Raw genomic sequence first — 57,671 nt, 5'->3', positions numbered from 1 at the left:
TTTAAATAAATCGTCGCCATCGTGAACGATTAATGCAGGATAACGACTATCGCATGCTTGATAATAACTGCGTGGTAACTTAACAGCAATGTGATAACCGTCCTTGTCGAAGTGAAATACAAACTGTTTCATTACATAGCCTCCCAAATAAGTACTTGTAGATAGTTACTATTATGCTATAATTGATAATGATTATCAATATCATACACTCATTTTACCTAACTCAAAGGAGAGAACAGCTATGACACAACTGCAAGGTATACCTGAATCGCTGTTGATTCCACTAGTAGCACGAAGTTACGAAACCGAGAGACCACGCGGCATTATCAAAGATCCATTATCTCAGAAAATCATGGCCTCTTTAGATTATAACTTTGATAAGTTTAGTGGCTCATGGATGACGCAAGTCGGTATCAGTGTTCGCACGTGGTTAATCGACCAACTCGTGAGGCGTTTTATTCAACAAGCGAGACGGCCACTCATCATCAATATCGGGTGCGGTTTAGATACGAGAAGGCAACGCTTGAATCTTGAAGACATTCCGTGGATTGATTTAGACGTACCGGAAGTCATCTTGCTCAGGAAACAGTTCTTCACAGAGACGGAACTCAATCGGTTCATAGCGAAATCGATGTTAGATGAAACGTGGATGGATGATGTGATGACGTGGTCCCCCTATTCTGAGAAGAGTGAAATTCTCATCATTGTTGAAGGCGTGCTGATGTACTTTGAGCGTAGTGAAGTGCAGCAGTTTTTCAATTTCGTCAGTCAGAAGTTCAATCAGCATCAACTACAGATGATTGTGGAATGTTGTTCACAGCTCATGGCCGACCATACGCATTACCATCCCACTGTTTCTCGATTGGATTCAAAGCCAAGTTTCAAATTTGGCTATAATCGTTTGCCGGATTTCGTAAAAATACTTCCACAAACGTTGCGTGTCACTTCAGAACATAGCCTGTTTGACTATTATTCACATCGGTGGAAAGGGTTAGGCGTATTGAGATGGATGCCTTATTTGAAATATCGTTTAAATAATAAAATTGTCGTTATTGGACAAAGGGAGAGAGAAATATGAAAAAATTAATTATTCTAGTGCTATGTCTGATGTTATTTGTAGGGGCGTGTGGCACAAACAGCAAACAAAGTCACTCATCATCAAAAGGAGATAAAGGCGCATCACATCAAACTTATACTTCTGATAATGGCGATAAAGTCAAAGTGCCTACTGATCCGCAACGTATCGTCGTTTTACACCCAACCTATGTAGGTGCTTTAGTGAAATTCGGTCATAAACCTGTGGCAGTTCCGAAGTTTGTGGAACAGAACAAGGTCTTGAACGAAGCAACTAAAGGGATTAAGCGAATAGATAATACCAATGTTGAAGCGGTCGTAAAAGAGAAGCCAGACTTAATTATTACAACTGTTGAAGATAAAAATTTAAAGAAACTCAAGAAAGTGGCGCCGACTGTGGCATTTGATGCACAGAAATCGACATATAAAGACAATACGAAGAATTTGGCGAAACTTGTTGGTGAAGAGCAGAAAGCAGACCAGTGGTTGAAAGATTGGGACGCGAAATTAGCGAAAGATAAGAAAGAGTTAGAGCCGTTTATTAAAGGTAAGACAGCGTCTGTAGTTCAAGAGACGCCGAAAGGGATCATGGCATTTAGCACCCATCTCGGCCGTGGCACAGAAATTATTTATGAAGGCTATGGTTTGAAACAGCCAGATAAGCTTGCTGAAGCGACTAAAAGTAAGTTTGCGACACCTTTGAAACCGGAATTATTCAACGATTATATTGGCGACATTGCTGTTATAGCACAGCAAGGTGACCATCAACCTTCATTTGAGAACACAAATTATTGGCAGAATTTAGATGCCGTTAAAAACCATCGTGTCATTGAATTTGATGTTTCAGAAACACAATATAACGACCCTATTTCACTTGAAAAACAACGCGAGATTTTCTTTAAAACTTTGAAAGAAATGGCAGAAAAATAGAATGTTATAGGTTAATACGCAGGAGTGAGACTACGAAATCAAGTCGATTTCGGTCTCACTCCATTTTTTAATTCTTGAAAATTCAAAACAAATTCCACTTAATTTCTAAATTTATAAAAGTTCATTGACAAATAGCATAAGTTCTATATAATTGATAACGATTCTCATTATCATAAATAGACAAAGGATAGTGATTTTTTGAAATTAACAAGGAACGCTCAATTGAGCGATATACATAAACATTTTCCAAAAGTGACTGAAAAACAGTTGCACCAAGCTGAAACGGAAGCACAACAAGAAGTTCAACAACGTGTCCGTCAGCTTGCAGATTTTGAACAACTCGATCTCACACAGTTAGAATCAGATGGTCGCATCCAAGCTGAACTTGCCAACTCAGAACAGAACCTCACGCTCAGCTATCTTCAATATCAACAAGACCGTGAGCGCTACAGTCCGCACTATAAAGACATCTTTGATTTCGTGCACGGGGAAGGTTTAGACGATACTTTCTTTGAGCAGAGCGTTACGGAAGGGCATCCTTTCCATCCGATGACGAAGACGAAGTTAGGATTTAATTCCGAACAGGTCATCACATTCTCTCCAGAATTTAGACAGCAAGCGCGGATTATTCCAGTACTCTGTGCATCAGAACTCGTGACACAAATTCATCCTACTCACTCAACGCTCAGCCCGGAATATACGCAGTGGTTTGAACAACTTCAGAATGAGTTATCAACACAGAATATCGATATTTCACGTTATGAAATACTCTTTCTTCATGAATGGCAACTGGAACATTTCGTTCGACAACAATACCCGGAATTACTACAGCAGGAACAGCTCATCCCACTCTATCAACATGCTATTTCAGCACGACCATTATTGTCGTTTAGAACGCTAGACGTGCCACAGTTTAACGCCATTGTGAAAACGGCGGTGAATGTCCAAGCGACCAGCGCTGTACGCAATGTTTCGCCACCTTCTATTCGCAACGGTATTGCATTGAGTGAAGCGGTAGCGCAAATCTATGCTGGAGGCGACTATCATCATAGCGCGATTCAGAGGGACCTAGCAGGTGCGTTTTTAAATATCGATGAAGCACACGCGAATAAAGTGAGTTATTTACTACGTGAACGGCTCCCTGAAACGACTCAAGCGCACCAAACGCATCACCTCGTTTGTGCGAGTTTGATTACGAAAAGTTTTATTACTGATCAACATATCTTGATTGAATGTATTGAACGCTTAATGGAACGCCAAAATCTCTCCTTTGAAACAGCGACAACACAATTTCTTGAACAATACACTGCCATCCTACTCGAAGCGACGTATCGTCTGCTTTTAGAAGAGGGGATTAGTCTCGAAGCGCACATGCAGAATAGTACGATTGAAATTCAAGAGGGCTTACCGACGAAGATTTACGTTCGCGATTTCGGAGGCGTGCGACTCTTCGATAGAGATGTCGATATCGATGGTTCGACTGGTCTTATCACAGATGACTTTGATGAACTACTTGCAGTATTCTCACATTCTGTGCTTTACAATCACTTGTTCCAACTTATCCGTGTACTAGAACAGTATGGTTACGAACCATCTATCGGCTACTACATCATTCGTGAACAACTTCGTAAATATAATGACCGTTATCAGCCACAAATTGATTTATTGCAGCAACCTACTTTTCGTATTAAATCACTATTGAAGATGCGTATTTATGAAGATGGCTATGATTACCAACATACGTACGTTAATAATCCGCTTTACGAGAAAGGAGCGACAACGACATGCAATGGATAGATGAAGTATTTGCGCATACGTACCGGTACGAATGCAGTTACGTAGAAAGTTGTATTCAAGAGAGTATTGATATTACGTTTACTAAGTTAGTGAAGTGTCTATTTGATGAGTTAACGCCGCCAATTCATCGAGTAGAACAGCATCCACAAATGAAACGGCTCTACATTTCCCAGGAAATATTTTTAGAGTTTGAGGAAGATACGAAGAAACTCACACTCTATCACAACGATGACGAGCAAATCTTGCAAGATCCGTTAGAACTTATCCATTGGTTAAGTCAACTCAGCAAAGGCAACTATGATTATGACCAACTCAAAGTCGAAATCGAGAATCACCTTATTAATCAAGCGATGAGTATCACATGTTGCCAGAATATGCCGAAGAGTGATCATCCGTTACTACAAGGCGAACAATACGTCATTCAAGGACACAACATTCATCCGTGTGCGAAGACGAAACTTGGGCTGTCGTTCCAAGAAGTGATGCAATATTCGCCAGAGTATAACCAAGCCTTTAAATTGAACTGGATTCTCGTAAAACGAGGGCTTCTGTTTAACAATTTATCAGAAACAGAAATGCAAACACTCGTCGATTTCAGTGGTTATTTAGCAGAAATTCCACACAACTATGATTTAATTCCAGTGCACCCTTATCAATTTGAACACGTACTCGAACACGTCTATGCCGAGGAAATCGCTAATCAAGACATCATTTTACTCAAACATCGTGGCGGTCTTGTCAAGAGTACGTCGTCTTTCCGCACGGTCTGCCCGATTGATGGTGTTACACCGATTCTGAAATTGCCGGTCAATTCACAAATGACTTCGACAATTCGTTCGATTAGTAATAACAGTATTATCAATTCACGAAATATCGGTGAGTATTTTAACTATATCTACAACAATGACGCACGTTTAGCAGCTATTAGCTTTCCTGTTCAAGAATACGGGGGCATGACGTATCGCCACTCACAAGAAGATAAGCAGCGTAACCTGTCCTTTATCTTGCGTGAGAATAACGCGCAATATATTCCGGTCAATGCGTCGCTCTATACGGCTACGTGTCTGTTTGAGCGTAATGAAGCGGGTGAGAAAGTGTATACGACGCTCGTGGATATGGCGCAATCGCTCCATCAACCATTAGCGTGGTTTAAACAGTATACGCGCTTGCTCGTAGAAACGGCGGTAACTTTAATGACGAAATATGGGGTTGGCTTAGAAGCCCATCTTCAGAATATGTCGTTTGAGTTTCAGCATGGGATGCCGACGCGTCTCCACGTCCGTGACTTCGGAGGTTTGCGTATTGATAGCTCGCGCATTCCTGAATGGGTGGAACTCACTCAAGCCTTAACGAATGCGACGACAGAGGGGATGTACGAGAAAGTGCAGAACACGTTGATTAGCAACCATCTCCAAACGTTGGTCACGCACTTTAGCCAAGATTACGGTTATGATGAAGCCGCACTATGGCAACATATCAACGCTATTTTCCAAACGACCTTCGATAATCTTGAAGCGCAAGGATTAACACATGCGGAAGCAGACCGCTCTGCCTTTTACACTGAGACGATTAACGAGAAAGCACTGCTCACGATGCGTATTGCGGAAGAGAGTCAGGATATTTATGTGAAGCGGGCGAATCCGTTGTTGGTGGCGCGTAATGTTCAAGTTTAATCCGTATATCCGTTTCATCAGTGCTCAGTGTCTCGCGCGGACGATCGACTGGGTAGACATCATTGCATTGAACTGGATCACGCTGCAGCTCACAGGAAGTGCGATTTATATCGCGTACATCAACTTTGCTCGTTTGATTCCGCAGCTCGTCTTTGCGTTTGTGATAGGTAAAATGATTGATCGCATCAGTTCGACGAAACTCATGTATTTGATTCATCTGGCGAATATCGTCCTAACTGTCGGTGTCGTTGGTGCGTTATGGCAACAGTGGAATATTTATCTTATCTTAGTCATCATCATGGCTCGGTCATTCTTCCAAGCGATCGATACGATTCAACGCAATGCGTTAATCCCGAGCTTTGTTACTGAGGAAAAGCTACACAAAGCAATTAGTCTCAATGCCTTGATTCTTAACGTTTCACGTTTAATCGGTCCGTTTATCGGTGGGCTATTACTCGGTGCTATCAGCTCATACATCGTCCTAGCGTTACCGATTCTAGGCAGTATCTGTGTGATTTTACTGAATCGCGTATTACCGGAAGTTCACCGTAAGAAGAAAGAGCGACACAAGATTGGCGCTTACTTGAAGTCTCAACCGGTCATCGTACTGTTGATGGTTTCAAGCGTGTTTGCGATGCTGTTCGGCTTCTCTTATACCATCGTATTACCAAGTATTGTCGATGCACAATTCGGTCGTCACACGATGATTTATTCACTCTTTACAGCGATGATTGCGGCAGGTTCTATTCTGATTCTGCTCATCTTTATGCGTTCTGAACGCCAAGGGAGTCTCAGAAGTCTACGCTTATGGTCGATACTGTTTATCGTCTTAATTGTGCCATTGATGTTTATTCACCAAGCTTGGCTTTATGCCATCGTGTTAGTCTTAATGGGCTTTGCATCTCAAGCATTCCGAACGACGAATCGCATTCTTGTACAGAAATGGGTTGAGCCGAAATATCGCGGTTCTGTACTATCCATTTCGATGATGGACAAAGGTTTCATCCCACTCGGAGGTATCTTACTCAGCTTTATCTTCGAACACCTCGGTCTGCACGTAGTATACGTGACGATGATTGTTGGGTTAATACTGACACTTTTATGTGTCTTACTGATGTTTACAAAGGAGCATGACTATGGAACGCATTAAACATTTACTTACTGATCCAGAACAAGATTATTACATTTATGATTTAACGACGTTAGAACAACGGATTCACTGGCTCACTTCGACGACGAAACATGCCATTTATTATGCGGTGAAAGCCAATTCTCATCCTCGTATCCTTGAAACCCTCGTACCCTATGTGGCGGGTTTCGAGGTTGCTTCACCGGGTGAGATTGAGAAAGTACGCGCAGTTTCAGCGACGGCGCCTATGATTTACGGCGGGCCAGTTAAGACGAGAGGCAATCTTGCTTATGCCTTAGCGCATCAAGTGAAATCCATTCAAGTGGAAAGTCTGTACGAACTCGATGCACTTCAATCTTTATTAGCGGAGTCTGAACGCTCAGTTGAAGTGATGTTACGCATTAATTTAAGCAATATCGAGTCGTCAGCCAAGCTCAAGATGGCGGGTGTACCTACACAGTTTGGTCTTCCTTACGACGACTTAGAAGAGGCCTTTGAAATATGCGAGGCTACGCCGGAACTTCAACTTACAGGCTTTCACTTCCATTCCATGAGTAATAATTTAGACGAGCAAGCCCATGTTGATTTTATTAAAAATGCCATCGCATTCGCTCAAAAATACAGTTTAAGACTGCCGGCAGACTACGCGATCAATGTTGGCGGAGGGATTGGCGTCAATTACGAAGGCGAGACGCAATTCGATTTTGAAACCTTTGCATCCCAAATCGAGACCTTCCCACAGCTTACTTTTGAGCTGGGTCGCTTTATCACAGCACCAATCGGCTATTACGCGGCGAATGTTTATGATATTAAAACAATGCATGGCAAAACGTTCGTCTTACTCAACGGAGGTACGAATCACTTCCGTTTTCCGAAGGTGTGGTATCACAATCACCCATTAGACATTCTGCATGTTGAAACAACATCTTCGCGTGTGAAATCGATCGAGAATCAACAAGTCACATTGGCAGGTAAGTTATGTACGCCTAATGATGTCTTCGGACCGCCGTATTCAATCAAGTCGCTCAAGACAGGGGATTGGGTCATTTTTAAAAAGGCTGGAAGTTATGCTTACGACATTAGTCACTTACAATTCTTATCCCACAATCTCCCTAAAATAAAATTTATTTAATTTCCAGTTGACAAGAGTTCTCACTTAGCTATAATTGAGAATGAATATCATCTGTTTTTTTATTTAAATAACTATACATAGAAAGAGGGAGTTATAATGAAAAGGTTAATACCTGTACTATTGATACTCGTATTAATGCTTGCTGCATGTGGCGGCGGTAATGATAGTAAATCTTCAAGCAAGGATAAGGATACGCGTGAAATCAAACATGCGATGGGGACAACTAAAGTACCTAAGCATCCGAAACGCGTAGTCATGTTGACGAACGAAGGGACAGAAGCAGCAGTAGCGATGGACGTGAAACCTGTAGGCGCAGCGAACTCATACGCAGGTGACCCTTGGTACCCACACTTGAAAGACAAATACAAAGGCATTAAACCTGTGGGCGGCGAAAGTGACTTAGATTTAGAGAAGATTGCGAAGTTGAAACCAGACTTAATCATCGGTAATAAATTCAGACAAGAAGCACAATATAAAAAACTTTCTAAGATTGCGCCAACTGTATTCTCTAAAGAACTCCGCGGTGACTGGAAAGAGAACTTCAACCTTTACGCGAAAGCTTTAGGTAAAGAGAAGAAAGGTAAAGAAGTACTCAAAGATTACGACGACCACGTGAATAAAGTGAAGAAAGAACTTGGCGACAAGAAGAATGAATCTGTTTCAATCGTTCGTTTCATGCCTGGTGATGTACGTATCTATCATCAACGTACATTCACTGGTATCGTACTTAAAGAATTAGGTATTAAACGTCCGAAAGGCCAAGACAAAGATGACTTTGTTGAAAAAGGCGTATCAAAAGAACGTATTAAAGCGATGGATGGAGATTACCTCTTCTACTTCACCTTCCAAGATGGAGATAAGAAAGTATCACAACTAGAGAAAGATTGGGTTAATGATCCAGAATTCAAGAAACTGAAAGCTTCTAAGAAAGATCATGTATATAAAGTAGATGACGGAGTTTGGAACACTTCCGGTGGTGTGTTATCTGCAAATCAAATGATCGATGAAGTGAAGGACAAAATGTTAAATGAAAAATAGATACATTTGGTGGCTTCTCGCGTTTACTGGATTATTTATCGTACTCTTTGTCTTGAGTATGATGTTGGGGTATAAACACTTCTCATTCGTAAACGTGTGGAAACATCTGATCTTAGGTCAAGAGATCAAAGATCAACGTATCTTAACACAATTACGACTACCTCGCGCAGTATTGGGCGGGGTTGTCGGCGTTTTAATGGGAATTAGTGGTGTGATGATCCAAACCATTACACGTAACCCATTCGCAAGTCCGGGAATCATGGGCGTAAACAGTGGTGCGAGTTTAATGGTCGTGATCATGTTGATTGGTTTCGGCGTCAACGGTTCATTCCAGCTTGCATTTATGGCTTTCCTCGGTACGATTATTGTTGCGACGATGATTATCTTAGCGACAAGCTTGCCGTTACGCCCTTTTACCGCAATGGAATTAACCCTCTTTGGCGCGAGTATCAGCGCATTCTGTATGGCGGTTACGCAAGGTTTGCTCGTCTACAACGAGTCAGCGATTGAGGAAATTATCAGTTGGCTCAACGGCTCTGTCGCGAACAAGCATCTCAACGTCTTGATGTATATTTGGCCGTTTATCGTCGTAGGTCTCATCATTTCTATGTATATGGCACGTCAACTGAACTTATATATTTTGAGTGAGGATGCTTTAAAAGGTTTAGGTGCTAAGATTCTATCGATTAAAGTCATCACAATGATTGCGGTCGTCTTATTGAGTGGTTCTGCTGTAGCGCTCGCAGGTCCAATTGCCTTTGTCGGCCTGATTACACCGCACGTAGCGAAACTACTCTGTCGAACGCACAATCATTTTATCATCATACCGATGTCGGGCTTGCTTGGCGGCTGTCTATTGATGCTCAGTGACATCTTGAGTCGTTATCTATTGATGCCACGTGAGATTCCAGTAGGGATTACGACAGCACTGCTCGGTACGCCGGTATTTATCTATCTGATCTTAAAACGTAAGGAGTTAACAGAATGAAGCGTTTAATTATCTTAACCGTATTATTGTTGTTGACGACCTTACTCACATTGATGCTTGGTGACCATTTGCTCATGCCACAAGATGTTATCGGTGGACTCTTTAACGGTGCCGATGCTTACACGAACTTGGTAGTGACAGATTTAAGACTGCCGAGGGTCTTCTTAGCGATCGTGACTGGAGCAGCGCTCGGTGTAGCAGGGTGTGTGCTGCAGTTCATCACGAAGAACCCACTCGCTTCACCAGACGTTATCGGTATTTCACAAGGAGCGAACGTGGGCTCTCTCGTCTTTCTCATCGTATTGACGACGAGTACTGAAGCCTTATTGATGCCGATTCAATACCAACCGATCTTCTCCATGCTCGGTGCGATTGTGATTACGGCATTACTGTATCTCTTAGCTTTACGTAAGAACTATAAACGCAATCGTCTGATCTTGATTGGGGTCAGCTTTAATATTCTCTGTCAGGCGATTATTATGTTCTTGATTCTGACGTCGAATAAGCGTAGTGGTCAGGCTCAGATTTGGATTACGGGCTCTGTTCATCAAGCTGAGTATTATCAGGCGATCTTGATTACGATTGTGCTTGCGATCGTGATGTTTGCGTTGACATATTTCTCTCGTTCGATGGATATTCATTATTTAGGTAAAAATATTTCTGATGCGCTGGGTGTGCGTTATCAATTTATTTCGGTGTTTGCGTTGATTTCGATGAGTATCTTGATTGGTATTTCGATGAGTTATGTTGGTGGTATTCAGTTTGTGGGCTTGATTGCGCCGCATATTGCGATGCGTATGGGTGCGCATCAGTTTAGGTCGCGTATGTGGAGTAGTGCGTTGATTGGTGCGATGATTTTGTTGGTTAGTGATTTGATTGGTAGGACGTTGTTCTTGCCGAAAGAGGTGCCGGCGGGTATCTTTACGGCGTTGATTGGTTCTCCTTTCTTTATGTATTTGTTGGTTAAAAGTAGAAAGTAGATGGATTTGGTGCCCGCAGATGGATGGTGTCTGCGGGTTTTTTGATGTGTTGGTTCGTAGGAATTTAGTGCGTTGTACTAATTTGTGTTCGAGAGAATGTAATGTCATGTGACTAATTTGTATTCGAAAGAATGTTGTATCATGTGACTAATTTGCAATACTGCGTATTGGGCTCGGCGATGCTTTCTTAAGGGGTCTTGCTCAACTAAGTAATAATGCTTATTGCGCATTATTACTGGATTTTCGCTTCGACCTTGTTCCTTCAAGAGTCACGCCGGCCCTTTAACTTGTATTGCAATAATACCAGCTGAAGATAAATTTCTTTCTAATCATTTCTACAATCAAACACCACACCCTCTCTCTTTTGTTTGTGTTTGGTTTAATAAGGTGTTTCTAGGAATAGGGTGTGTTGATATAAGGATAGAGTTTCTAAATTTTCGTTCTAACAAATAATACTACGTATTGGGTGGGAGAAACGGCTCGCGTCCTTAGGGTGAGAAGCACAGAAATCTGTGATTTCGTAGTGCTTCCCCCGCGAGGATGACTAGAGTTCGAGAAAGTAAAATACCTTCTCGAACTCAGTCAGCTACCGCGAACCCTCAACTAAGTAATGACACGCTTTGCGTATCATTACTGGATTTTCGCTGTGCCCTTAATCCCTCAAGAGTCTCACCTACTCCCACCTTTTACTTGTGTTGCAATTGTATCTAGAGATTTTAATACTTTCCTATAACACCAAATATTACATTAACCCCAATCAACACAACACACTCTCTATTTGTTTATTGTTTTAATATTATTGTTTCGAGGGATTAGAGTGTTTCTTTTTAATTTGTAGAACTAAGTATTTAGGAGAGACAATAAATTACCAACAGCACCTAAAAATGTATTTTCATCTGATAAAAATAATGATCTACCAAAGGGATATATAGATAGGACTCTTAAAACTAAGAATTATGTCTCAAATTCATATAAAGGGAGTAAATGAGTCTATATTAGAAATAGATTAGTGGTAAAATGTTTTTAAATAATGCCAGTTGAAGGATGTAATGTTAACTAAAGATAAACAATGTAGAATTTTATCTTCCAAATCGTCTTCTGATCTATCTACTAGACCGTATGTTTAACCCTAGGAGGAGCTAATATGAGAACTTATATTAAAAAAGGAACTGAGGTATTTAAAGTTAGAGGGCAAGAGATCGAAGTAGAATCAGAATTTTGTTTTGATATAGAAACAAATGAAAAAGTTTTTAACGAAGAACTAGATGCTATAGCTATAAATAAAGCTTTCGATATGTATAGAGAGCAAAATAACATATTAAGTAAAGAAAAGATAAAAGAAATTAGAGATAAATATGGATTGTCACTAAGCGAATTTGCCGAATTAACTGGGATTAGTAAAGCAAGTATAACTAGATATGAAAAGGGAGCAATACCCACTAAAGTAAATAATAATTTATACATTGACTTAGATAAAAATGCTGGCGAGATAGTACAACGATAAATCTCTTTTCCAATCATTTATACCATCCTATGTTGAATAAGATGTGTTCCTTTACGTGATTTCGTGTTACAACGAGTCTGCGTCATGTGAATTCGTTACTTTATTGTTAGTGTCGTGACTTCAACAATAACATGAAATTCACTTGGCGTTTTTGTATGTTTTTTAAGTGGCTAATTTAATATTAAAATCTACCCATTTCTTTTGCTGTAAGATATTTCATGATTTTTAAACTTTATATATCTACTAATTTTTTAAATGTTTCACCGTATCTTTCTGTCATCTTTTCGGCAATATTCAATATATCTTTATTGTCATAAGAATCTTCATTAGGTGCTTTTTCGATAGGTATTTTTTCGTCTTCAACGTTAAATCTTAGTTGCTTTCTTTCACAAATATTTAATCTTTGTAGTACTTCATTAGGCAACGTTACAATTTGAGTTGCTTCCAAAGGTCTTACTGTTCTCGCATTTTTAAAAGTCATGATTTCCACTTCTTGTATAGTTATCTTTAATGTAGTTATCTCTCTCATTTATTTCAATACTTTAAGTTATCGAATGAATCACTACAAAATTTTCTATACTAAGAATAAGAAAAAACGCAGTGACTCTCGTGGAATGAGGGAAACTGCGCCTTTTAAGTACTTTATAATTTTATACAACGCGGAAATGCAAATTCTGCCTACTTTATTAAATCAATTTCTCGATATCTTCTATCATGTTTTGTGGCTTGTCTTTGGGTGCGAAGCGTTTTACGACGTTGCCTTCACGGTCGATAAGGAATTTGGTGAAGTTCCATTTAATCTTACTATTGAATAGTCCGTTTTGTTGTTCTTTTAAGTACGTAAAGAGTGGGTGTTCGTTTTTACCGTTCACGTCAATCTTTGCGTGGAGTGGGAAGGTTACGCCAAAGTTGATTTTACAAGTTTGTGCAACGGTATCGTCGGTCTCAGGTTCTTGGTTCGCGAATTGGTTACAAGGAAAGCCAAGTACTACTAAACCTTGATCTTTGTATTGTTGATAGATCTCTTCTAAATCTTCAAACTGACCTTTCAATCCACATTTCGTCGCCGTGTTAACGATGACCATGACTTGGCCTTTATACTCATCCAACTTGTATGTTTCACCTGTATTCTTCTTCACTTCAATATCATAAATAGATTGTGTCATTGTACCTCATCCTTTCCTATTCTTTATCTTGTAAGAGCTGTTTCAAGTGTACTTCCAACTGTTCCAATGTCTGTTTCGCTTGTTGATAGCTTTCGAGATCTAGTTCTGAGGAGACGCATTCTGAGATGGCTTTGAAGACGGCAGCTTGTTCGCGTGTGCCTTTTTCGGTGAGGGATACGACGAGTTGTCGTTTGTCTTGGTCTGATTTGTGCCGTGTGACCCAGCCGGCTTGTTCTAGCCTTTTTAAAAGGGGAGTGAGCGTGTTGCTGGATAAATCGAGTTGTTGACCGATTGCATTCAATGTTTGAGGACTCTGCTCCCACAGCGTCAATAGCACTAAATATTGTGAGAATGTCAGTCCAAATTGTTTGAGTTGTTGTTCGTAAAATTGACCGAATAAGCGATTCACATTGTAGGCGGAAAAACAGAGTTGATTCGTAAGTTTCATATCTGATAGGTCCATGTATCCACTCCTTTCAATCGTGTACGATTAATTCAACTATAACCAATCTCGCGCGATTAATCAACAATTATGTTCTCCTCATTATAAAAGGGTAGGGGAGAATTAGAGCGCTTTGTCGCATTTTAAAAGTAAGAGAGAAAGTGATAACTACGCGAGTTAAACGAGAAAATAACAACAATTTTGCGTATCTGTTGCATTTTTAAACACAATAAACAAACTAATGGTGTTCAATGAAAAATGAGGCGAGTACACTGTAAAATGTGTTCCAAAATAGGGCGTAATATTACTTTTAAAATTACGTGAAAAGGGAAAAGTTGGAGTAATTCCAAATTTAGAATAAGTTATAGGAGGTAGTGTCTTGGCAAAGTTACTGTATAGAATGGGCTCGTTCATCGCGAAGCACAAGTGGTCAGCGCTCTTTGCATGGATCATTGTGTTAGCCATTATCATCGGCACGCTCGTCGTTAACGCGCCGAAGTTTGACGATGACATCACGATGAATGGTCTGAAATCCATCGATACAAATGACAAGATCAGTAAAGAATTCCATCAGGATAGTCAGAAAGCGAAGATGCGGATTGTCTTCCACTCGGATAAAGACAATGGCATTACAGATAAAGATACGAAGAAAGATATTCAGAAAGCACTAGACAACATTAAACAAGATGATGACTATGTGCAAAATATTTCTGATCCATATGATAGTGGACAGGTAAATAAAGAGAAAGATACTGCGATTGCAGATATCAACTACGTCGTTTCTCAAACGAATATGCAAGATCAATCTAAGAAGATCATCAATAAAGAGCTTGATGATGTGAAAGATGATCATAACCTTAAGATTGAACAGACAAATCAAATGTCTATGAAGACTGAAGTCGGCGGTACTTCTGAAATTGTAGGTATCATTGCTGCCTTCATTATCTTACTCATCACATTTGGTTCTATCATCGCAGCAGGTATGCCGATTGTCAGCGCATTAATCGGTCTTGGTACAAGTGTTGGTATCATTGGACTCTTAACGTATGCGTTCGACATTCCAAACTTTACATTAACGCTTGCCGTCATGATCGGTCTCGCGGTCGGCATCGACTACTCCTTATTCATTCTATTTAGATATAAGGAAATTGCGAAGAAAGGTAAAGATCCAATCGAAGCCATTGGTCTTGCGGTAGGTACTGCAGGTAGTGCGGTCATCTTCGCAGGTATTACAGTAATGGTTGCCGTTTGTGGTCTATCACTCGTCGGCATCGACTTCTTAGCCGTGATGGGCTTTGCTTCAGCAATTAGTGTGCTCTTTGCGGTACTTGCAGCGCTCACTCTTTTACCAGCGCTCATCAGCATTTTCCGCAAACATATCAAGTTGAGAAGCAAGAAAGAGAAACAACAATCTCAAGCTACTGCTTCTACGACAGAAGATGCACAAGGTGTACAACACCAAGCAGTGCAACAATCACAAGATGAAGAAGCGAAGAAAGCACAAGGCAATGGTTGGGGCAGATTTATCACTGGTAAACCGCTCATTGCAGCGCTCATCGGTTTAGTCATCTTAATCATTGCACTCATTCCGGTAACGCATATGCGTTTAGGTATGCCAGACGACAGCTTGAAACCGCAGAATTCACCAGAGCATAAAGCTTACAACATGATCTCTGATAACTTTGGTGAAGGTTACAATGGTCAAATCGTTATGCTCGTAAATACGAAAGATGGCGGTAGTAAGAAAGATATTGAGAATGACTTAGACAATATTCGTGATGATATTAAAGATTTAGATCACGTGGATAAGGTTGAAAAGGCACATCTCAATGAAAATAATCACTACGCATTAATTTCTATCGTTCCAGACGAAGGACCTAATGCGAAATCAACACAAGATCTAACTTACGAATTACGTGACTATCATAGTCAAGCGAAAGAAAAATATGACTTCAACACAGAAATTTCAGGACAAAGTGTCATTAACATTGATATGTCAGAAAAACTCAATAATGCAATTCCTGTATTCGCAGGTGTTATCGTAGCGATTGCATTCGTTCTCTTACTCTTTGTCTTCCGTTCAATCGTCGTACCGTTGAAAGCCGTGCTTGGTTTCGTACTCTCTCTCGCAGCGACACTCGGCTTTACAACACTCGTTATGCAAGACGGATTCTTAGGCGGACTCTTTGGTGTAGATGCGACAGGACCGATACTGGCATTCTTACCAGTTATCGTCATCGGTATCCTCTTTGGTCTCGCCATCGACTACGAACTGTTCTTGATGACACGTGTACACGAGGAATACAGTAAGACAGGTGACAACGACCGTGCGATTCTCGTAGGTATCAAGCAAAGTGGTCCAGTCATCGTAGCAGCTGCACTCATCATGTTCAGTGTGTTTATCTCATTCGTCTTCCAAGATGACACAGCAATCAAATCTGTAGGTCTCGCACTCGCATTCGGTGTACTCTTTGATGCCTTTATCGTTCGTATGATGATTATTCCAGCATTGACGAAACTCTTCGGCAAAGCATCATGGTACTTACCGAAATGGTTAGATGCGATCTTGCCTAAGATTGACGTGGAAGGTAAGGCGTTAGAAGAAGATGATTCAGAAGCAGCAAACAAAGATGCACAACAAAGCATGGCACCAGCAGCAACACATGATCGTTCTGAAGCGGTTGGCTCTGATTTACCTTCAGATCACGTAGATCCAGACCGTCAACATGCAGATAGTCACAAACCTGCTTACACAACTTATGAATCAGGTCGTCCAGAAGGTGCAGGCTATTCTGGTGGTAGTCATTTCTACAATGCGTACAACAGTTACTTCACAGGTGCCCATGCGAGCGAAGATATCGACTATGAACGTGCTTACACTGAAGACAGCCGTTACAGTCAGTATAACGATCAACAAGCGCCATCAGACGAAGAACAGAAACGTAAGATTGAGAAGACAACTGAACTTTACGAAGCACTTGCACAAGAGTCTTCAGACCAAGACATTGTCTTCAACGCATTGATGCTCTACGCACGTGTGAACCATAAAGATATTTATGATAAGTATAAAAATGATCGTACGAATGGATACGGAGACTTAGATTAATTGCATAAGGAGGAACGAATGATGATCAAGCGACGTTTATTTAAGACGTTCGGCCTCATCGCCACACTCGCCTTAGCCCTCGTGCTAAGTGCGTGTGGTAATGGCGGTGCTTCAGATGACAAAGCGACGTCATTAGGGGACAAAGATGTTGAAATCCCTTATATCGCGTCTGACAATTCTTCACCACGCTCACTTGTCATTGCTGAAGTGTTGAAGAAAGCAGGCTATAACGTGAAGACGACACCAATGCCAGCGAGCGGTCCAATGTACGCGTCCGTTTCGCAGGATAAAGACCAATTCCATGCATCAGGCATTTTCCCATCTACAGACAAACGTTATTACAACAAGTTTAAAGATAACTTAACTGTTTATGATAAAAAGCACTTAAACGATGACGTGAAAGTCGGTCTTGCAGTGCCTAAGTACATGAAAGACGTGGACTCTACGCGTGACTTAAAAGCGAAAAGCTTTGGTGACAAAGTAGACTGGACTATCCAAGGTACAGACAAACGTAACGGTGTTATGAAACAAACGAAAGATGAGATTGGTGACAATGACTTAAGTAAATACAAATTACACAAGTCATCAGACCAAGAACAATTCAAGAAGATTCAAGAAGCATACAAGAAACAACAACCCCTCGTCTTTACAGCGATGGATCCTAGTTGGATTAACAAAGAGCTCGACTTCAAGATGTTGAAAGATCCAGAGAAAATTTATGGTTCTAACGATCAACACATTGACTTAGTCTTCAATAAAGACTTCAAACAGAATCATCCAGGTGCGTACACGATTGCGACACGCATTGCTGATGACTGGAGTCAGAAAGATGAAGAAGACTTAGCGAAGAAAATCTTTAAAGAGAACAAGAATCCACAACAAGTTGCTAAGGACTATGTAGACGATCACGACAATAAAGTCGATGATTGGAAGAAAGATATCGGTGATTAATTCACCGGTGTAAACCTCTGGGACAAAATAAAGGGAGTTCTGAGCAATCATAAGGCGCTCTCTTTTATCGTCCCAAATTCATAAAGATTAGCATAAGGTAACGAATTCAGATGTAATTCAAATTCTCCCAATATACAATAAGTAACTATAAAAAATATGTAACTCCTTATATCGTCCCTATTTGAATGGTTTGTGTAGCGATTGACCATTTAGATAGGGGCGATTTTTAGTGTTGGAAGAGGGGTGTAGGGCGACTTTAATGTCAGATAGATAAGGTAATTTTAGTGACGGGAGAGCTAAAGTTGGTTATAGAGGAGACGATAATTTTTGAGGGATTACGACAGTTTTAGAAATATGATGAGTAAACGATAAGCATTTTACGAAAGTGAGTAGATAAAGGTTGTGGCTTGATAAATGATGTTTGTCTGTGATAAATTACGTTTAAACGAAAGACTGAAGATTGATTGCATGAGGAGGCAGGACGGTGAACGCACAATCCCCTGTACAAAAACGCACGGTTCAACATATTATTCAAGTGACGTATGATCTCTTGAATACGCACTATTTCGATATGTTAACCGTTCAACAACTATGCGCAGAAGCGGAGATTAACCGCAGCACATTCTACCGCTACTTTGAGGATAAATATGATTTGTTGTATCATCTTGCGCAGTTTGTAGGTCAAGAATTTGAGAAACGGAAGCTCAGACATAATGATGAATCGAGTTTGAATTCCTTTGCCGCCTACTTTGAAGAGAATAAAGCGATCTTTAAACATGTGCTCTCTTCAGAGCGTTCCGTAGAAGTGTTAAACGAGCTGAAACGCATTCATAGTAAGATATTGAGAGAGGAAGCACGCACAGATGATGACGTATTAGCGCAAAAGATTCGTGAGTCGAGCCAACCTGAAATGTTCTGTGACTTTATCAGCAGTGGCTTGATTGAAATCTTGCGTAACTGGACTGAGAATAAATATGAAGAGGATACGAAGACGTTATTTAAATTTCTTAACGAAATCTTGCATACATTGTAGAGAAACAAAGCCTATGCTGACATACGTTTGAATGCGTATGAGCATAGGCTTTTTAGCTTAGTGCTTCATATGTTTTTCTTGTTCTTTCACGTAGAATTGATGTTGTTTTTCGTTAGGCTGTAAGGATAGTCCTAAGAATTTACGTTCGGCATTGGCGTCTTTGTAAAAAGCAATCATCATCATTATCACAACGATACTGAATGGTAAGGCTGAAATGATTGCGGCGGATTGTAAGGCATCAAGTCCTGTGTCTCCACCTGCTAGGAGTAAGACGTAAGCGATAGCAGCCAAGCCGATACCCCAAACAATTTTAACAAAGCCAGATGGATATAATGTACCAAATGACGTTTGCGAACCGAGCACGTAAGTCGCCGAGTCAGCTGACGTGATGAAGAATGACGAAATCAAGAGCAATGCGACCATCGATAAGATGAAACTCATCGGCAGGTGACTGAAGATACCGAAGAGTTGCGTCTCAGGTGGCATCTCAAAGATCTTCTTGTGCGCTTGACCAACGTGAATGCCTGTCGTACCGAATGCGCTGAACCAAATGACACTCACGATGAACGGAGCGCCTAGCACCGCGATAGCGAATTCTCGGATACTGCGGCCTTTAGAAATACGCGCGATAAAGAGACCGACGAACGGACTCCAGCTCATCCACCAGCCCCAGTAGTTCAGTGTCCATAACTGTAGCCATTTCGATTTCTGATGGTTTAATGGCGCGCTGTCTAAACTGATTTCGAAGAATGAATTGAGATAATGACCTACGCCATTTGTGAGTGTATTTAAGATGAGTACTGTCGGACCAACGATGAAGATCACGATCAGTAGTAGTGCCGCAAAGAACATGTTCAAGTTACTTAAATATTGAATACCTTTGCTGAGACCACTCCAGGCACTGTATAAAAATAGTACAGTGACAATCGCGATGATGATCCCTTGAATGAGTTTATTATTCGGTATGCCAAAGAGATAGTTCAAACCACCATTGATTTGCATAGCACCTACGCCAAGTGATACGGCAACACCGATGATTGTCGCGAAGACGGAGAGTGCATCCACGACATCTCCCATCCAACCTTCGACTTTGTTGCCTAAAATAGGACGTAATGTGCGTGATATCAAGCCTTTTTCGCCTTTTCTAAACTGAGCATAAGCCAGAGCTAATGCCACAATGCCGTAGACTGCCCAAGGATGGAAACCGTAATCAAGGAACGAATACTTGAACGCATCCGCCATTGCTTTCTTCGTCTCAGGATCGGCAGTTGCAGGTGATAAGTAGTCTGAAATCGGTTCAGATGCACCGTAGAAGACAAGACCAATACCCATACCTGCACTGAAGAGCATCGTAATCCAAGAAATGCGATTGAAATCAGGTTTGTCATCCGGCTTTCCTAGCTTCAACTTACCGATAGGGCTGAAGATAAGAAAGGCAAAGAAACCTAAGATTACAGTATAAAGTAGCATGTAGTACCAACCGAAAGTATGTGAAATCCACGTAGCAATGGCACTTGAAACGCGGCCGAATTGATCTGGAAAGATCGCGCCAAGAATAACAAGAATTCCTACAACACTTCCCGCATATATAAAGACATCTGATAACTTACGTCGTTGCGCTTGCAAAATGAAACCCTCCCAATATGTAAAGTCAGATATGCTTACGATAACATACTAGGGATTGAGTTCAATTTATTGCGTTCAACAACTACTAGAAAATTTAATTGATAAGGTCGCGAAATATTAAAAATAACGAGGTGTAGTTCAGTGATGTCTAAATTAGGAGTTTAGGGGTTGCATTCCCGTAAGAAGAGCTAGGATTCATAAGAGTGGAAATCCTTATGAATCCAGATCTCTACTGCGTCTCCAAAAGTATTTTATCTACATTATGTAGCTCAAGGAATGGATTTTCATTAATCTTATATTTTAATTTCACTTAATATCCTAAACTCATATACTAGCTAATTACTTAATTTAATATTTACCATTTGTATGATTGTACCTAATAATGCGATGAAACAAGCAGCATAGATTAATATATTGACTGACTGTGTTTGTGCAAGTACAAGGCCACCTAAGGCAGAACCGATCGCACTGCCTAGATAATTTAAAGAACTATTTAATGCTACAGATGTGGCACCGTGTTCTGGGTGCTTATCTAGTAAAATATGTTGTTGAGGTGCTTGAGTCGCCCATCCCATAGCTCCCCATATAATAAAAGGAATTAAATTAAGTAGGGGTATGTGAATCAACAACGGAATTAAAATAATACTTAGCGTTAAAATCCCCATAATACTAAGTATTACAAAATTAGTATTTTTAAATTTGTCTAAGATAATCCCTATTCCAAAACTACCTATAAGACCTCCAATACCCCAACTAGTAAGAAATAAAGAGATATTTAGAGGTGATAAAAAGGTGCTAATTACGTCCGCTAAGTAAGTGTAAAGACCCAAACTAGCAATGGCAGCACAAATCGTAACTGATACCACACGTAATACATGCGTGTTGAGAAATAATTTAAAACGTGCACTTAAACTTGGAGGAGCGGGCATTTTAAAGTTAGAAAGTGAAAATAAAATACCTACTAAAGCTACTACACCTAGAAGAATAATGATAATGATTGAGATTCTCCAATCAAAAATTCTAGCTAATTGTAAACCTACTGGCACACCTATAACAGTTCCTACACTCATGCCTCCGACAGTAAAAGCGAGTGCTTTACCTTTATGGTGAGATGGAACTAAATAACCTGCTGAACTAATAGCCATAGGTGAAAATAAACCAGCGCCGAGTCCGGCGATACAACGCGAAATAATATAGATCGTGTAGTTCGGTGATAGTGCAGTTAATATATTAGCCCCAGTAAACAATATTAATGCTACTATCAGACTCTTCTTAACTGGCATTTTTGCTAATAAAGTTGAAAATAAGGGAGCAGACATAGCGAAACATAAGGTAAACACTGTTACACCTTGTCCTACTTCAGAACTCGATTTATGAAAATCTTGGCCAATGTCTGGTAATAAACCTGCAACAATATATGTATCCATGCCTAACGCAAACATTCCTAAAGTTAAAACCCATATCTTTCTCATATCACATTATCCTCTCAAATTAATATAATCATGTTATGGTTTTTATAGATTAAACACACATATAATTAAGTAATGATTCTCGATGTTAAGATTGAGCTCATAATGTAAGACTAGTAATAAAACCTGTTATTAGGAATAATAATTTAGTTCTACAGGGGTTTAACCAAAAGTTAAAAGAGAGGTCATCACATGCATTTAGATTATATTGAGGATTTAAAGAGAGTGGCTGAGTTACAAAGTATGAACAAGGCGGCGCAATATTTAAATATCAGTACGCCAGCGTTGAGTAAAAGAATTAAAAGTGTAGAAAATTATTTTGAATGCAAGCTCTTTTACAGAAATGCTAAAGGAATATTTTAACAGAAGCGGGAGAAACAGTGTTACTAAAGTTAGTTAACATACATAAGGAAATGCGCAATTTAAAGCGTGATATTAGTAAAATGACTACTTCAAAAGTGAAAGTGGGCGTATTACCCAGTTATTTCTTATATCAATTAGAAGACACATCGAGTCGCATATTAGATAAAGATTTAACTATAAATGTGGAAAGTACGACTCAAATATTACTATCTCGTTTATATGAAACGAAAATTGATGCATTGATTGGAGATATAGAGTCCGTTAAAGAGGACGATTTATATTACAAAGCTTTATATTCTGAGGGATATAATCTTATTTGTTCAAGAAACTTATCTGAATCATTTAAAGAAGATGTAGAGGTTGAAGAAATAAATGAAGGCACACTTTTCGTATTAAATCCTCCATGTGACACGTTGAATTTTATTAGAGATAATCTCAACGTTAGTAACATGAATTTAGAATATAAAGATAACCTAGACTCTATTTTAGCTAATGTAAAAATGGAAAAGGGTTATACGATTCTTCCTGACTCCTTAAGATTTAAGGCAGACAAATTAAATTTAGATTATGTGAAGATTAAATATAAGAAAAGAGATGTGGGAATAGTAAGTTATAACAAATGTATGGTGCAGAGTGTTTATGATATGTTATCTCGTAATTTAAAAGAGGAGTAGAATAATTATTTGTGAGAACCTTAGACTATTTTAAGTTAGAATTATATTTGTTTTCCAGACGACTCGACACGCTAGATAGATAAAGGCTACAACGAAAATCCATTCTTGGAGCTCACTGAGCGAGAAGAATTAGTTGAGTGTAGCCCTATTAGCAAGGGAGAGTCGTCAAGAAAACAATAATTTTATTCACTAAATCCTATCCTTTTCCACCCATAAAGGCAGGATAGTTCGTCATACCACCATCTACATAAATCGTCGTGCCATGAATATAGCTCGCTAAATCGGAAGCTAAAAACAGTGCAGTGTTAGAAATATGATGCGGTTTACCAATTTCACGCGCCGGAATCATCTTCAACGTCTCTTCACGCGTCTCTGGATCATCAAATTTCTCACTCGTACGTTCAGTCATAATCGCACCTGGTGAAATATTATTAATGCGAATACCGTGTTGCGCATATTCCATCGACATCGTTTCCATCATTAGCTTCACGCCACCTTTACTAGCGGCATAGCTGACATAGTTTGGCCAAGGAATGGTGTCGTGTACGGAAGAAATATTAATGATGACACCTTTCTTATCCTCACTCAAGAACTGCTTGATCGCCGCTTGAGAACCTAAGAACGCACCCGTCAAATTGACGTCTGTCACTTTCTGCCAATCTTTGAGTGACATTTCATGCGTTGGGATAGGTTGCTCGTAACCTGCGTTATTGATGAAGATATCGAGCGTGCCAAATTGCTTCACTGTTTCTTCGATGAGATGAGCCATGTCCTCTTCTTTCGTCACATCACCTTGGACTTGGATGGCTTGTCCACCTGCATCTTTAATGGTTTGAATCGATTTTTTAACCGTCTCATCATGGTTGGCACTGCGCACGTTCAATACGACTTTCGCTTTCGACTTACCGAAGGCTTGTGCCATGTCGGCGCCGAGTCCACTTCCTGCGCCTGTGATGATGACTACTTTATCTTCAATATCTGTAAACATTACTTTTCCTCCTTAGCTAAACTACGCTATTTTAGGTAAAATGAGCGCGTTATAGCTCACGTTTATTAAAATTTGTAGAAGTCATTTTAACAACTTCATAATTACCTGTTCTATTACAGTATTCCCCAGTTAAAGAGGGATTATAACTTACCTCGGGAAAATTTTACTCAAAGCCTATTCCAATATAGCGGGAGGGGTACGGATGGGGTATAATAAACGTTAAAGGTTTAGAAAATTCAGATTCGAAATCAAGGTGAAAGATAAATGGAGTTAAGTAAAGGTTTGGCTGCGTATCGTATGCAGATGAAAGAGGCGATAGGGTTGGATATCCTTGACCACGGTTTCACCAAGGAAGAAAGTGAGCGCATCTTCGACTATGTGCATCAATTTCTGCCTGAAGTGGCACATGTTGAGGCGCGGACGATCAATCCAACTGGAGAACAGGATATACATATGCGAATTTATACGCCAATGACGTTAAAAACGAGACGGGCAGTCGTTCTCTATCACGGTGGAGGATGGCGTGGCGGTTCGCTCGATACGATAGAATTGCCTGCGCGAGAACTTGCGGAACGGCTTGGTTGTAAAGTCTTCTCTGTGACTTATCGACTTGCGCCTGAACACAAGTTTCCTCGAGGATTGGAAGATTGCTATCAAGCTGCACTGTGGATTGCTGAACATGCGCAAGATTATGATGTTGATCCAGAATATCTCATGGGTGTAGGCGAAAGTGCAGGTGCCAACCTCGTCACTGCAGTAGCAATGAAGCTTGAAGATGAGCAAGCGAACTTTCAATTTGATAAAGTCGTGCTCTTTTACCCAGCACTAGATGGACGCGTGTTGACGAATCGCGATGAAGAGAACTATCCAAGTATGAATCGCTTCAAAGATGGTCCGCAGATTTCACGCGCCTCCATGCAAAGTTGTTATGAGATGTATGTGGAGGATACGCAAGATGTTGATCATCCATACGTGTCACCTGTATTAGCACAGGATTTATCAAATTTTCCACAAACAATGATCTACGCTGCCGAACTCGATCCGCTCTGTGATGAAGGGGTAACATTTGGCCACAAATTGGCTGATCATGGCGTGGAGGTAACGACGAAAGTCATGCCGAAACTCATTCACGCTTTCTTCCTCTATCCACTAGAGGAGTTAGACGCCGTTTATCGAGAACTCAACGATTTCATCCAAGCATAGAAGTAAGATATCATCGAAGACAAGGAGAGGGACAAGATTAACATACTGAGAATCACAACTATTGCCTTAGCGATTGCGCTCGTGACACAATTAGTCAAAGTTCATTTGACTGACCATCATAAGAACCACGAATGGACGAGCTATGTGGAAGAACAACATGAGCGCATTGAGTTATACACGCGTTACAACTATGAACATGTTGACGACCTAGATATGAAATTAGGGAAACTTCGAGATCGTCAGACCACACCGTCATTAACGGTGAAAGTTCGCGTCAATCATAGTTGGAAGCATTATTTAGACGTCCATCTGACGCAGGATACGCCATTTGATGGCAAGTCCGTCCAAAGTAGTCCTGCACTTCACAAGTGGCAGCGTCACAGTCGACTAGCGACGGTAGATGAGATTGTCGAAACGATGCACGCCAAATCTGTGACCGATGCTTTAGAACAGCTCAAGAAAGAGGGTGCGCACCATGACTAGGCTCCAATATATTATGCGAAGAGGGATGGGTATTGTCGGCATTCTCTTCGTTATCTATACGGTCGCAGTGCTACTCTTGCTGTTCGCTAATCTAATCGCGTTATTCTTTATGCCGCTGATGATCTTTCTGTTAAAAGCCTGGTGCTTGAAAGCAGCAATCTTTGTTGTAATCGGAGCAGTTGTGGCCGTGATTAACTCGTTTATTCGAGAGACGAAGTATCATTCTCAAAGTATTCTGCTGTTATACTGCATTACGTTATTTTGTTTAGTGATGGCAACTGAGATTATTAAACACATTAACTGATTCTAGGAGCGATAGAGGAGGTTATAGTTGTGCCACGCGACAAGAGATTCTATCTATATTACGTACTTTGGTGTATTGCTTTGACCCTGATGTTGTACGTCATATTTGTAATTGTGGATCATCTATTCCACATGCATCTTGCGGGATTACTTTTAAATTTAGATTTCTTGCTGGATCCTGCCCACACACCATTTGTAGTTGAGTTATTCTGTCACTTATGTATTACGCTTGTGATATTAGCTGCGAGCTTGTGGGTCGATCGCCGTCGAGGATGGAACTTTAAACTTTGGCTCGGCATCTTAGCTGTCTTTTTCATTGTCCTTTACCCATTGATGATAGGGCTATCTCAGCGAGCGATATTCCAATATCACTTCGGTGCGCATGTGTTATGGATCGTCGGCCACTTCATCTTTCTAGGCTTGATGGCAGGCGTAGTGAAGCACAGTAGACGCTTTGAGTAAGGGGATTCGAGCCTAGGACGATGTTGGTAAAATGTTTGATGGCTGCAAGAATTTTTAAAAGATTTTTGACAAACTGATATTTTTCAACAAAATAGGGTAATACTATATCTAAGTGGAATAAGAGAACTTAATTTAGATACTAATTCACATACGTTAATGGGACGAGGTGATTAATTATTTGATGACAAATAGTTAATCACTCGTCCCTTTTCACTCAAAAGGAACTAAATTGTGCTAAAGAGAGTTGAGGAAGATGAAACGATTAGTGCTGAAAAATATAGTAGGATGGTTTCTCGTACATATGATTGTATCGATAGGGGTAGCACTCATCCCGACCCAGCAACTTCGACGCATACGTCCTTACTTTCGCAACTTTAGAAATGAAGCGGATGTGCTAAAGCGTTATCTACATATTCGCCGATGGAAAGATCAATTACCCGAAAGTTCTCAATTTCTCTTCTTAAGTTATGATAAATCTCACTTTAACGAACATACTGAGGATTTAGTCGAACGCTTTCTTCTCGAAGTCAATCGTGCGGAACTGACACATTGGCTTTCGATGGCGCCTTTTCCGCTCTTCTTCTTGTGGAACCCGCCTCGTTATCGCGCCATTCATGTTGTTTACGCTGTGATGAGCAATCTGCCATTTATTTTAGTACAACGTTATAATCGCATACGACTTGAACGTGTGCTTAAGAAGATGAACCAACGTCACTCTAATGCGCCATAACTGAAATCGTTATAGAGTGAAGTGGGAGGCCACGATATTTCTTAGTCATTTTACCCCTCGTAAGTAACTGAAGTGAATCGCGTTCAACATACGGCAACAACGCTTTAACAAGTCTATCTCGCAATGAAAGGATGATAATGTGACCCGTGTAATTGTCATTGGCGCTGGTGTAGCAGGATTAGCTAGTGCGATAAGACTGCAGAACGAAGGTTATCAAGTCACGATTGTGGAGAAGCAATCTCACGTCGGTGGAAAGATGAATCGCGTGGACTTTGATGGCTATACCTTTGATTTAGGGCCCACCATAGTTATGATGCCTGAGCTTTATCGTGAAATCTTTGAACTCACAGGCGTAGATGCGGACGACTATATCCCGATGAGACGTTTAGATCCTATGTATAGTAGCTACTTCGATCATGGTCAAACGCGTTTCGAAGTCTCGAATGATTTGGTTAAGATGCGCGAGATGTTTGAATCTGTGAGCGAAGCGGATGCAGCAGGCTTTCTGCGTTATCTCAGTGATTTATACTCACGCTTTCTGACAGCGAAGGATTACTTTCTTCAACGGTCCTTTAATCGTAAAAGAGATTTCTACAACTTTACCACTTTGTATCAAGGCATGAAGTTAAAAACGTTAAATAGTGCAGAGAAGTTGCTTCAAAAATATATTTCAGATCAACGTATGCGTCAGATGATCAGCTTTCAAACGCTGTATATTGGTATTTCTCCACATAAAGGGCCATCACTCTATACGATTATTCCTCTCATCGAATTTGTTTATGGCGTGTGGTTTATTCAAGGGGGCATGCGTACGATGGCTGAAAGTATGGCACGCCGGTTTAAAGAGATGGGCGGCGATATTCAACTCGAAACACCAGTTACAGACATTTGCGTGTCAGAGGGCATAGTTCAAGGTGTCCAAACCCCAGAAAGCAGATTGGCGTCAGACATTGTCTTGTGTAATGCAGACTTCCCATATGCGATGAAATATTTATTAGAGGAACCCCAACACAAAGGGAACTATCCAGACAAGAAGATAGATCGCATGGACTACTCTTGTTCTTGCCTGGTGTTCTATTTTGGTATGGATCAGAAATTTAATGCGCTATCGACTGTTCACAACTTCGTCTTCTCTGAGAATTTAGACCGCAATATTCATCAAATATTCGAGGGCGACGTCATTACTGATCCATCTCTATATTTTTATGTCGCATCGCAATTAGATCCGTCACTTGCACCTGAAGGGAAAGACGGTATTTATGTGCTGATGCCAGTGTCGAATACGCAAGTAATGAAGTATCAGTGGACGGAAGCAATGACGGACTATTATCGTCAGAAAGTATTGGATAAAATGTCAGAGCTCCCAGAGTTTGAACGCTTTGCGCAACATATTCAGTCAGAGCGTGTAACAACGCCTAAAGATTTCGAACAAGACTTCAATGCCTATTACGGTGCTACATTTGGTTTAATGCCGACATTGGCGCAAAGTAATCATTTACGCCCTCAAAGTAAATCGGCTAACGTGCGCGGACTTTACTTCACGGGAAGCAGTACACACCCTGGCGCTGGTGTGCCGATCGTCTTATTATCGGCGAAGATTGCTGTAGAGGAGATTTTAAAAGATGCACGAGGAGGTCATTATGAAAAATAGAGATTTGGCTTACTGTGAACGTGTGATCAAACAACATTCGAAATCGTTCTATTACGCCTTCTCCCAATTGCCGAAACAAGACCGTTTAGCCGTGTATGCGATTTATGCGTTTTGTCGTATGTGTGATGATGCGGTAGATGAAGAACAAGGGTCGATTGATCAAATTCAACGCGAACTTGATCATTTTAAACGAGGAAAGGTAGTTGATCATCCTGTATGGAGAGCGCTTGCGTGGGTACACGAACGTTATGAGATCAACACTGACTTTTACGATGAGCAGATAGAAGGGCAACGAATGGATTTGATGTTCAAGCAACCTGAGACGTTTGAAACGCTAGTGATGTATTGTGAGAAAGTCGCTGCGTCGGTTGGCGGGATGTTACTGCCGATATTGAGCCATGAAGTTGATGCGCAACGTTATGCTCAGGCGCGTCGTCTGGGTGTCGCGATGCAGTTGACGAATATATTGCGCGATGTGGGAGAAGACTATCGTGATTTGCAGCGTATCTATTTGCCACGTCAAATGATGGCACACTATGGTGTGACGGAACCGCAAATTGCACAAGGACAAGTGACAAATGGCTTTAAGCAACTCTTTGAAGCGCTGGCGGTTGAAGCGGAAACACGTTACAAGCAATTTCGTGATGAGTTGTCACATTATAAGAGGGAAGCGAGACTGCCGGTATGCTTATCGGCGACCGTGTATGGAGAAATTCTCAATGTGATTCGCGAACATCATTACGATTCACTTTCTCAACGACATGTCGTACCTCGCAGTCGTAAGCAAGCGTTATATCGTAAAGAGAAACATAATGTAGGAGGTTGAGATCATGCCTAGCAAAGTAGTAGTTATCGGTGGCGGATTAGGCGGAATGTCTGCGGCGATTACGTTGCGTCAACGCGGCTTTGAAGTCACGTTATATGAGAAAAATGATCATCTCGGAGGCAAGCTTAATCGTCGTGAACAGGACGGTTTCGGTTTTGATTTAGGGCCTTCACTCTTGACGATGCCTAAAGTGATGGAACGGCTATTTAAGCGCAGTGATAGAGAGATGCGTGATTATGTGGACATTACTGAAATCCCCTTACAATGGCGTGCCTTCTTTCCTGATGGTGCAAAGATTGATTTGTACCAAGATCTCGAACGTATGCAAACGGCGTCGCAATTATCAGAGCGTGATATGTCTGAGTATCGCCAATTTCTTAACTACGCCGGCCGATTAGATCGTTTAACGGAACAAGGATATTTCCGACATGGTCTCGATAACTTACGCCAAGTGATACGTTATTATGGACCGTTCAAAGCGCTACAATTCGATGTCTTTCGGACGATGCAACAAGCGATTAATCACTATATTAGTAATGCACATTTACGAGATATGTTGGGATATTTTATTAAATACGTCGGCTCCAGTGCCTACGATGCGCCAGCAGTATTGAACATGATGGCACATATGCAACATGAACAGGGCGTTTGGTATGTCCAAGGTGGTTTGCATAAACTGGCACAAGGAATGGAACAACTTGCGCGCGATATTGGTGTTCAGATAGAACTGAATGCTGAAATTACCCATGCCACGACAGAGAAAGAGCGTATTGAAAGTCTCGTAGTCAATGGGCAGACTGTGAGTGCCGATGTGTTCATTTCGAATATGGAGGTACTACCATTTTACCGTCATATCCTTGATTATACGCCGAAACAACTTAAGAAATGGGAACGCAAATTCCCACCGGCTAGCTCTGGCTACGTCATGCATCTCGGTTTGGATAAGCAATATTCGCAACTTGCGCATCATAATTTCTTCTTCTCTAAAGATTCAAAGCGCAATTACAAGCAAGTCTTTCATGATAAGATGTTACCGACGGATCCGACGATTTACCTCGTCCATACGACTTCGACAGATGCAACGCAAGCACCTGAGGGTTCTGACAACTTGAAGATCCTGCCTCACATTCCTGCAGGAGCATCCTTTACTGAGGCGAGTTACCAACGTTTCCGTGAACGTGTCTTAGCCAAATTAGAGGCGATGGGACTTGAAGGTTTACGGTCGCACATTGTCTCAGAGTATACGTTGACGCCAGATGACTTACACGCACTCTATTATTCTGATGGGGGTTCCATCTATGGCACGCTGTCAGATCGTCGATTGAATCGAGGGTTTAAGCACCCTAAGCGGTCTGAAGTGGTCGATAATCTATACTTTGTAGGTGGCACTGTTAACCCTGGTGGAGGTATGCCGATGGTCGTGCTCAGCGGTCAGCAAGTCGGTGAGATGATTCCCGAATGAAGCGATTACTCTTTCTGATATTTTGCAGTTTGCCACTCATATTGCTGGGTCGAGCGCGCTATATTCAGTCTACGCATTCAGATGTCAGACGTCAGGTGTCGATTATCATTCCTGCACGAAACGAAGCACATCGTCTTCCTCGGTTGTTGAAGTCGATTCGTCGTCAGCAACAAGTAGAGGTAGAAGTCATTGTAGCGGATGACCAGTCGACGGATAACACACGAGCGATTGCGCATGAATATGGTACAGATGTTGTCGATGTTGAGCCTCACACTTGGTCAGGTAAAAGTTACGCTTGCTACGTCGGGGCTCAAATAGCACATCATGAACGCTTATTATTTATGGATGCGGATACCTTTTTTACTCATCCCTACGCATTGAAAGATTTCCTGGGAAATGGTCAAAGTCAGGGCGTATTGAGTGTGCAACCTTATCATGAAACAGGTGGTGCCTTGGAGCGACTCGCTTCTGTTTTTAATATTGTTACGGTAGTCGGTATGAATATCTTTAGTCTCTTGCCTCATATGCAGACGTCTTGTTTATTTGGTCCAGTCATGTTGACCCATCGAGAAGATTATTGGCGTATCGGAGGTCATCGTGTGGCGAAAGATGCAGTGATGGAAGGTGAGGCGTTGTATCGAGCGTATGCACGAGCCGGGATACCTATCGATTTGCGTTTAGGAAAAGGTTATGTTCACTTCCGTATGTATCACAGTCTCTCAGAAATGGTGCGAGGATTTCGTAAGCACATCGCAGTCGGTTCAAGTCAAACGCATCCATGGGTAATGACGTTAGTTATGCTGTGGCTAAGTGGAAGCATGATTGCGGTGGCGTCACGTCGGTTATCAGCTCTCCTGTGTTATGGTTTGAGTTTCTTTGTTTTAAGCCGACGTGTCATTTCAACACGTCTCAGTTCTATAGTTACGTTTCCACTACATGTGCTGTTTTTCTTCTACGTTTACGGTTTGTCTTGGTACAGCACAAAGCTACGTAAACAAGTAGAGTGGAAAGGACGACATATTGAGTTATAGAATGGTTCATTGAAGTCTAGCTCGTAGTGTTGGGAATGCTGCGGGCTGGTTTTTAAAATGTGAAGCATCACTGCTTTCGAGATTGGATACATAGTCAATAGATGACAATATCAACCTGTGAGATAAAAAGATTTGAGATGTTGTATTGAGTATTGAATTTATAATAGATTTCTTCAAAGGAATGAAGTATGATAACTCTAAACTTATTCAGAAAGGAAGGTCAGACACCACGAACACGCTTGAACATCGATTTAAACAAGAATTAGTCAAAGGGATTATTAAAGGTTATAAAGACTATATTCAAGTACGCAAAAATGCTAACGAAACTTTGAAAATCAGTGATGCATATTGTTACGTTAAAGGAAATCATATTGAGAATCAGATTGCGATTCATTTAGAACACTTATTTGAGCATTCTAAAAAGAAAGCAGGATTTAGTTGGAAATTTCTAGAGTTTATGAAGATTGATGATAGTGATAATCATGTTTTTTCATTTGTTGTAAAAAACGAAAGGTACTTTAATGAAAATAGAGTTTCATATGGAAGAAACCCTTTCCAAGAAGAAACTAATGAAAAGAAATATTTAAAAGAACTTATAAACAAGAATAAAGATGTAAATACAGAGCGAGTTAGAAGTAATTTTAAGAAGAGTTATCAACTAGATGCTAATGAATTGTTGTTTAATGAGAGAAAAGAAGAAAGAAAAGCAAATTTCTATATAATAACTTATAACATAGAGTTAACATCTGAAAAATCCTCATCGATAAAAATTTGGTTACCTATTCCTGAAACAAATACTGCCGAGTTAATTGAAGATTTAACTTCTATAATGAATAAAGTAATAGAGATTAAAGGATATAATATTAGTGAAGAAGAGATAGAGTTTTTAAAATTTATTCAAGATGAACCAATAAAAGCAGAAAAATCTGAAAGTGTGTTTACTGTGATATTAGATGATAAGGAGAAAGAGCAAAACGAGGAAGAATAAACGAAAGTGTGATGAACTTATGTTCTACGGGGAAAATTTAGAAGCGATTAGACTATTGAATAATAAAAGTCGAAGTGACATTGCTAAGAAATTAAAGGTTAATGAACAAACAATTTGGCAGTATGAAACGGGGCGACTGACACCTAATCTAGGTAAAGTTTTTACCTTGGCATGTATATTTAATGTACAAACACAATACTTCTATTCAGATTCACCAATGATAGGTCAGCTTGGTTTAGTTAAGAAAGATTCTATTTTTTATTCTTATAAGGAAAGTGAATATATTAAACCAAGAGAAATCGACCCCCAATATTACGAAGCAAATACATTCAGTACGCTCACTCAATTTATAATGAGTTACTTTCGCTACTATGAAACGATTTTGAAAAAGATAATTATTGAGATAGATAAAACACGCTCGAAAGAAATCAGTAGAGAAGATTTTATTAAACAGGCGGCTCATATAGCTAGAAGTTACATCACTAATGGAGAATTCAATGAAGAATTATTATTAGATTTTGAAAAAGCAGGAGTAATGGTCTATGAAAGAAGCTCACTTGATATTGTAAAATCCTATAGTTTTTGGGATTCGGCAGGACATCCTCATATAATAATGTGCAACCTGAACAGAGCGGTAGGAAATCAAAATTTAGATCTTGCTTATGAATTAGGATATTTATTACTTAATAGGCATGCTGAATTAACTATGGCTTCTGGTGATGACTTCGAGATATTAAATAGAAATGCCTTTGATTTCACGCGCCATTTTTTATTGCCTCAAAGTGAACTGATTAAAGCGTGTCAACCGTATAAAAGGATTACGTGGCGCGTATGGGAGAAAATAGCACAAAAATGGAAAGTTCCTATCTCATTAGTTACACTGCACGCACGAAAAGCGGGTATTATCTCTTATAAGCAGTACTGTTATTATGAAGGTAAGATACACGATGGAACACTTTCAAGTAAAAAACAGTCACGGGCGAGACAAGCTTTAAAAATGAAAAGTCTTTTAAATCTTATGATTAAAAGAGGCATCATTTCATCAGAATACGTATTTAATTATTTTAAAATAGAAAATGCATTTCTGAAGAGGCTCATATCAATCGATTTAACGCGTTATGATAATAAACCAACCCTAGTTAATTCTAACATCATTAATTATGAGACCTTGGTTCAGAAGTAACGTTAGATTGAGAACATTTTAATCTCGCCCTAAATATCGGTCTATGTTTACTCCGATATAAAGGTGGTAGTTAAATAATATGTACGTGCATATATTATAAAAGGAGTGATTTAGAAGATGGAAATCTTAGTTATCGGTGCAAACGGCGCTGTAGGTAGAAAAGTTATTGCGCAACTTAAAGAAACAGGACATCACTCTATCGCATTAGTACGCAAGGAAGAACAAGTATCAGAGTTACGTGAAATTGGTGCAGACCGTGTCATGGTTGGAGATCTTGAAGAGGATTTCTCTGATGCATTTAAAGATGCTGAAGGTGTAGTCTTCGCCGCAGGTTCAGGTGGCAGCACAGGTGCTGACAAGACAATGATGGTTGACCTATGGGGTGCGAAGAAAGCAGTTGACTATGCGAATAAATATCATATTAAACGTTTCGTACAACTCAGTGCGACAGATAGCCTTCATCCTGAAGAAGAGTCAGAAGTTATGAAACCTTATGCGGTTGCTAAACACTTCTCAGACTTATACATTGAAGACTCTGGATTAAACTACACAATCGTACATCCTGGACCACTTCAAGACGATGAAGGTACAGGTAAGATTGAAGTATCAACAGAATTAGAAGACGATCCTAGCAGCTACAAGATTCCTCGCGAAGATGTAGCTACAGTGCTTGTTAATGCATTGGATACAGAAGAAGTAGAGCACAAACATATCTTTATTCAATCTGGTGAAACACCAGTCTTAGAAGCACTTACAGGAGCTAAATAAATAAATTTACTAGAAACTCATAGGACGTAGACACTATGCTTATCCGTTATGTTAGGTAGGTGATGCTCGACGTCTTATGAGTTTTTTCTGTTTTAGTAACGCTTCCTCTCTGCCAATTGTTAAAAAGGATAACCCCTCCACTTCCCATCAAAACAATATATCTTCAAATTTATTTCATTGACTGTGGCAACTATGTTGTAAGATAATTATTTTGTAAACGATTACATAATTTAAATACATATAGTGAGGTATTGAGATGACGACTTCTGAAATCAAGCAACTGATTGACGCAGGTCAGTTGTCTATTGGTATTGAATTTGGTTCTACGCGCATCAAGACTGTAGCGATAGACCCTGAATGTCGAACGATAGCTACAGGTTCGTTTGAGTGGGAGAATCAATTCAAACATGGTTACTGGACGTATTCAATGAACGATGTCTGGGTCGGCTTGCAGCGAAGCTACGCTGAGATGACCAATGCCATTAAAGATCAATACGATACGACAGTGAGACGCATTGCATCACTAGGTATCAGCGGAATGATGCATGGTTATCTCGTCTTTGATGAGCATGATGATTTACTCGTGCCGTTTCGAACTTGGCGTAATAACAATGCGAATGAAGCGGCAAGTATACTGCGAGAAGATTTCCAGGTGAATATCCCAGAGCGCTGGAGTATTGCGCAACTCTATCAATCCGCCATCGACAAAGAAGAACACGTATCACATGTCCGTTATATGACGACGCTGGCAGGGTACGTTCACTGGTATTTATCAGGTGAGCGCGTGCTTGGAATCGGTGACGCCTCAGGGATGTTTCCGATTGACAGCGAGACGTTGACTTACCGTTCGGATTTATTACAGCGCTTCAATACACATTTTCACGAAGCGGGATATACGCAACAGATTGAAGATATCTTACCTGAAGTGGTCGTGGCAGGTCAGTCTGCGGGACGTCTAACTGAGATAGGTGCCAAGCTGATTGATCCTCACGAAGAGCTTAAAGCAGGGTGTCCAATGTGTGCGCCCGAAGCAGATGCAGCAACCGGCATGGTCGCGACGAACAGTGTCGCACCTCGTACGGGGAACGTGTCAGCGGGTACGAGCATCTTCTCTATGATTGTGTTGGAGAAACAGATTCAGCAGCTCTATCCAGAGGTGGATATCGTCTCAACGCCAGATGGCTACGAGGTCGCGATGATTCACGCCAACAATTGCACGTCAGATATCAACGCATGGGTCGGCATCTTTGAAGAGTTACTTCAACGTTTAGGTGTGGATTATGATAAAAATAAGCTCTTCACAACCTTGTTTGAAAGCGCTTTAGAAGGAGATGACGATCTAGGCCAATTATTGTCCATCGGCTACGTTTCGGGTGAATTTATTACTGATGTCCCTCAAGGGTACCCGTTATTGCTTCGTTCGTTAGACAGCAACTTCAATCTCGCGAACTTTATGAAATCACAAATTTATAGTGCCTTTGCGACGCTTAAAATTGGCATCGATTTATTAAAAGAGAACGAACAGATTCAAATCGATTCCATGCTGGGTCACGGTGGCATTTTTACCACGAAAGAAGTGGCACAACGTTACATGGCGGCTGCACTCGAGAGTCCGGTTAGTGTCATGCAAACGGCGTCAGAAGGTGGCGCATGGGGGATCGCAGTGCTCGCGCGCTATCTCGTGGCAGAACACAAAGATTTAGCACAGTTCCTCAACGACTCAGCGTTCGAAGCGTCAGACGCCATCACGATTGAACCGACCGAAGCGGAAATTGAGAGTTTCCGAAACTATACAGAGCGCTTTAAAGCGGGAATGGAACTCGAGCACGTGGCAGATCAGCAGTTCAACTCAAATAAAGATAGAAAGCGGTATCAGTAGTGGGCAAGGATTTAAATACAAATAGTCAACGTCAGTTTCTAGGTTTACCGATGATCTTACTCTGGGGTTACGTCGCAGTAGCGATCTTCATGACTGGAGATGGCATTGAACAGGCCTTCCTATCGAAATACATTAGGATGCTTGGCTTTGACAGTGGGCAAGCAGGGAATGTCCTGACCGTTTATGGTTTCGTCGTGGCTATCGCATCTTGGATGTCCGGGGTGCTAGCTGAAATCTTTAGCCCACGTCGTGTGATGATCTTCGCCTTCATCATGTGGATCATCTTTCACGTCGGCTTTCTCGTTCTCGGTTTAGAACAACACAGCTATCCAATGATGCTCATCATGTATGGCATCCGTGGCCTCGCTTATCCGATGTTTATTTACAGTTTCGTCGTGTGGATTACATACTCTGCACCACGCTATAAACTTGCGTCGGCGATGGGCTGGTTCTGGGCGATGTACTCCATCGGTATCGGTGTGATTGGCACCTACCTACCGAGCTTCACAATTCCATGGCTCGGCTACATGGGCACATTGTGGTCATCGATTATCTTTATCTTCATCGGCGGTATGCTTGCGATGTTCTTGGTAAAAGACAAGCAGGGTGAGCAAAGTGAAGCGAAACAACTGACTAAAAAAGAAATGTTAGGTGAATTTGTCAAAGGGATTACGATATTGCGTAATCCTCAAGTGGCGATCGCTTGTCTCGTGCGAATCATTAACCAACTTTCACTCTTTGGTCTCGTGGTCTTTATGCCAAGTTTCTTTACAGACCACGTCGGTTTCTCGATGGCACAATGGCTGAGAATTTGGGGTGTCATGTACATTGTGACCATCTTTACGAACCTCTTCTGGGGTGTCGTAGGAGACAAGATTGGCTGGATTCGCCAAGTACGCTGGTTCGGCTGTATTGGTATGGCGCTATCGACTTTAGCATTCTACTACATCCCATTGTGGACTGGTCCAAACTTCTGGGTTGCCCTTATTGCAGCGGTTGTCTTCGGATTCGCCGTGGCAGCATTCGTGCCAATGTCAGCCATTTTCCCAACACTAGAGCCAGAGAATAAAGGTGCGGCAGTCTCTATTCACAACTTATCTGCCGGCCTTAGTAACTTTATGGGTCCATTGATTGCGAGAGCAGCCTTACCTTTAGGGGGCACACGTGCAGCAATCTGGGCGCTAGCGATATTCTACATTATCGGGTTTGTATTGACCTTCTTTATGAAAGTCCAACAACCTCGACAAACTATAGAGAGAAAGGTGTCAGAACATGACTAATATTATTGAACAATTTAAATTAAACGGTAAAGTAGCCATCGTCACAGGAGGTGCAATGGGCTTAGGTCAAGCTATGGCAGAAGCACTTGCCCAAGCAGGCGCAGACATCGTGATTGCCGATATCAACCTTCCACTCGCGAAGAAGACCGCGCAGAAGATTAGTGAGGCTGAAGGTGTGAAGACGACTGCGATTGAAACAGATGTAACAGACCCTGAAGCGGTCAATCAAATGGCGGACACAGTAGTAGAGGAGTACGGCAAGATTGATATCCTTGTGAACAACGCCGGCATGACTATCAACGAGAAAGCGGAGGAGATGTCTTACGAGAACTGGAAGAAAGTCATGGATTTAAACTTGAACGGTATCTTCCTAGTCGCTCAAACTGTAGGTAGAATTATGATCAAACAAGGCTACGGTTCAATCATCAATACGTCTTCTATGTCAGGTTTGATCGCAAATAAACCACAAGAACAATGTTCATACAACGCGTCTAAAGCAGGGGTTATTATGTTGACGAAAAGTCTAGCAATGGAATGGTCTAAATACGGTATTAAAGTCAATACCATTGCGCCAGGTTACATGAAGACCGAGTTAACAAAACCCTTCTTCGATGAAGGTGGTGCGATGATCGACGATTGGATGGGCTTCACACCAATGGGTCGTCCAGGTGCGCCACATGAACTTGGCGGTATCGTCGTTTATCTCGCATCCGATGCGTCTTCATTCGCACAAGGTAGCGTGTTTACGATCGATGGTGGTTATACAGCGTTGTAGGGAGTATAAGGAAGTCCATCGTCTGTGAGGGCGGTGGGCTTTGTTGATGGATTTCTATACTATAGTTATATGATTATTGGTAAAAGCTTCGAAAGTGAAGAACTTTCGGAGCTTTTTTATTATAAACGAGTGCGCTTTATTAAGTTAATTTTATTAAAGGTTGGTTAATGAAATATATTCCGTCAAACAGAAAAGTGTTGACATAATTGTGTGAAAATTGTAATAATATAGAAAAGTATACAGGGGGGATGTATATGAAGAAACGGTGGCGCTTAGCATTATTGAGTATGCTAAGCCTAATTTTAATTCTAAGTGGTTGTGGAAGGGGTGACCATGGCGAAGTTAAAGAAACAGATCATACTGCTAAGTCTAAATCTAAAGGTGGAACTTTAAACATAGGGATTTCTGAAGCGCCTGAAGGAGAGTTTCAATCTATTTTTGCGGGTTCAGCAGGTGATAGCGAAGTGATTGATTACTTTAATGATTCGCTCGTTGATTTCGATGATAACTTCAAGATTCAGCCTAAAATTCTTTCATGGAAATCACTCAATAAAGATAAGACTACATATGAGTTCACAATGAAAAAGGGGATTAAATGGCAAGATGGGAATCCATTGACGATTGATGATTGGATATTCACTTTAGAAACTTTAGCAGACCCTGACTATGACGGGCCAAGATATGATGGCGTTCAAGATGTTAAAGGTGCTGAGGAGAAACACGCAGGTAAAGCCAAATCAATCAGCGGCCTCCAAAAAATAGACGATTACACAGTAAGACTTACTTTTAGTAAACCACAGTCAAACAACTTAGAGAGACTCTGGATGAGTGCACCAATTAGTAAGAAAGTATTTGAACATATTCCAGTTAAAGATATGGGGAAATCGCCAGAAGTACGTAAGCATCCAATCGGCTTTGGACCATACAAAGTGAAACGTATTACGGATGGTGAATCAGTAGAGTTAGTAAGAAATAACGACTACTATCAAGGTAAACCAGGTTTGGACAAAATCAATTTACGTGTAGTAGAACAGACATCTTTGACTGAAGCCTTAGATAATGAAGAAATTGATATGGCTTCAGTATCACCGCCAATTGCTAAAGAAGTTAAAGATAACGGCAATAAAAATATGAAAATATTAAGATCACCAGGAACGGATTACGCAATTATCGGTTTTGTGCTCAATGATTATGACAAGACGAAGCAAAAAATCGGTAAAGAAAGACCTAAATATCAAAATAAGAAATTAAGACAAGCACTCACATATGCCATCAATAGAAAAGAATGGATTAATGCTTTTATGTACGGCTATGCGAAACCACTTGAAGGATTGGTTCCATCCGCGTTCTGGAATGGCGCTAAGAAAGGTGAGTTAAAAGATTATTCTTACGATCCGAAAAAAGCCAAGAAATTACTTGATGAAGCGGGATATAAAGATAGAGATGGAGACGGTTGGAGAGAAGATCCAGACGGTAAAAAGTTCGTCGTGAATTTAAAGCATTATGCAGGTTCCAATCCTACATTTGAACCACGAACTGCGGCGATTAAAGGATTCTGGGAAAACGTCGGAATCAAAACTAAGACGGATATGGTTGAATTTGGTAAATATAATGAGGATTTAGAAGATGCATCGAAAGATATGGAAGCTTATGTTCGTACTTGGACGGCAGGCGCCGATCCTGACCCTTCTGATTTATATAAATCCAATGCTTTATGGAATGAAGGACGTTATAACAACCCTAAAGCAGATAAGTTATTAGAAGAAGCGAAAGACCCTAAAGTTGTGGGGGATAGCCAAGAGAAACGTAAGAAGAAATATCTAGAATGGCAAAAGATTATGAACGAAGATGAACCTTATATTCCATTAGCCGAAATGGAGAGTATGACGGCTGTGAATAATCGCGTGAAGAACGTAAAGGTATCACTTAAAGGTTCAAATCCTATTTATGAATGGACGGTGGACGATAAATAAAAAGCCATTAATGACAGGGGATAAACAAGGGGGAATAGGATGGAACATTTATTAGAAGTTAAAAGTTTAAGCACGGGCTTTGAGATAAATAATCAATTCTATAACGCAATTTCAGACATTAATCTGACTCTGAGAAGAGGAGAAATTATGGGCATCGTTGGAGAGTCTGGTTCTGGGAAATCTGTTTTTAGTGCGTCGCTGTTGAAACTTTTACCAGAAAAAATAGCTAAGATTACAGAAGGTGAAGTTTGGTATAAAGGACAACGATTAGACCAAAGTTCAGCGGAAGAATTGAATAAGATTCGTGGAAAAGAATTGGCAATGATCTTTCAGGAACCGATGACCTCACTCAACCCAGTATTTACGATTGGTAATCAAATGATAGAAATGATGAGATTACATCTCAAAATTTCAAAAAAGGAAGCTAAATCACGTGCGATAGAACTACTTGAACAAGTAGGTATCCCTAGAGCAAATGAGGTAGTCAATCAATATCCACACCAACTCTCTGGTGGGATGAGACAACGTGTGATGATTGCGATGGCGATTTCATGTGAACCAAGTTTACTCATTGCAGACGAACCCACTACCGCTCTAGACGTTACGGTGCAAGCCCAGATATTAGATTTATTAAAGCAAGTTCAAGAGAAGAATGATATGGGCATTATCTTCATCTCTCATGACTTAGGGGTTATTGCAGAAATATGTGATTCAGTTGCTGTTATGTATGCGGGCGAAATTGTAGAGCGTGCGCCAGTTGAAGAATTATTCCGTGAGCCGAAGCACCCTTATACACAATTACTATTGAAAGCTATTCCTAAACTAGACGATAACAATAAGAAATTAGAGACAATCAAAGGTACCGTTCCTTCATTAACCGAACTTACTAGAGAGGGCTGTAGTTTCGCGAATAGATGTCCTTTCGCTATGCCAGAGTGTCAGAACGTTTCTTTAAAGACAATTTATCTCAATGAGAAACATCGTATTTCATGTCACTTATTTGATGAAGAAGTAATGAAGGGCAAGGGGGTGCCGAAACATGTCTAAAGATACGATTTTAGAAGTTAACGATTTGAAACAATACTATCCAATACGTGGGGGCGTTTTTCAACGCAAAGTAGGAGAAGTGAAAGCCGTTGATGGGGTATCTTTTAAAATAAAAAAAGGTGAGACTGTAGGGCTGGTAGGAGAATCTGGTTGTGGTAAATCCTCTGCAGGACGCACCATTCTACGTCTTCAAAATGCTACGTCAGGTGAAATTAAATTTTGCGGACAAGATATTACTAAAGCGAAAGGGAAGACATTGCGTGAAGCACGTAAAGGGTTCCAAATGGTCTTTCAAGATCCATATGCATCATTAAATCCTATGCAAATGGTGGGGGATATCGTCGGAGAACCAATACGTAATTATTATAAGAAGAAGCAAAAAGATATTAAGGATGAAGTGATAGAGTTACTCGAACGTGTAGGGCTAGACGAGACTGCGTATTACAAATATGCGCACGAATTCTCAGGGGGTCAGCGTCAACGTGTCGGTATTGCACGCGCATTAGCATTAAAGCCGAAGTTGATTATTGCAGATGAACCTGTAAGTGCATTAGATGTGTCCGTACAATCACAAGTGCTTAATATTATGGATGAGCTTCAAGAAGAGTTTGGACTCAGTTACTTATTTATTGCCCACGATTTAAGCGTAGTGAAACACGTGAGTGATTATATTTGTGTTATGTATTTAGGGCATATTGTGGAACAAGGGCCTGCAGAGGAAATTTATCGCAATCCTCAGCACCCTTATACACAATCGCTCATCTCAGCGATTCCTGAAATTGATCCATCTAAACGTAGAGAAAGAGTGATACTACAAGGAGACCTCCCTTCACCGAGTAATCCACCGAAAGGTTGTCCTTTCCATACGCGGTGTCCACTAGTTACTGAAGAATGTAAACAGGCACCGCCAGAATATAGAAAGATTAGTGATGGTCACGTCGCAGCTTGTATTCATTTGAAGGATGAGGTGAAGAAGGTATGACTACTTTAATTATACGTCGTGTGTTAATTATGATACCTATGCTCATATTGATGTCAGTCGTTATATTCTTTGTAGCTAAGATGCAACCTGGTGACGCATTTACAGGGCAAAAGAGACCTGGAATTTCAGCTGATTATTACAATGAGCAACGCGCAAAGTTAGGATTAGATCAACCGATTTATAAACAATATTTAACATGGGCGAACAACGTCGTTCATGGTGATTTAGGTGAATCTATTAAATATAAACGACCTATTATGGATTTAGTTAAAGAACGTATGACGAATACGATTATGTTAGGAACGATGAGTTTAATCATCACTTATTTAGTCGCATTTCCACTGGGGATTCTCTCGGGTCGTAAACCTTACTCACTATATGATTATGGTATACAATTTGCGAACTATTTAACCCTAGCCATTCCATCATTTGTTGCAGGGGTTTTTGCTATTTATATCTTCGGATTCCAACTCGGATGGTTCCCGTTCTCAGGTTCAGTTGCTATCGGAGTGGAGCCAGGAACGTTACCGTACTTTTTAAGTAAGGTGTATCATACTATTCTACCTGCGATTGTCTTAGGGTTACTTTCAATCGCGAGTTATATTCAATTCTTGCGCAACGATATCATAGAGAATTCGCGTAAGGACTATATTAGAACAGCCAGATCCAAGGGTCTGTCTGAATCTAAGATTTACAACAAACATATCTTACGTAATTCAATTATTCCTATCGTGACATTCTTTGGTGCAGATGTTGTATCCGTATTCGGTGGTGCTGTCATCATTGAAACAATCTTTTCATATCCAGGAATAGGGAAGTTACTGATTGAATCTATTAGTGGTAAAGATTATCCATTAATGATGGCCTTGTTATTATTCTTCTCATTCTTAGGTTTATTGGCAAACCTTATTTCTGATATAGCGTATAGTATTGTGGATCCAAGAATTAAGAGTAACTAAGGAGGGATAATATGGAGAATAAACATAAATCAAGAGGGGCTTCCCCCGTTCAAATTGCAATAAGAAAGTTTAGTCGCAATAAGATCGCAATGATTTCAGCTATTGTATTATTAACGATCTTTGTGTTGTCCTTACTCTCTCCTTTAATTGCACCACATGATCCCAATACGCAATATTTATCAACGATTAAAGGTCAGATGACAGGCACACATTGGTTAGGTACAGATTCTGGTGGTAGAGATATATTTAGTCGATTACTATTTGCTGGGCGCGTATCTTTACTATTTGGCCTCTTTACTACTATCGGGCTAATGATTATCGGTGTACTCATCGGTATGATTTCAGGGTACTACGGAGGATGGGTAGATACATTATTGATGCGTTTCACAGAGTTTGTGATGCTCTTCCCATTCATTCCATTTGCAGTAGTTCTTAATGCGACTTTCAGTGGTAAAATTGAAAGTAAATATGGTTCAGCTATAATATTAGCGCTTGTATTAATTGTGTTGTCTTGGGTCGGAGTCGCACGTGTCGTTCGTGGTAAGGTGATGCAAGAGAAAGAGAACGAATATTTCCTAGCAGCTCAATCTATAGGAACACCTGTATATAAGATACTCTTCAAACATCTTTTACCTAATATACTCAGCGTTATTATTGTACAAGCCACACTCATTTTTGCGGTTCAAATCGTGGCTGAAGCGGGCTTGAGTTTCTTAGGTTTCGGTATTGATAAGACCGTACCAACATGGGGGAATATGTTAACAGATGCGCAAGAGGGAGATATCTTACGAGGCAAACCATGGATTTGGATGCCACCTGCAGCGGCAATTACGATTACTATTCTGTGTATTAACTTTATAGGTGAGGGGTTAAAAGACGCCTTGAATCCGAAGTCCATTCGTTAAATTGCGAGAGTAGTAAAGCTGAAGGTTGATTATAGTGTTTAATAGATAGGTGAGTTAAGTAACTCGCTAATCATCAAGAGTGAGACAGAATAAATTTCAGTCTCACTCTTTCGTTTTTGAATAAGAGGTATGTTTAGTAAAATATAAGTAACATTTTATGCTTTTAGTATATAAATGAGTTTGATATGTGGGGGGATAACAATTGAATAGAAAAGAAGTAGAACATCGACTTCGAGAACGATTTGGAGAACGTCTCATGACCGATATTGCAGATTTAGTATCTTACGGTTATGATGGCTCGTTCGGTCAATACAATCCAGAATACGTCGTTCAAGTATTTTCAACAGCGGAAGTACAACATGTCGTTAAGCTTGCAAATGAGTTTGAAATTCCTGTTTATGCAAGAGGAGCGAGCACGAGTTTATCTGGTGGGGCATTACCAGTTAAAGGTGGCATCGTCATCGACTTCTCTCAATGGGAAGATTTAGAAATTTACCCAGAAGATTTATTGATTAAAGCGAGTCCAGGTGTACGTACGGATAAGATTCATCAACTTGCAGAGCAACGTAATCTGATGTATCCACCTGATCCATCTTCTTCAGTTGTCTGTACAATTGGCGGCAACTTGGCTGAGAATTCTGGAGGTCCTCGTGGAATTAAATATGGCGTAACCAAAGATTATGTCATTGGTTTAGAAGTCGTTATGGCAGATGGCGAAGTAATTCGTACTGGAGGACAAACGATTAAGAACGTCACAGGCTATGACTTAACGAAATTGCTCATCGGCTCGGAGGGCACATTAGGTATTATCACGGAGGCGACGTTACGTTTGATTCCTAAACCGATAGATACGAAGACAGCGATGATTATTTTTGACGACCTTTATACGGCAGGTAAGTCTATTTCACAAATACTGACTTCAGGGGTCCGTCCGTCTAAAATGGAAATTCTTGATCACAATGCCTTAAATAAGGTAGAGGATTATGCAGAATTAGATTTACCACGTGAAGCGGCAGCCATTTTACTCGTGGAAGTAGACGGAGAGCCTGACAACTTAGACAAAGAGTTGACAATCGTTCGTAAAGCCCTGAAAGAAATTGGTGTTGAAAATATTGAAATTGCTGAGTCTAAAGATGATGAAGCCAAACTATGGCAAGTGCGTAAACTCGTATCGCCTGCTGTTGTCGAAAGTGGTTATACTAAGATTTCTGAAGATGCGACGGTACCGTTGAGCAAGATTCCAGAAATGTTCAAGAAAATCGACGAAGTTAAAGAAAAGTATGGACTGAATATAGTTGTGTTCGGTCACGCTGGCGATGGGAACTTACACCCAACGATTAATACTAACATGCGTGATGACGATGAAGTTCGTCGTACAGAAGATGCGGTCGAAGAAATATTTAATTACGCAATTGAACTTGGAGGAACATTATCTGGAGAACACGGTATTGATATTATGAAAAAAGCATTCATGAAGAAAGAAGTTGGGGAACAAGGCATTCGCTATCAACAAATGATTAAACAAGCACTCGATCCTAAGAATATCTTAAATCCGGGTAAGATCTTTCCGGAAGAAGGAGAAGAAAGGTTAGTGTTGCGCAATGAGTAATCGTTTATTGAAGAAATTAGATTATGAAGCGACTTTCGATTGTGTTCAGTGTGGCTATTGTTTACCAGCTTGTCCTACGTATGTAGCCTTTGAGAAAGAGAAACACTCTCCTCGTGGGCGAATTAACTTGGTGAAAATGGCAGCAGAAGGTAAAGTTTCACTCGACGACATGCGCGAAAGTATCGATTTATGTCTCGGATGTCGCGCCTGTGAGACGGTTTGTCCAACAAATGTACAATACGGCGACATTCTAATGTCTGCAGTAGAAGTGTTGAACGAAGATGGCCAGTTAGGTAAGAAGCGTAAGACGGTTCAGAACTTGGCGTTTAAATATATTTTACCTAAAAAAGGGAGTGTGAAGACGCTTAACCATGCGATTTACTATTATGAAAAGACAGGGTTGAAAGCGTTCATTAATCGATTCCATTTACTTGGGAACAAAACAAAAATGGGTGAATTGAATCAAGCATTGCCAAATGTAAAGAAAGTGACTAAGCAACAAGAAGAAAATAGAAATAGTGAGCACATGGGGTCTCAAGGTAAATATGACCAACCTGTGATGCGCGTTGGCTTCTTTGAAGGTTGTATCATGGATGCTTTCTTCTCAAAAATTAATGATTTAGCAGTAGAAATTATGAAAAAGCATGGAGTTCAAGTTGAGAATATCTCAGGTCAAACGTGTTGTGGCGCTTTACAACATCATGCTGGAGAAACAGATCAAACAGTTGAGTTAGCAAAGAAAAATATTGCAGCGTTTGATGATGCAGATGTTGATTATGTCGTTAACACAATCGGTGGCTGTGGCGCGTCACTTAAAGAATACGATAAGTTATTTAAAGAAGGTAGCTATTGGCATCAGCGTGCGAAACGCTTTGTGAGCAAAGTAAGAGATATATCTGAGATTATGAATCGATTAGAGCTAGATATGTCAAATCCAGTTTCATATAAAGCAGTCTACCAACCGTCATGTCATTTAGAAAACGTTCAACAAGTCTTTCATTCACCGCAAGCTGTCTTAGAACAAGTGCCAAGTTTGAACGTGGTGGATATGGAAGGACAGTCACAATGTTGTGGATCAGCGGGGATTTACAATATTCTACATTATGATGAATCTATGAAAATTTTAGACAATAAGATGAGAAACGTTGAAGCAGCACATCCAAATTTAGTCATCACGTCTAACCCTGGCTGTCACATTCAAATGCAGTTAGGTGTCGAACGCGAAGGACTAAGCGATCAAATTGCTGTTAAACATATCGTGGAAGTTGTGGCGGAAGCGTGCGGAATAACTGCTTAGGTTACAATTTGATTAATAATAGAATGCCCTTTCTAAGTGAGCTGAAACTCGCTTAGAAAGGGCTTTGTTTAGTTAATATCATCTCTCATAATGCGCAATGATTTCTTTCATACGATCTAAGAACCCATTAATATACTTTGCTGGCCCAAGAATACGCACATGTGGTGTGTGCTGATAGGCGATATAATACGCATCAAGCTCTGTCACAGCCAAATCAATAATTAAATAATCATTATGAGATGATGGACGTTCATCGATGACAGTATAAATTTCACATAAACTGCTCTTAATATCTTTGTGCACTTCAAGGGTAACAACATCTCGCGCATAACATTGCTTAAACTGCAAATCCGTAAATTCCACCTGATCAATTTTACGCACATCCACGCTCTTCAGAGAGTCATTCTCCTCATATGTGAGCCAATAATTGTAGTTCATGTAAATCAGCGAATGAGGCACAATCGTACTCTTGCTTTGGTCTGTGAAAGTCACATCGATCAGCACGCCTTCACGGATAGCCGTTTGAATCGTCATCAACTGTTTACCAGGCAGCACTTCACCTTCTCGCGGTTTAAAATGATTGATGACATCTTGAATCGTATTTGCATCTTCAATTCGTGAACCTTGCTTCAATTTCTCAAAAAGCTTAATGACATTCGTATGTAAATAAGGCGTTAAGCTCTTAATCTGCAACAATACGCCCAATACGGCATAACTATCATAGGTGAATGTGTAATTATCGAGATAATAATACGTGCCTTCTGAACCACGTTTATGTTTAATTTCTGTATCAGTTGCATGCCATTCGTCGCTTTGGTAAAAGAATAAATTGATATCTTTAACATCACGTTGTAGTGTTTTGGCGCCTTTACCTGTCTGTTCAACGAATTCCTGTACTGTAATTGTCTTACCGTTAATGAGTTTTAGAAAAATATATAAAATACGTTCTGTTCGGTTCATAAATTTCAACTCCTGTAATTAGTATATAGCCAGAAATGGACAAATATTGTCTTTTTAGAAGAGGAAATTTGTGAAATTGATAGAACAATCATCTTGAGGAGCTGCAAAAAGCTAACGTCGAGCAACATCCTTGTCACCGTTACATCCTTTTAGTAGAAACGAAGCCACTTAGCACGACCTTGATATCAACTATCGAATGACTACTATATGTTTCTTTTTGACAACTATACTTGTCAAAATGACTAAAGTATTATATATTATGAACTAAGGAGTTGAGGGAAATTGCGCAATCGACTTAAAGAATTACGTGCTCGAGATGGCTATAATCAAACGCAACTTGCTAGAAAAGCAGGAATTTCTAGACAAACGGTCTCTTTGATTGAACGAAACGACTTCATGCCATCCATTCTAACTGCAGTGAGAATCGCACGTATATTTAACGAACCAGTAGAAGATATCTTTATATTTGAGGAGGACGAATTGTGAAGGTCGGAAGATACATAGGTTTATTGATACTTGGTGGAATTGTGGGTGGAATTGTAGGCCTAATTATAGGGTGGGGCGAAGACATCAATATTAGTGAATTTTTGTTTTTTGCTAATCTTAGTAATTCTATTATTATTACTGCTATTTCACTAATTATAATTTTGATTTTAGGAATATTTGCCTTTAAATATGCACGTAATGCATATTTTTATAAAAAAGCATTAGAGAAAGATATTAGTGAAGATAATGTAGATACATATGAACAAAAAAGTAGTATTCATTTTATAGAAGCTCAAAAGTTACTGTTAGCTAGCTATGGTATCGCATTTTTAAATTTATTTATTATTGTACTAGGACACGGTTCCATAGAAGTTTATTTTATCGCACTTATACCATTTTTTGTCGTAGTTATTTGGGGAACGATTAATGGTGTTTATGCACGTAAATTAGATTCTCGAATGCCTAAAGTTGGAGACAAGAATTATACAGAAAAGCGTTTAAGTGTGATGGACGAAGGTGAACGTCATATTACATTGAAATCTCTTTTTAAAGTTAACGCGGTTACACTTTCCTTAGTAATAGTTGGAATCTTATTTTTATACTTCTATTCAATGGCAACAGGCGACAACCAAAGCATTGGCATGCTCGTATTAATCATTATTTTCATCTATAACTCACTAACTTATACTTTCAAAGTTGCGAAATACTATAAAAACTAAGAAAGGGAGAATATAATGGACTATTTATTAAATGTGAAAGATCTCAATAAATCTTATAAAGATAGTGAATTCACATTATCTGGCCTTAACTTAACGATTCGACCAGGAGAGGTGGTCGGATTAGTAGGGAAGAACGGTTCAGGTAAATCTACGTTGATCAACACGCTTGTCGGGAATCGTTTTCCAAGCTCAGGAGAAATAGAATTCTTTGATCAGAAAGTGACCTCTGAAAACGAGCAGTATAAAGAATATTTAGGCGTCGTATTCGATGATTTGCGTGTGCCTCATAAGTTAGATATTAAGCACATTGAGAAGGCATTTTCACATATTTATCAAACATGGGATAGCGATAAATTTAACGAATTAATTCAACAATTCGAGTTACCAACCAATCGCCCGGTCAAAGACTTCTCACGAGGAATGAAGATGAAAGTTGCGATATCAATGGCGCTCGCACATGATAGTCGTCTGCTTATCCTCGACGAAGCGACTGCAGGGATGGATGTCTCAGGTCGTGAAGAGGTGCTTGATATATTAGAAGATTATATAGGTGAGAACAATGGCATTATGATTTCTTCTCATATTTCAGAAGATATTGAGACGATTGCGACGAAACTTGTCTTTATGAGAGATGGTCGAATCATTTTAACTGAAGAAAAAGAGAAGTTGCTACAACGATACGGTATCGTGCGTCAACCGGTAGAGGAGTTCTACGTGCCGAACCAAGTGCTCGTTGCGTCAAGAGGATACCGTGGAGAACGCATTTCTCTAGTGAATGATTATACACAAGTAGAGGGTGCGGAATCTCTAAACTCAATCGATGATGCGACAAAAATCTTGATGCGAGGTGAAATCTAATGAAAGGTGTATTTCTAACAAATTTCTATGCGACGAAAAAGCAATTTATTATGTATTTGATTATCGGTATTATTATGTCATTAGTTTTTTCATTCATTAATCCAATGATGGGATGCTTTATGCCAATGGTTCTTCTGTTGAACCCGGCATCTGATAATATTAAGCATGAGAAAGAATCGCATTGGATGTACTACGTATCAACACTTCCAAACGGACGAAAAGGTTACGTTAATTCATACTTTATTTTTGTTCTTATTGCCGTAGTGATTGGTTTAATTATTGGTATGATTGCTATCTTAATCTTACAACAGAGCCTAACCCTTGCTTTACTCGCTATTTTATTTGGTTTAGGGTCAGTAGGTATTTACTCTTTAATTTTTCCGTTTACTTTTAAATTTGGTCCAGAAAATTCAAATTCAATTTTAATGACGGTTACGTTTGTATTGTTAATCGCATTCTTCGCGATTTACTTCTTAACGATTCAACCTGCCTTTATGAAAGCAGGTAGCTTCACTGGCGTTGTGCATGATACGACTGCATTAACTAGCGTCATTGGTTTCGGTATCTTTGGGATTATTATGTTGTTTATATCATACTTTTCTTCCCTATCCATTTTTAAAAATCAAGAACTCTAAAACAAGAAGAAATCCAGCCAGTGCCTCACGCATTGACTGGATTTTCTGTATTTCTTCCTTAGAATATCTTCGAAATGCTCTCTAATTCCCAACCACTAATGTGCTGCGTATATTTCTTCCATTCGCTCCGCTTCACATTCATAAACTCTTTCCAAATCGATTGACCGATTGTTTCTCCTAACACCGCATCTTTCTCAATCGTTTGAACCGCTTCTAATAAATCACGTGGCACCCATTCAATGCCATGTTCTTTTAACTGCTCATCATCAAACTCAGCTACGTCTTCTTGCATTGGGTCACCTGGATCAATTTTATTCTGAATACCATCGAGACCTGCCGCTAATAAGCATGTAGACAGTAAGTAAGGGTTACAAGAGCCGTCAGCGCCACGGAACTCAAAGCGACGTGCACGACGAACTTCAGGCACACGAACGAGTACAGAACGGTTCGCATCACCATAACATACATGTGCAGGTGCCCAAGAACCTGGCTGCATACGCTTGTAAGAGTTGAACGTTGGGGCGCCAATGCCGACGAGTGAGCGACCATGCTTCAACAAGCCGCCGATAAAGTAATACGCGTTCTGAGATAACTGCAAGCCGCGCTTATCGTCTGGATCTTCGAATAAGTTGTTACCGTCTTCGTCATATAAGCTAATATGGACATGTAAGCCGCTTCCTGGCTGATCCTCAAACGGTTTCGCCATCAACGTACCTAGCATGTCATGTTGACGCGCGATTTGCTTAAATAAATGCGTAAATGTCACTTGGTCATCTGTCGCTTTCAACGCATCCGCATACTTCAAGTTTACCTCAAGTTGACCTGGACCATATTCACTGGAAATTTGTTCTGTCGTTACGCCCATTGTCTCTAAAGCATGGACGAATGATTGAACGAAACTATCTTGAATATCGACCCCATCTGTTGAGAAACAATGTGATTGGTCAGCTGGAAGGATGTTGCCTTTCTCATCTGTATCCAATAGATACGCTTCTTGTTCATAGGCCATGTTCAACTTGCCGCCTAATAACTTTTCTACTTTTTCCAACAAACGTTTTAAAGCATTACGTGGACAACCTTCCCATGGTTCACCATTCACATCGTATAGGTCACAGAGCATACGAGCAGTCTTCTCCCGGAAAGGAACGACCGCATACGTATCAGGGTCTGGAATCGCGAAGAAGTCCCCATCGTTAGAACCATACGCGCCACCTTCGATAAACTCATCGAACATGTCAAAGCTCATAATCGCCGTACTGAAGTTAACGCCGTCTTCCATCGCTGCACGCAAGTTGTCGTTGCGAATCGTACGCCCACGCGTCACTCCTGTGTAGTCGAGAAACTCCATACGGATAAATTCAATATTGTCGTCTTGTACTCGATCTAGAACTTGTTGAATCTTGTCATTCTGATTATTTACCATAGTTATCGCCTCCTTAAATCGTGTCGAAGTGCTGAGTTACGGAATACAAATCAGTTAGTGCAACATATCCAATGCATATTGCGTAAAGATCTTCGCGCCATAAATGATGGCTTCTTCATTAAATTTAAACTGCGGGTGGTGTAAATCGTAGGTTGTCTCGTGCGCTTCGCTAATTCCTAGACGGAAATAGGTGCTCGGCAGTTGTTCAGAGTAGTAACCGAAATCGTCGGCTCCCATCGACGGTTGACCAAGGTCGATGATGTTGTCCTCGCCGACAATCTGACTGGCACTGCGCTCGAGCTGATCAGTAATTTCGTCGTCATTAATCACAGGTGGATGGCCATTGATGTACTCGATATCGACGCTGCCGCCAAAGCGTTCAGCAGTCTCTTTTACTAATCGGGTAAAATGCGCTTCAATCTCTTGTCGCATCTCGTGGTCAACAGTACGCACAGAGCCTTCTACTACCACTTCATCTGCAATCGAGTTGTTGGATTGTCCACCTTCAACTTTACCTACGTGAATGAGGTGAGGTTTCACTGGATCAAGCACGCGTGTTTCGAGAAACTTGAGTGCTTGAACAATTTCGTGCGTAATCGCTAAAGCATCGATTCCTTCATAAGGTCGTGCCGCGTGTCCACCTTTACCGTGGACTTTGAGTACGAAGTCATCGCACGAAGCGGTTACTGGCCCCTTGATAGTCCCAATCGTACCGAGTGGGAGTTTCGGCCACACGTGTAGCGCGATGATATTCTCAATCTGTGGATCAGTCAGTACACCAGCCTGTATCAATTGTTCAGCAGCGCCATCTGCTTCTTCGCCAGGTTGAAAAATGCAGCGTACTGAACCTTTCAGTTGATCACGGTGTTGCCACAAATGATAGACCGCACCTAACAGAATCGTCGTGTGACCATCGTGTCCGCAGGCGTGCATGACACCTTCATTTTGAGAAGGGAAGTCGACATCCGATTTCTCTGTAATGGGAAGGGCATCAATGTCGGCACGTAAGGCGATGTGTTGACCCTCTTTAGAACCTTCGATATCGACATAGAGTCCGGTATCAGTAATGGTTTGATATGGAATGTTCCAGTCATCTAGCACCTTTGCGATGTATTGTTGTGTTTCATGTTCTTGGAATGATAGTTCGGGATGTTGGTGTAAATGTTTGCGAATCTCAAATAACTTATCATTCAATTCGTCTTTCCAAGACCACTTTACAGGTTGCGTCATCTTCTCACTCCTTTTAGTTGAATTGTGTTGCTTAGTGGGGAGAGCGTTCTCTTTTTTTATGATAGTAAAATGTTCATGTATGTCAGGCGCCCCGTCCTTTTACCACTCTCGAAAGTGATACTCGCCTATGCGTCACTACAAGCAGTAATCGCATCTTGATAAACGCGTTCGAAGTTACGGTACAGCACCATCTCACCAATCTCTTGCGCCATGTGCTCGTCCATATAGTCGCGTTCGACCCACGTCTCTAAGACCTCGGTCAAATCTTGGCGGAACAATTTCGCCGCTAACCAGTTCATCTCTGGCGCGCTGAAACAGTCTGAGCCGAACATCACTTTGTCGAACGGCGCGAACTCGAAGACGGTAGAAAGAATCCGTTTCGCTCCGTGTCCCGCGAACGGAATCTGAAGTGAGATGTCCATATAGACGTTAGGCAAGATGCTCGTGATAAACGCCGCTTCCTCCATCCACGGATAACCGCCATGCACGAAATGGACTTTCGTCTGGCTGTACTTCGGCGTACGTAACATATCAATCAACAAACTTGGACTCGCTTTCGGTAAGACGACTTCGCCATCGCCCACACCAGTATGGATATGCATCACTTTGTCCGTTTCTGTACATGCTTCCATCGCCAAATGCATACAGTAGTCACGCAACGGTTTCACAGCTGCACGCGTGTCATTGCGGAACGTAGCGTAAGCATCTGCCGCTTTGTCTTCATCTTTCGGCAGCACTTCTAGACCACTGCGGTAAGCGATGATCGATTTCAGACCCACAACATCAGGTCGTTGCAAGGTTTGTAGTAAATCGTCGTAGTAGGCTTGTTTGAATTCGGTAAAAGTCTGACATTGCGCGCCGTAATGTTCCATCACGGGTTCAATGCGATAAATTTCAAAGGTGTGAAAGCCTGCCGTTTGTTCAGAGTCTGCTTTCGGAATATGGGGCACGGGATAGCCGTAATCGACAATCATGCCAGTAATATTCGCATCTTGATACAAACTTTGAGTGTAGTTGGCATAATCTTCAGCGTGTTGATTACGCGCTTCCACTACAGCCTCGATATGTGGTTCACATTGGAAGAATTGAGCCAAGCGTCGAATAGTGAGTTGTAAATACATATTCATGCCCGGAACAATGCCATTCTCTGAAATATCTTGTTTGGTAAACATATCGGGGATGACTGAAAGTGATAATGTATTCAAGAAACTTTCTACGGTGTGTGGCTTCTCAGGTGCGACAAATGGATGGCAATGAACATCCACAGCCGGTACCTGTTGAAGATTGATGGACATAATAACACTTCCTTTGTAATCGTTTACAAAAAGAGTACTTAAAATTTACCGTTAAGTCAAATAATTCTGAAATTTTATCTTTAAAAACAGTCAATGGCGTGAAGTTTCCTAGCCCACGAGAGTTGGGTAAACAATCAATAAGATAATTGAGACGAGGAGGATGCTGTTGAAGACTGCGAAAGATTTGAAACAACTGTTACATTCAATAGATGGAGGTAAGTATGGCGCGTATAAGCGTTTGAATGGTAATCACTACCGTTTCGATGATTTCACCTTTGTCGTGGAACATGTGCAAGCGGATCCGTTTGCCCCGCCCAGTAAAGTGCGTGTACTTATGGATCGTGAAATGGCGGGGATTCCAGACGACTTGCTCGATACACATGATAAAGTCGTAGCGGTTACTGACTTCTTAACACGTACGTTTGGTCAAGAAATTAACCGTGCGCAGAAAGGTGCGAAAGGATCTAAAGGCAAGATGGTGATTGATCGCTGTGGCCAAGAGATTCTCGACCGTTCTGCCGTACAAATCGATGACAAAGAGATTGAAGTGCGTTTCGAGATTGGCATGCCAGCTGCAGGTCGTAAGATTTTAGGTAAAAAGGCTGCGACCATCATGATCGATCACATGCCGAATGTCGTTGAGCAAGCCGTAATGTATCGCAATTTAGATCAAGGTCGCTTGAAAGAACAAGTGGAACTTTACCTCAACCAGCAATTTATTCGTGAAGAGTTAGACCGTCGTGATCTCGTCGCATTTGTAGGTAATGAGGCGATACTTCCACGTAAAAATGGCGTGTCTGACTTACCACTGCAAGACGCAGTGCCTTTTACCAGCCCGGAAAGTTATGAGATCACACTCGACTTGCCATATGGTGGCCAACTGACAGGAATGGGTATCCCGGTTGGTATTACGCTCATCGTCGGTGGTGGTTTCCACGGTAAATCGACGTTGCTTGAAGCGCTTGAAATTGGCGTTTATAACCATATTGCACAAGATGGTCGTGAGTTCGTCATCACACGTGCGGATGGCATGAAGATTCGTGCCGAAGACGGTCGTAGCGTGGAGAAAGTGAATATCACGCCGTTTATTGATAATCTGCCAGGTAAAAAGGACACGGCACATTTCTCTACGACGAATGCGAGTGGTAGTACATCTCAAGCGGCGAATACGATGGAAACGCTCGAAGCGGGATCATCACTACTCCTTATTGACGAAGATACGACAGCGACAAACTTTATGATCCGCGACGACCGCATGCAGAAATTGATAGCTCCGGAGAAAGAGCCGATTACGCCGTTCGCTAGTAAGGTCAAACCACTTTATGACGACTATCAAGTATCGACAATTCTCATCGTCGGCGGTTCTGGTGACTACTTCGATGTCGCCGACCAAGTCTTTATGATGGATGAGTATGAATTGAAAGATGTCACAGACGACGCGAAGGCAATTGCGCAAGCACCAGAATATCAACGCGATGATATTTCAGATCGCGAATTTGGTGACATTCCACAACGCGTACCGTCGAAAGGAAGCTTTAACAAGAAAGGTAAAGATAGCCGTCTGAAAGCGAAAGGTAAGCATGCGATTATGTATGGTAAAGAGCCGATTGACATTTCAGGTTTGGAACAACTCGCTGACCCGAGTCAGACCAACTGCATCGCAATGATGTTGGATTACTATCAACATCAGTTGGCAGGGCGTAAGATGAGTATCGTTGAAGTGGCTGATACGATTTATAGTAAAATTGCTGAAGAAGGTTTCGATGCCATTGCGCCGAAGAACCGATATCCAGGTGACTTAGCCCTACCACGTAAACAAGAATTCATCGCAACAATCAATCGCTATCGTGGATTGAATATAGAAGAATAATTATGTGAGCCCCACGGTCAAGTTAAGGTTGGCTGTGGGGTTCTATTTGTGGATTGAGATTTATATTTATGTAGTTTACTCTTTATTTAAATAGTATATAGTAAGGAGAAATAAGGAAATATGAAAGAATTACTAGAAAACTTAACAAACAATGGATTTTGGCCTACTGTTGTAATCTTTATAATAGGGTTAATGAAAAGTATATATGATAAAACTTCTGGACAACAAATCAGTAAAATATCTTCAGTTTTTGTTATTTTTTACATAAATCTTTTTGTATATATGATTTTAGCACTTATATATGTAGAATCTGTACTCCTAGTCAATAAATATACC

General features: G+C 40.7%; 53 protein-coding genes and 2 pseudogenes (1 of these 55 running past the window's edge). 44 read left to right on the top strand and 11 right to left on the bottom strand.

Annotated elements, in window-relative coordinates:
* Window positions 1-132 carry the 5' portion of an alpha/beta hydrolase gene (locus CD126_RS05505; protein ID WP_103370153.1) on the bottom strand. It extends 561 nt beyond the left edge of the window, so the window shows 132 of its 693 coding nt (coding positions 1-132); it begins with the start codon at window positions 130-132; its stop codon lies off the left edge, out of view.
* Window positions 133-241: 109 nt separating this feature from the next.
* Between CD126_RS05505 and CD126_RS05500 the strand changes: the two genes are divergently transcribed.
* From CD126_RS05500 to CD126_RS05455, 10 genes are all read left to right on the top strand, one after another.
* A complete protein-coding gene (locus CD126_RS05500; protein ID WP_103370152.1) occupies window positions 242-1,078 on the top strand; it encodes a class I SAM-dependent methyltransferase in 837 nt (278 codons plus the stop codon).
* On the top strand, window positions 1,075-2,004 hold the full coding sequence (locus tag CD126_RS05495) for an ABC transporter substrate-binding protein (protein ID WP_049407997.1): 930 nt from the start codon (window positions 1,075-1,077) through the stop codon (window positions 2,002-2,004). Before CD126_RS05500 ends, CD126_RS05495 begins: the two co-directional genes overlap by 4 nt.
* 222 nt (window positions 2,005-2,226) lie before the next feature.
* Entirely contained in the window at window positions 2,227-3,801 is a 1,575-nt protein-coding gene (locus CD126_RS05490) for an IucA/IucC family protein (protein WP_049407995.1), read from the top strand.
* On the top strand, window positions 3,789-5,474 hold the full coding sequence (locus CD126_RS05485) for an IucA/IucC family protein (RefSeq protein ID WP_103370151.1): 1,686 nt from the start codon (window positions 3,789-3,791) through the stop codon (window positions 5,472-5,474). The genes CD126_RS05490 and CD126_RS05485 overlap by 13 nt, the downstream gene beginning before the upstream one ends.
* Window positions 5,461-6,624 (top strand): MFS transporter, encoded by a 1,164-nt coding sequence (locus tag CD126_RS05480; protein WP_103370150.1) that lies wholly within the window; start codon window positions 5,461-5,463, stop codon window positions 6,622-6,624. Before CD126_RS05485 ends, CD126_RS05480 begins: the two co-directional genes overlap by 14 nt.
* Complete coding sequence (locus tag CD126_RS05475) at window positions 6,611-7,735, top strand: alanine racemase (protein ID WP_049407989.1); 1,125 nt, start codon at window positions 6,611-6,613, stop codon at window positions 7,733-7,735. Before CD126_RS05480 ends, CD126_RS05475 begins: the two co-directional genes overlap by 14 nt.
* 96 nt (window positions 7,736-7,831) lie before the next feature.
* Entirely contained in the window at window positions 7,832-8,773 is a 942-nt protein-coding gene (locus CD126_RS05470; RefSeq protein WP_103370149.1) for an ABC transporter substrate-binding protein, read from the top strand.
* The gene (locus tag CD126_RS05465) at window positions 8,763-9,761 is read left to right on the top strand and encodes a FecCD family ABC transporter permease (protein WP_049407985.1); all 999 of its coding nucleotides are present in this window, start codon (window positions 8,763-8,765) and stop codon (window positions 9,759-9,761) included. Before CD126_RS05470 ends, CD126_RS05465 begins: the two co-directional genes overlap by 11 nt.
* Entirely contained in the window at window positions 9,758-10,741 is a 984-nt protein-coding gene (locus tag CD126_RS05460; protein WP_049407983.1) for a FecCD family ABC transporter permease, read from the top strand. Before CD126_RS05465 ends, CD126_RS05460 begins: the two co-directional genes overlap by 4 nt.
* 1,144 nt (window positions 10,742-11,885) lie before the next feature.
* On the top strand, window positions 11,886-12,245 hold the full coding sequence (locus CD126_RS05455; RefSeq protein ID WP_049407982.1) for a type II TA system antitoxin MqsA family protein: 360 nt from the start codon (window positions 11,886-11,888) through the stop codon (window positions 12,243-12,245).
* Window positions 12,246-12,477: 232 nt separating this feature from the next.
* On the opposite strand, the gene CD126_RS05450 is transcribed toward CD126_RS05455, so the two are convergent.
* The 3 genes from CD126_RS05450 to CD126_RS05440 form a co-directional block, all read right to left on the bottom strand.
* Window positions 12,478-12,726: an AbrB/MazE/SpoVT family DNA-binding domain-containing protein gene (locus CD126_RS05450; RefSeq protein WP_049407980.1), complete on the bottom strand. Its 249-nt coding sequence runs from the start codon at window positions 12,724-12,726 to the stop codon at window positions 12,478-12,480.
* Window positions 12,727-12,931: 205 nt separating this feature from the next.
* Entirely contained in the window at window positions 12,932-13,411 is a 480-nt protein-coding gene (locus CD126_RS05445; RefSeq protein WP_049407979.1) for a glutathione peroxidase, read from the bottom strand.
* 16 nt (window positions 13,412-13,427) lie between these two features.
* The gene (locus CD126_RS05440) at window positions 13,428-13,874 is read right to left on the bottom strand and encodes a MarR family winged helix-turn-helix transcriptional regulator (RefSeq protein WP_049407977.1); all 447 of its coding nucleotides are present in this window, start codon (window positions 13,872-13,874) and stop codon (window positions 13,428-13,430) included.
* A gap of 358 nt (window positions 13,875-14,232) precedes the next feature.
* Between CD126_RS05440 and CD126_RS12465 the strand changes: the two are divergent.
* From CD126_RS12465 to CD126_RS05425, 4 genes and pseudogenes are all read left to right on the top strand, one after another.
* Window positions 14,233-15,244: pseudogene (locus CD126_RS12465) on the top strand (MMPL family transporter); the annotation flags it as partial.
* Between the two features lie 122 nt (window positions 15,245-15,366).
* Window positions 15,367-16,959 (top strand): annotated as a pseudogene (locus CD126_RS12460) (MMPL family transporter); the annotation flags it as partial.
* 21 nt (window positions 16,960-16,980) lie between these two features.
* On the top strand, window positions 16,981-17,910 hold the full coding sequence (locus CD126_RS05430) for a glycine betaine ABC transporter substrate-binding protein (protein ID WP_002471952.1): 930 nt from the start codon (window positions 16,981-16,983) through the stop codon (window positions 17,908-17,910).
* Window positions 17,911-18,394: 484 nt separating this feature from the next.
* Window positions 18,395-18,943, top strand: coding sequence for a TetR/AcrR family transcriptional regulator (locus tag CD126_RS05425; RefSeq protein ID WP_103370148.1), 549 nt, complete (start codon window positions 18,395-18,397; stop codon window positions 18,941-18,943).
* Window positions 18,944-19,000: 57 nt separating this feature from the next.
* On the opposite strand, the gene CD126_RS05420 is transcribed toward CD126_RS05425, so the two are convergent.
* The gene (locus CD126_RS05420) at window positions 19,001-20,569 is read right to left on the bottom strand and encodes a BCCT family transporter (RefSeq protein WP_049407971.1); all 1,569 of its coding nucleotides are present in this window, start codon (window positions 20,567-20,569) and stop codon (window positions 19,001-19,003) included.
* 335 nt (window positions 20,570-20,904) lie between these two features.
* Complete coding sequence (locus CD126_RS05415) at window positions 20,905-22,041, bottom strand: MFS transporter (RefSeq protein WP_103370147.1); 1,137 nt, start codon at window positions 22,039-22,041, stop codon at window positions 20,905-20,907.
* A gap of 189 nt (window positions 22,042-22,230) precedes the next feature.
* Between CD126_RS05415 and CD126_RS05410 the strand changes: the two genes are divergently transcribed.
* The gene (locus tag CD126_RS05410) at window positions 22,231-22,401 is read left to right on the top strand and encodes a helix-turn-helix domain-containing protein (protein WP_082143058.1); all 171 of its coding nucleotides are present in this window, start codon (window positions 22,231-22,233) and stop codon (window positions 22,399-22,401) included.
* 17 nt (window positions 22,402-22,418) lie between these two features.
* Window positions 22,419-23,075: a type 2 periplasmic-binding domain-containing protein gene (locus CD126_RS05405; RefSeq protein ID WP_049407968.1), complete on the top strand. Its 657-nt coding sequence runs from the start codon at window positions 22,419-22,421 to the stop codon at window positions 23,073-23,075.
* Window positions 23,076-23,271: 196 nt separating this feature from the next.
* Here the strand turns inward: CD126_RS05405 and CD126_RS05400 are convergent, their stop codons facing one another.
* Complete coding sequence (locus CD126_RS05400; RefSeq protein WP_103370146.1) at window positions 23,272-24,063, bottom strand: glucose 1-dehydrogenase; 792 nt, start codon at window positions 24,061-24,063, stop codon at window positions 23,272-23,274.
* A 264-nt stretch (window positions 24,064-24,327) separates the two neighbouring features.
* Between CD126_RS05400 and CD126_RS05395 the strand changes: the two genes are divergently transcribed.
* The 22 genes from CD126_RS05395 to CD126_RS05290 all read left to right on the top strand — a co-directional run bounded on the left by CD126_RS05395 (window position 24,328) and on the right by CD126_RS05290 (window position 47,859).
* Window positions 24,328-25,266: an alpha/beta hydrolase gene (locus CD126_RS05395; protein WP_049407964.1), complete on the top strand. Its 939-nt coding sequence runs from the start codon at window positions 24,328-24,330 to the stop codon at window positions 25,264-25,266.
* Between the two features lie 81 nt (window positions 25,267-25,347).
* A complete protein-coding gene (locus CD126_RS05390) occupies window positions 25,348-25,749 on the top strand; it encodes a hypothetical protein (RefSeq protein ID WP_103370145.1) in 402 nt (133 codons plus the stop codon).
* A complete protein-coding gene (locus CD126_RS05385; RefSeq protein WP_040806546.1) occupies window positions 25,742-26,053 on the top strand; it encodes a hypothetical protein in 312 nt (103 codons plus the stop codon). The genes CD126_RS05390 and CD126_RS05385 overlap by 8 nt, the downstream gene beginning before the upstream one ends.
* A gap of 29 nt (window positions 26,054-26,082) precedes the next feature.
* The gene (locus CD126_RS05380; protein WP_049407961.1) at window positions 26,083-26,514 is read left to right on the top strand and encodes a hypothetical protein; all 432 of its coding nucleotides are present in this window, start codon (window positions 26,083-26,085) and stop codon (window positions 26,512-26,514) included.
* A 253-nt stretch (window positions 26,515-26,767) separates the two neighbouring features.
* Window positions 26,768-27,244 carry a glycosyl-4,4'-diaponeurosporenoate acyltransferase CrtO family protein gene (locus CD126_RS05375; RefSeq protein ID WP_053092840.1) on the top strand — a complete coding sequence of 159 codons (477 nt, stop codon included), beginning with the start codon at window positions 26,768-26,770 and terminating at the stop codon, window positions 27,242-27,244.
* A gap of 139 nt (window positions 27,245-27,383) precedes the next feature.
* Window positions 27,384-28,895 carry a phytoene desaturase family protein gene (locus CD126_RS05370; protein ID WP_049407959.1) on the top strand — a complete coding sequence of 504 codons (1,512 nt, stop codon included), beginning with the start codon at window positions 27,384-27,386 and terminating at the stop codon, window positions 28,893-28,895.
* Window positions 28,885-29,721, top strand: coding sequence for a phytoene/squalene synthase family protein (locus tag CD126_RS05365; RefSeq protein WP_160313435.1), 837 nt, complete (start codon window positions 28,885-28,887; stop codon window positions 29,719-29,721). Before CD126_RS05370 ends, CD126_RS05365 begins: the two co-directional genes overlap by 11 nt.
* A 4-nt stretch (window positions 29,722-29,725) precedes the next feature.
* Window positions 29,726-31,183, top strand: coding sequence for a phytoene desaturase family protein (locus tag CD126_RS05360; RefSeq protein WP_049407956.1), 1,458 nt, complete (start codon window positions 29,726-29,728; stop codon window positions 31,181-31,183).
* Window positions 31,180-32,214 (top strand): glycosyltransferase family 2 protein, encoded by a 1,035-nt coding sequence (locus CD126_RS05355; protein WP_049407954.1) that lies wholly within the window; start codon window positions 31,180-31,182, stop codon window positions 32,212-32,214. Before CD126_RS05360 ends, CD126_RS05355 begins: the two co-directional genes overlap by 4 nt.
* 145 nt (window positions 32,215-32,359) lie before the next feature.
* Window positions 32,360-33,202: a spr1630 family ClpXP-sensitive toxin gene (locus tag CD126_RS05350; protein WP_049407953.1), complete on the top strand. Its 843-nt coding sequence runs from the start codon at window positions 32,360-32,362 to the stop codon at window positions 33,200-33,202.
* Between the two features lie 19 nt (window positions 33,203-33,221).
* Entirely contained in the window at window positions 33,222-34,385 is a 1,164-nt protein-coding gene (locus tag CD126_RS05345) for a helix-turn-helix domain-containing protein (protein WP_169931249.1), read from the top strand.
* A gap of 117 nt (window positions 34,386-34,502) precedes the next feature.
* Window positions 34,503-35,153 carry an SDR family oxidoreductase gene (locus tag CD126_RS05340; protein WP_049407950.1) on the top strand — a complete coding sequence of 217 codons (651 nt, stop codon included), beginning with the start codon at window positions 34,503-34,505 and terminating at the stop codon, window positions 35,151-35,153.
* 256 nt (window positions 35,154-35,409) lie between these two features.
* On the top strand, window positions 35,410-37,032 hold the full coding sequence (locus CD126_RS05335; RefSeq protein WP_103370143.1) for a xylulokinase: 1,623 nt from the start codon (window positions 35,410-35,412) through the stop codon (window positions 37,030-37,032).
* A complete protein-coding gene (locus tag CD126_RS05330; RefSeq protein ID WP_260979555.1) occupies window positions 37,032-38,312 on the top strand; it encodes an MFS transporter in 1,281 nt (426 codons plus the stop codon). The genes CD126_RS05335 and CD126_RS05330 overlap by 1 nt, the downstream gene beginning before the upstream one ends.
* Window positions 38,305-39,087, top strand: coding sequence for a glucose 1-dehydrogenase (locus tag CD126_RS05325; protein WP_049407946.1), 783 nt, complete (start codon window positions 38,305-38,307; stop codon window positions 39,085-39,087). The genes CD126_RS05330 and CD126_RS05325 overlap by 8 nt, the downstream gene beginning before the upstream one ends.
* Window positions 39,088-39,341: 254 nt before the next feature.
* Window positions 39,342-41,060 (top strand): oligopeptide ABC transporter substrate-binding protein, encoded by a 1,719-nt coding sequence (opp4A, locus tag CD126_RS05320; protein WP_049407943.1) that lies wholly within the window; start codon window positions 39,342-39,344, stop codon window positions 41,058-41,060.
* Between the two features lie 39 nt (window positions 41,061-41,099).
* Window positions 41,100-42,107, top strand: a complete 1,008-nt coding sequence (locus CD126_RS05315; RefSeq protein WP_049407941.1) for an ABC transporter ATP-binding protein — start codon at window positions 41,100-41,102, stop codon at window positions 42,105-42,107.
* The gene (locus CD126_RS05310) at window positions 42,100-43,089 is read left to right on the top strand and encodes an ABC transporter ATP-binding protein (RefSeq protein WP_103370142.1); all 990 of its coding nucleotides are present in this window, start codon (window positions 42,100-42,102) and stop codon (window positions 43,087-43,089) included. The genes CD126_RS05315 and CD126_RS05310 overlap by 8 nt, the downstream gene beginning before the upstream one ends.
* Window positions 43,086-44,048, top strand: a complete 963-nt coding sequence (gene opp4B, locus CD126_RS05305; RefSeq protein ID WP_049405020.1) for an oligopeptide ABC transporter permease — start codon at window positions 43,086-43,088, stop codon at window positions 44,046-44,048. The genes CD126_RS05310 and opp4B overlap by 4 nt, the downstream gene beginning before the upstream one ends.
* An 11-nt stretch (window positions 44,049-44,059) precedes the next feature.
* Window positions 44,060-44,953, top strand: a complete 894-nt coding sequence (gene opp4C / locus CD126_RS05300) for an oligopeptide ABC transporter permease (RefSeq protein WP_103370141.1) — start codon at window positions 44,060-44,062, stop codon at window positions 44,951-44,953.
* 256 nt (window positions 44,954-45,209) lie between these two features.
* Complete coding sequence (locus CD126_RS05295) at window positions 45,210-46,562, top strand: FAD-binding oxidoreductase (protein WP_103370140.1); 1,353 nt, start codon at window positions 45,210-45,212, stop codon at window positions 46,560-46,562.
* Window positions 46,555-47,859, top strand: a complete 1,305-nt coding sequence (locus CD126_RS05290) for a (Fe-S)-binding protein (RefSeq protein WP_049405025.1) — start codon at window positions 46,555-46,557, stop codon at window positions 47,857-47,859. Before CD126_RS05295 ends, CD126_RS05290 begins: the two co-directional genes overlap by 8 nt.
* 78 nt (window positions 47,860-47,937) lie before the next feature.
* Here the strand turns inward: CD126_RS05290 and CD126_RS05285 are convergent, their stop codons facing one another.
* Window positions 47,938-48,819: a helix-turn-helix transcriptional regulator gene (locus CD126_RS05285; protein WP_103370139.1), complete on the bottom strand. Its 882-nt coding sequence runs from the start codon at window positions 48,817-48,819 to the stop codon at window positions 47,938-47,940.
* Between the two features lie 282 nt (window positions 48,820-49,101).
* Between CD126_RS05285 and CD126_RS05280 the strand changes: the two genes are divergently transcribed.
* Genes CD126_RS05280 through CD126_RS05265 form a run of 4 tightly spaced genes read left to right on the top strand, consistent with a single transcriptional unit; the run spans window position 49,102 to window position 51,517 of the window.
* On the top strand, window positions 49,102-49,305 hold the full coding sequence (locus CD126_RS05280; RefSeq protein ID WP_002471958.1) for a helix-turn-helix transcriptional regulator: 204 nt from the start codon (window positions 49,102-49,104) through the stop codon (window positions 49,303-49,305).
* On the top strand, window positions 49,302-50,024 hold the full coding sequence (locus CD126_RS05275) for a DUF3169 family protein (protein ID WP_142381353.1): 723 nt from the start codon (window positions 49,302-49,304) through the stop codon (window positions 50,022-50,024). Before CD126_RS05280 ends, CD126_RS05275 begins: the two co-directional genes overlap by 4 nt.
* Before the next feature lie 15 nt (window positions 50,025-50,039).
* Window positions 50,040-50,882 carry an ABC transporter ATP-binding protein gene (locus CD126_RS05270; protein ID WP_049405031.1) on the top strand — a complete coding sequence of 281 codons (843 nt, stop codon included), beginning with the start codon at window positions 50,040-50,042 and terminating at the stop codon, window positions 50,880-50,882.
* Window positions 50,882-51,517: an ABC-2 transporter permease gene (locus tag CD126_RS05265; RefSeq protein WP_049405032.1), complete on the top strand. Its 636-nt coding sequence runs from the start codon at window positions 50,882-50,884 to the stop codon at window positions 51,515-51,517. The genes CD126_RS05270 and CD126_RS05265 overlap by 1 nt, the downstream gene beginning before the upstream one ends.
* Window positions 51,518-51,575: 58 nt before the next feature.
* On the opposite strand, the gene CD126_RS05260 is transcribed toward CD126_RS05265, so the two are convergent.
* The 3 genes from CD126_RS05260 to CD126_RS05250 all read right to left on the bottom strand — a co-directional run bounded on the left by CD126_RS05260 (window position 51,576) and on the right by CD126_RS05250 (window position 55,465).
* Window positions 51,576-52,940 carry a glutamine synthetase family protein gene (locus CD126_RS05260; RefSeq protein ID WP_049405033.1) on the bottom strand — a complete coding sequence of 455 codons (1,365 nt, stop codon included), beginning with the start codon at window positions 52,938-52,940 and terminating at the stop codon, window positions 51,576-51,578.
* A 54-nt stretch (window positions 52,941-52,994) separates the two neighbouring features.
* Window positions 52,995-54,170, bottom strand: coding sequence for a M20 metallopeptidase family protein (locus CD126_RS05255; RefSeq protein ID WP_049405034.1), 1,176 nt, complete (start codon window positions 54,168-54,170; stop codon window positions 52,995-52,997).
* A 125-nt stretch (window positions 54,171-54,295) separates the two neighbouring features.
* Complete coding sequence (locus CD126_RS05250; RefSeq protein ID WP_049405035.1) at window positions 54,296-55,465, bottom strand: amidohydrolase family protein; 1,170 nt, start codon at window positions 55,463-55,465, stop codon at window positions 54,296-54,298.
* Window positions 55,466-55,631: 166 nt separating this feature from the next.
* Here CD126_RS05250 and CD126_RS05245 point away from each other — a divergent pair, with 166 nt between their 5' ends.
* Both CD126_RS05245 and CD126_RS12235 read left to right on the top strand, forming a co-directional pair.
* Window positions 55,632-57,335, top strand: coding sequence for an ABC-ATPase domain-containing protein (locus CD126_RS05245; RefSeq protein WP_049405037.1), 1,704 nt, complete (start codon window positions 55,632-55,634; stop codon window positions 57,333-57,335).
* 120 nt (window positions 57,336-57,455) lie between these two features.
* The coding region (locus CD126_RS12235) for a hypothetical protein (protein WP_206168293.1) at window positions 57,456-57,671 on the top strand (216 nt) is incomplete at its 3' end.

Source organism: Staphylococcus pettenkoferi, from assembly GCF_002902685.1.
Lineage (GTDB): Bacteria > Bacillota > Bacilli > Staphylococcales > Staphylococcaceae > Staphylococcus > Staphylococcus pettenkoferi.
This window is presented reverse-complemented; position numbering and strand designations above follow the sequence as displayed.

What these genes read in the sequence shown, in the direction of transcription:
- CD126_RS05500 (WP_103370152.1), top strand. Translation starts at nt 242, where the DNA reads ATGACACAACTGCAAGGTATACCTGAATCGCTGTTGATTCCACTAGTA.
- CD126_RS05495 (WP_049407997.1), top strand. Translation starts at nt 1,075, where the DNA reads ATGAAAAAATTAATTATTCTAGTGCTATGTCTGATGTTATTTGTAGGG.
- CD126_RS05485 (WP_103370151.1), top strand. Translation starts at nt 3,789, where the DNA reads ATGCAATGGATAGATGAAGTATTTGCGCATACGTACCGGTACGAATGC.
- CD126_RS05480 (WP_103370150.1), top strand. Translation starts at nt 5,461, where the DNA reads ATGTTCAAGTTTAATCCGTATATCCGTTTCATCAGTGCTCAGTGTCTC.
- CD126_RS05475 (WP_049407989.1), top strand. Translation starts at nt 6,611, where the DNA reads ATGGAACGCATTAAACATTTACTTACTGATCCAGAACAAGATTATTAC.
- CD126_RS05470 (WP_103370149.1), top strand. Translation starts at nt 7,832, where the DNA reads ATGAAAAGGTTAATACCTGTACTATTGATACTCGTATTAATGCTTGCT.
- CD126_RS05465 (WP_049407985.1), top strand. Translation starts at nt 8,763, where the DNA reads ATGAAAAATAGATACATTTGGTGGCTTCTCGCGTTTACTGGATTATTT.
- CD126_RS05460 (WP_049407983.1), top strand. Translation starts at nt 9,758, where the DNA reads ATGAAGCGTTTAATTATCTTAACCGTATTATTGTTGTTGACGACCTTA.
- CD126_RS05455 (WP_049407982.1), top strand. Translation starts at nt 11,886, where the DNA reads ATGAGAACTTATATTAAAAAAGGAACTGAGGTATTTAAAGTTAGAGGG.
- CD126_RS05450 (WP_049407980.1), bottom strand. Translation starts at nt 12,726, where the DNA reads ATGACTTTTAAAAATGCGAGAACAGTAAGACCTTTGGAAGCAACTCAA.
- CD126_RS05445 (WP_049407979.1), bottom strand. Translation starts at nt 13,411, where the DNA reads ATGACACAATCTATTTATGATATTGAAGTGAAGAAGAATACAGGTGAA.
- CD126_RS05440 (WP_049407977.1), bottom strand. Translation starts at nt 13,874, where the DNA reads ATGGACCTATCAGATATGAAACTTACGAATCAACTCTGTTTTTCCGCC.
- CD126_RS05430 (WP_002471952.1), top strand. Translation starts at nt 16,981, where the DNA reads ATGATCAAGCGACGTTTATTTAAGACGTTCGGCCTCATCGCCACACTC.
- CD126_RS05415 (WP_103370147.1), bottom strand. Translation starts at nt 22,041, where the DNA reads ATGAGAAAGATATGGGTTTTAACTTTAGGAATGTTTGCGTTAGGCATG.
- CD126_RS05410 (WP_082143058.1), top strand. Translation starts at nt 22,231, where the DNA reads ATGCATTTAGATTATATTGAGGATTTAAAGAGAGTGGCTGAGTTACAA.
- CD126_RS05400 (WP_103370146.1), bottom strand. Translation starts at nt 24,063, where the DNA reads ATGTTTACAGATATTGAAGATAAAGTAGTCATCATCACAGGCGCAGGA.
- CD126_RS05395 (WP_049407964.1), top strand. Translation starts at nt 24,328, where the DNA reads ATGGAGTTAAGTAAAGGTTTGGCTGCGTATCGTATGCAGATGAAAGAG.
- CD126_RS05385 (WP_040806546.1), top strand. Translation starts at nt 25,742, where the DNA reads ATGACTAGGCTCCAATATATTATGCGAAGAGGGATGGGTATTGTCGGC.
- CD126_RS05375 (WP_053092840.1), top strand. Translation starts at nt 26,768, where the DNA reads ATGAAACGATTAGTGCTGAAAAATATAGTAGGATGGTTTCTCGTACAT.
- CD126_RS05365 (WP_160313435.1), top strand. Translation starts at nt 28,885, where the DNA reads ATGAAAAATAGAGATTTGGCTTACTGTGAACGTGTGATCAAACAACAT.
- CD126_RS05360 (WP_049407956.1), top strand. Translation starts at nt 29,726, where the DNA reads ATGCCTAGCAAAGTAGTAGTTATCGGTGGCGGATTAGGCGGAATGTCT.
- CD126_RS05355 (WP_049407954.1), top strand. Translation starts at nt 31,180, where the DNA reads ATGAAGCGATTACTCTTTCTGATATTTTGCAGTTTGCCACTCATATTG.
- CD126_RS05345 (WP_169931249.1), top strand. Translation starts at nt 33,222, where the DNA reads ATGTTCTACGGGGAAAATTTAGAAGCGATTAGACTATTGAATAATAAA.
- CD126_RS05340 (WP_049407950.1), top strand. Translation starts at nt 34,503, where the DNA reads ATGGAAATCTTAGTTATCGGTGCAAACGGCGCTGTAGGTAGAAAAGTT.
- CD126_RS05335 (WP_103370143.1), top strand. Translation starts at nt 35,410, where the DNA reads ATGACGACTTCTGAAATCAAGCAACTGATTGACGCAGGTCAGTTGTCT.
- CD126_RS05325 (WP_049407946.1), top strand. Translation starts at nt 38,305, where the DNA reads ATGACTAATATTATTGAACAATTTAAATTAAACGGTAAAGTAGCCATC.
- opp4A (WP_049407943.1), top strand. Translation starts at nt 39,342, where the DNA reads ATGAAGAAACGGTGGCGCTTAGCATTATTGAGTATGCTAAGCCTAATT.
- CD126_RS05315 (WP_049407941.1), top strand. Translation starts at nt 41,100, where the DNA reads ATGGAACATTTATTAGAAGTTAAAAGTTTAAGCACGGGCTTTGAGATA.
- CD126_RS05310 (WP_103370142.1), top strand. Translation starts at nt 42,100, where the DNA reads ATGTCTAAAGATACGATTTTAGAAGTTAACGATTTGAAACAATACTAT.
- opp4B (WP_049405020.1), top strand. Translation starts at nt 43,086, where the DNA reads ATGACTACTTTAATTATACGTCGTGTGTTAATTATGATACCTATGCTC.
- opp4C (WP_103370141.1), top strand. Translation starts at nt 44,060, where the DNA reads ATGGAGAATAAACATAAATCAAGAGGGGCTTCCCCCGTTCAAATTGCA.
- CD126_RS05295 (WP_103370140.1), top strand. Translation starts at nt 45,210, where the DNA reads ATGACCGATATTGCAGATTTAGTATCTTACGGTTATGATGGCTCGTTC.
- CD126_RS05290 (WP_049405025.1), top strand. Translation starts at nt 46,555, where the DNA reads ATGAGTAATCGTTTATTGAAGAAATTAGATTATGAAGCGACTTTCGAT.
- CD126_RS05285 (WP_103370139.1), bottom strand. Translation starts at nt 48,819, where the DNA reads ATGAACCGAACAGAACGTATTTTATATATTTTTCTAAAACTCATTAAC.
- CD126_RS05270 (WP_049405031.1), top strand. Translation starts at nt 50,040, where the DNA reads ATGGACTATTTATTAAATGTGAAAGATCTCAATAAATCTTATAAAGAT.
- CD126_RS05265 (WP_049405032.1), top strand. Translation starts at nt 50,882, where the DNA reads ATGAAAGGTGTATTTCTAACAAATTTCTATGCGACGAAAAAGCAATTT.
- CD126_RS05260 (WP_049405033.1), bottom strand. Translation starts at nt 52,940, where the DNA reads ATGGTAAATAATCAGAATGACAAGATTCAACAAGTTCTAGATCGAGTA.
- CD126_RS05255 (WP_049405034.1), bottom strand. Translation starts at nt 54,170, where the DNA reads ATGACGCAACCTGTAAAGTGGTCTTGGAAAGACGAATTGAATGATAAG.
- CD126_RS05250 (WP_049405035.1), bottom strand. Translation starts at nt 55,465, where the DNA reads ATGTCCATCAATCTTCAACAGGTACCGGCTGTGGATGTTCATTGCCAT.